Here is a 57,671-nt window from a genome sequence, read left to right on the forward strand (position 1 = left end):
TCTCCGACAGCCACCGCTCGGGCATCCGGATCTTCTCGAACTGGCCCGTACTGAGCGCGGTGTAGGGCGGGACGTCGGACGTCAGCCGGTAGGCGGTGACCTCGGGGCCGACCTTCGACTTCACGTCGTTGATGACGGAGAGGACGCCGGCGAAGGCACCGAGGGCGCACAGGACCGACAGGAGCAGGAGTATCACGCCGCGGCGCTGACGGGAGTTCATGAACCGTGCAACCTCATTGGGGGTGAGCGGTCGGGCGGGACCGGATGCGGTGGTCGGTCGGGGGACGGCGGGGCCGGCCGGGCGGGGCGGTGTGCGCGGGCCGGGCGCGCGGGGCGGGTGCGCGGGCCGGGCTCATGGGCGCTGGGCGAGGGCCCGCCCGGCGGCGTGGCTCCCCGGCGGGCCGTCGTGGGCGGGTGGAGTGGCCGAACAGAACACACAGCGGTCGCCGATGACGTCGATGCCGCACCAGTGGCAGGTGCCGCGCCGCACGGACGTGACCAGCTGGTAGAGGACGGACAGGTCGGGCAGGAAGGTGCAGAACTCGATCAGCCTGCCGGTGCCCCACCAGCCCGGGGAGCCGGCGGGCAGCGCCGTCTCGTGCAGTCCCTGCACCCGCCAGGCGGGGGCGAGGGTGGCGGTGACCCAGTCGGACGGGAGCTGCCCCTTGGCGGTGAGCATCCAGGTGTCGAACTCGGGGCCGTCCAGGGCGGCTTCCGGGCCGAGCCGGACGAGTTGCGGCTGGGGGTGGGCGAGGACGGCGAACTGGGTGCCGGGCATCCAGGACCTGGCGTGCTGCTTGAGGTCGACGGGGACGCGGTCCAGGCGGGCGACCGAGCCCAGCAGGGCCCCGGCGTGCAGATAGTGGACGAGGAGGCGGCCGGCCGAGGCGAGCACCCCGGGGCCGAGGTCGCAGGAGGCGAGCTGGCGCAGCTGCCGGGCCAGGACGGCCACGGCGAGGGGTGGCAGGTCGGGCTGGAAGAGGGCGATGCGGTCGCTCTCCAGCAGGGAGCGCAGGGTGTGCAGCCGTCGCCGGACCCGGGTGGGCGCGGCCTGCGGGCACACGACGATGACATGTCCGTGGTGCTCGACGAGCAGCTGTAACTCGCCGAGGAGCTCGTCGAGCGGCCGGGTGTCGAGGTCCCGGAGCACCACGGCGGGCAGCGTGCGGTCGTCGTGTGGCGGCAGTGCCAGGTCGGCACTGGTCACGGCAATGGCGGTTGGCACGCGCAGCTCCCCGTTCTCCCCATGCCCGTCGGCCCATCGGGGGTTACTCCGATGCACCCTGGTGACTTCACTGCGTGACTACCTCAGCACTGTAACCACGGTGCTGTGACCGGAGAACAGCGTTTGGTCAGCTGAACGGCAACTTGTGCCGCACAAGCCGCGCCAAACCGGGGCAGGCTGAGCATCTCGCCGGTGCGGATTCCGACCGTGCGGGGGCGCGGTCCGTGGCCGAACCGGGCCGGATGCGACAGGAATTCGGCGCCCGAGTGGCTCCGGACCCATTGACAAGGCGATTGGTCTGGACCAACTTGTAGCTCCAGTACGAACGGTGGCCACCGTCGCTGTCCCTCCCCCCACTCCGTCCTCTCCTGCTTCTTCCCCCTCCCCCGGACTTCCCTCTTCTCCCCTCCCCCACTCCCCACCGGAGGCCCCAGTGGACCGCGCACCACGCAGCACCCGACGCAGCAGACGCATCTGGGCGGGAGCCGTCGTCTCCGCCCTCGCCCTCACCTTCGCGGGCGTGGGCGCGGGCCAGGCGTCGGCGGCCGACGTGAACAACGCCCGCAACGCCGGGTTCGAGGCGGGTCTGAGCAACTGGACCTGTTCCGCGAACAGCGGCACCACCGTCTCCTCGCCCGTGCACGGCGGCACGGCCGCGCTCAAGGCGACCCCGGCCGGACAGGACAACGCCCGCTGCACCCAGACCGTCCCGGTGAAGCCGAACTCCACCTACCGGCTGAGCGGTTGGGTGCGGGGCGGGTACGCCTACCTCGGCGTGACCGGCACCGGCACCACGGACGTGTCCACCTGGACCCCGGACTCCGCCGCCTGGAAGCAGCTGTCCACCAGCTTCACCACCGGCTCCGGCACCACCTCGGTGACGGTGTACACCCACGGCTGGTACGGCCAGCAGCCGTACTACGCCGACGACCTGTCCGTCTTCGGCCCCGACGGGGGCGGCGGCGACGGTGAACCCGAGCCCACCGTGCCCGGCACCCCCGGCGGCCTGGCCGTCTCGGGCACCACGGCCTCCTCGGTGTCGCTGTCCTGGAACACGGTGTCGGGCGCGACCGGCTACACCCTCTACCGCGACGGCACGAAGGTGACGGCGGTGTCGGGCACCTCGGCGACCGTGACCGGGCTGGCCGCCTCGACGTCGTACTCCTTCCAGGTCGCGGCGAGCAACGCGGCCGGCGAGTCCCCGAAGTCCGCGGCGGTCACGGCCCGCACCAAGGACCAGGACGGCGGCGGGGGCGGTGACCTGCCCCGGCACGCGGTGACCGGCTACTGGCAGAACTTCGACAACGGCGCCGCCGTGCAGCGCATCTCCGACGTGCAGGACCAGTACGACATCATCGCGGTCGCCTTCGCGGACGCCACGGGCACGCCCGGCGCCGTCACCTTCAACCTGGACACGGCCGGCCTGAACGGCTACACCGTCGCCCAGTTCAAGGCCGACGTCCGCGCCAAGCAGGCCGCGGGCAAGAAGGTCATCATCTCGGTCGGCGGCGAGAAGGGCACCGTGTCGGTCAACGACGCGGCCTCGGCGACGAACTTCGCGAACTCGGTGTACGCGGTGATGCAGGAGTACGGCTTCGACGGCGTCGACATCGACCTGGAGAACGGCCTCAACGCCACCTACATGACCCAGGCGCTGCGGGCGCTGTCCGCGAAGGCGGGCCCGTCGATGATCCTCACCATGGCCCCGCAGACCATCGACATGCAGTCGACGTCCAACGCCTACTTCCGGACCGCGCTGAACGTGAAGGACATCCTCACGGTCGTCAACATGCAGTACTACAACAGCGGTTCCATGCTGGGCTGCGACGGCAAGGTCTACCACCAGGGCTCGGTGGACTTCCTGACCGCGCTGGCCTGCATCCAGCTGGAGAACGGCCTCGACCCGTCCCAGGTGGGCCTCGGCCTCCCGGCCTCCACCCGGGGAGCGGGCAGCGGCTACGTCTCCCCGTCCGTCGTCAACAACGCCCTCGACTGCCTGACCCGGGGCACGAACTGCGGCACCTTCAAGCCGTCGAAGACGTACCCGGGCCTGCGCGGTGCGATGACCTGGTCCACCAACTGGGACGCCACCGCGGGCAACGCCTGGTCCGACGCCGTCGGACCGCACGTCCACGCGCTGCCGTAACTCCCCGGCCGCTCGCACCCGGAGGCGCCGGCGCCCCCGTCCGGCCCGCCGGACAACGGCCCGCGCCCCCGTCCACCGTGCTGTGGACGGGGGCGCGGGGACGTGCGGCCCGGGCAGATCCTCCCCGGGCACCCCTACTTGAGGTGGACGAGACCGTCCGTGGTGACGGCCGGGCGCCCCTTGGTGCCCACGACGACGATCTTGACCGTGTGCTTGGCGCTCGCGCTCCAGGTCTTGGTCCAGATCGCCTGGCGGTACTTCACCGAGGACGACTTCAGGTCCACGGTGGTGACCTTCTTGCCGTCGACGTAGATGTGCGCCTGTCCCGATGTGGCCGCCCGGGAGACCGTCCAGGCGACGGCGCGTCCGGTGAACGTCCAGGTCAGGGCAGCACCCTTGGTGGAGCTGGTGTACGACTTGCCGCCGAGATAGTTGCCGGAGGACTTGACCGTCCACTTCCCGGACCTGGTGGCGGAGGTCTCCTGCAGGATCACCGGGGTCCCTGCGACGGAGGAGGTGGCGGTGTTGCCCGCCCGGTCGTAGGCCCTCATGGTCCAGGTCGTGGCGATGCCGGACCTGGCCGTGTGGGAGGCGCCGGTGACGGTGGGCCCGTACGTCTTCGCCACCGGGGCGGTGAGCCGGACCTCCTTCAGCGCGACACCGTCCGTGGCCTTCCAGTTCAGGGTGACGGGAACGGCGGTGGTGTTCACCGTGCCCGTTCGCAGGGACAGTTTCGGCTTGGTGGTGAAGAGTGGGGCGGTCGTCTCGGCGACGACGGTCACGGCGGGCGTGGTGGCTGTCCTCCCGGACTGGTGCACGGCCCGGACGGCGACACCGTGGGTGCCGACCGGGAGCGTCGCCTTGGCGGAGGTGGCGGTGCCGGCCGCGGTGGCGGTGACCTTGCCGCCCACCAGGATCTCGTACCGGGAGACGAGCGCGGCCGGGGTCGTGGCCGACCAGCTCACCGTGACCGCGCCCTTGGTGTAGTGGGTCGTGCCCGACGCCCCGGCACCGGTGACCGACTTCAGAGTGAGGCCGGAGACCGGGCCGCCGGCCCAGGAGCGGACGGTGGCGAGCCGGTTCTGGAAGGCGTCGCCGGGGCACTGCGTGTTGTAGCCGTCGCGGTGCCCGTGGATCACGGGCAGCGTCAGCCGGGCGCCCTTGGCCCAGGTCCGGCCGGTGTAGCTGCGGCCGCTGTCGCCGGCGGTGAGGACAGCACTGCCGGTGGGGTCGACGCCGTACTGGCCCAGTTTCCACGCGGCGATCCGCGCGACGGAGGTCAGGGCCGCCTGGGAGGGCGCGGTCGAGGTGTAGGTGCCCAGCACGGAGATGCCGGTGGTCTCGGCGTTGAAACCGTAGGCGTGGGCACCCATCACCGGGCGGTCCACCCCACCCTTGCGGCCCTCGTAGACCGTGCCGCACTTGTCGACGAGGAAGTTGTAGCCGAGGTCTTTCCAGCCGAGCTGCTTGACGTGGTACGCGTATATGCCGCGCACCACGGCCGGGCCCTGGGCGCAGGTGTATTCGTTGGACTCGGCGGTGTGGTGGATCACCACCGCCTTGATCCGCCCGCCGGGCAGGTAGCCGGGCTCCTCGGGGCTGATCGACTCGTCCGCGCCCCAGTCGGCGCGAGCGGTGACCGGCGGGCGCGGCGCGCTGGAGGGCGGCGCCGGCGGCACGCTCACCGACGGGGCCGGGGAGGTGGCGGGCGCGGAGGGGCCGGCCGGGGCCGTCGTGGAGGGCTGCTCCGGTACGGCGGGGGCGGAGGTGTCCGGCGAGGCGGCGGGCGGTTCGTGGGTGGGCTCCTGTGGAACGGTCTCGTCCGGCTGGGGTGGCGCGCCGTCGTCCGTTTCCTCGCCGGTGCCCGGCCCGGGAGGCGTGGCGGTGGGCGTCGGGCCGTCCTCGGCGACGTAGGCCGCCGGTTCCAGGGCGGTGACCTCGCCGCTGCCGGGGTCGACCATGTCCAGCCGCAGCCCCTCGGGCAGCCGTGCGGTGCCCTTGCCGTCGACCCGTACCTCGACGCCGTCGGACGGGCCCACCCAGGCGGGCTCGGTGCCGCCGCGCAGGGCACCGCCCTCCCCCTGGCCGCTGTCGCCGTCGAGCCGGAGCCAGGCGGACCAGGTCCGGGTACCGGCCCGGCGGGTCCGGACCTCGACGGTGCCGCCGACCCGGGCCGAGGGGTCGGCCCAGGTCACGCCGAGCATGCTGAACGGGCGCGTGTCCCGCTGGGCCAGGGCCGCGGTGGTGCCGTCCTCGGAGACCCGGAGCGCGGAGGTCTCCGCCCTGCTGGTGACGGGCCCCGGCTTCCCGTCGCCGGAGGTGGTGGTGTCCTCCGGTTGTCCCGGCAGGCCTTGCAGGAGGAGTGCTCCCGAGAGGCCGACGGCGGCGGCAACGGCGGCCGTCCTCCAGACGTGACGTGATGTGCGCATGCCTGTTCGCGAGTCCTTCATGAGACGGGAGGGGAAGACGGTGCCAGGGAGACTCGTGTAACTGGCAAAAGGTTGTACGACGCGGTTTCGGGGCCTGACACCTCCTCGCAGGGCCGCGGGACGCGCGTGAAACATATCCGCGTCCCACCGATCAATGAGGTGAGAGCGGCGGGGGCGAGCCCGAGGGGGCGTACGGATGGGGTGGGGCGGTTCGGTGGACGGCTACGGGGATTTCGCGACCGCGCGGGCCGGGCATCTGTACCGGTCGGCGTGCCTGCTCACCGCCGGGGACACCCATCTCGCCGAGGACCTCGTGCAGGAGACCCTCGGCCGGGTCTACGTCCGCCGGGGGCGGGTGTCCCGGGCGGACAACCCGGCCGGGTACGCGCAGACCGTGCTCACCCGCGCGTACCTCGCCCACCAGCGGCGGCGCAGCAGCACGGAGCGGTCGACCGCCGTGTTCCCCGAGCTGCCGGCGTCCGGCGCCGACGACCCGTCCCTGCGGCTCACCCTGCTCGACGCCCTCGCCCGGCTGCCCGCGAAGGACGGGAGAAGGGCGCGGAGGGTGTCGTCATGTGGACCGTCGACACCCTGCGGACGGACGGCGGCCGGGTCGTGATCAGCGCATTCAACTCGGGCTCCCAGCACGAGAACGCCACCCGCGACACCCCCGCCCTGACGATGCAGGAGCTCCGGGCGATCGCCCTGGCCCCGGAGTGGGACGCGCTGCTGTGAACGTCCGGCCGCCGGCCCCGTCCTGAGGTTCCGCCAGGAACCGGCGGCGGCCCCTCACCCGGCGGCCGGCGGGGCTGTCGCCCCGCACCCACCTTCTTGACCTGATCATGTCATACCCCGACCATGAGCCCACCGCACCACGCACGTCGTCATGAACCACCCCCACCTCCCACGAGGAGACTTCATGCGACTTCGCCCCCGCGGCAGACGCCCCGGCGTGCTCGCCGCCCTGATCGCTCTCGCCGTCGCGGCCCCCCTGTCGCTGTCGGCACCCGAGGCCGGCGCCGACAGCGCGAAGGCCCCGCCGGCCGCCCCGTCCGCCGACGACATCCGCCAGTACGAGATCCACCGGCACACCACCCCGCTGACCCGTACGGAGATCCAGCGGGCCGGGGTCAGCGTGGACGAGGCCGACGAGGAGACCGTCGTGGTCTCCGGGCGCGCCGACCAGATCCGCGCCCTGCGCCGACAGGGCTACGACGTCACGCCGCTGGGCGCCGCCCCCGACCGGTCGTCCGGCTCGGACGGCGTGCGGCTGTACGACTTCCCGTCGGCCGACTCCCGCTACCACAACTACACCGAGATGAACGCGGAGATCGACCAGCGGCTGGCCGCGTACCCGGGCATCATGAGCAAACGCGTGATCGGCACGTCCTACCAGGGCCGCGACATCGTCGCGATCAAGATCAGCGACAACGTGGCCACGGACGAGGACGAGCCCGAGGTGCTGTTCACCCACCACCAGCACGCCCGCGAGCACCTGACCGTCGAGATGGCCCTGTACCTGTTGCGGGAGCTCGGCGCGGGCTACGGCAGCGACTCCCGGATCACGAACCTGGTGAACAACCGCGAGATCTGGATCGTCCCCGACCTGAACCCGGACGGCGGCGAGTACGACATCGCCACCGGCTCCTACCGCTCCTGGCGCAAGAACCGGCAGCCCAACTCCGGTTCGTCGGCCGTCGGCACGGACCTGAACCGCAACTGGGACTACCGCTGGGGCTGCTGCGGCGGCTCCTCCGGCAGCAAGTCCTCCGAGACGTACCGGGGTTCGGCACCGGAGTCGGCACCCGAGGTGAAGGTCGTCGCGGACTTCGTGCGCAGCCGGGTCGTGGGCGGCGAGCAGCAGATCACGGCCGGGATCGACTTCCACACGTACAGCGAGCTGGTGCTGTGGCCGTTCGGCTACACCTACTCCGACACCACCACCGGGATGACGGCGGACGACCACGCCGCCTTCCGGACCGTCGGACAGAAGATGGCCGCGAGCAACGGCTACACCCCGCAGCAGTCCAGTGACCTCTACATCACGGACGGGTCGATCGACGACTACCTGTGGGGCGCGCACAAGATCTTCGGCTACACCTTCGAGATGTATCCGCGGTCCTCGTGGAGCGGCGGCTTCTATCCGCCCGACGAGGTCATCGAGCGGGAGACGTCCAGGAACCGGGACGCGGTGCTCCAGCTGCTGGAGAACGCGGACTGCATGTACCGCTCGATCGGCAAGGAGGCGCAGTACTGCAGCTGACGCCGGCAGCGCCTCCCTCAGCCGTCGGGGCCTCTCCTCACCGAGGAGGGGCCCCTTCGCCGTGCGGGCGCCGGGGCCCGCGCCGGCCGGCCGTTGTCGCATACCCCCAGGGGGTATAAGGTGGGGAGTAGAATACCCCCAAGGGGTACTCCAACCGCACGCACCGCCCCGACCCACCAGCAGGAGCAGCAGCGATGGCCACCACCGTCCCGGACCAGGCCGAGGTCGAACTCGCGATCGGCGGCATGACCTGTGCCTCGTGCGCCGCCCGCGTGGAGAAGAAGCTCAACCGGATGGACGGCGTCACCGCCACCGTCAACTACGCCACTGAGAAGGCCAAGGTCACCTACGCCGGCGACGTCGCCGTCGCGGACCTGATCGCCACGGTCGAGGCCACCGGCTACACCGCCCGCGAGCCCCGCCCGGAACCGGTGCACGAGCCGGGCGGCGGCGACGGCGGCTCCGGCGAGGACGACGGCGGGCCGGACGAGCTGCGGCCCCTGCGGGAGCGGCTGATCACCGCCGTGGTGCTGAGCGTGCCGGTGATCGTGCTGGCGATGGTGCCGGCCTGGCAGTTCGAGTACTGGCAGTGGCTGTCCCTGACCCTGGCCGCCCCGGTCGTCACCTACGCCGCCTGGCCCTTCCACCGCGCCGCCTTCACCAACGCCCGGCACGGCGCGGCCACCATGGACACCCTGGTCTCGATCGGTGTCTCGGCGGCCTTCCTGTGGTCGGTGTGGGCGCTGTTCTTCGGCACCGCCGGCACGCCCGGCATGACCCACCCCTTCGAGCTGACCATCGCCCGCAGCGACGGCGCCGCCAACATCTATCTGGAGGCCGCCGCCGGGGTGACCGCGTTCATTCTGGCCGGCCGCTACTTCGAGGCCCGTTCCAAGCGCCGCGCCGGGGCCGCCCTGCGGGCGCTGATGGAGCTGGGCGCCAAGGACGTCACCGTGCTGCGCGACGGCCGGGAGGAACAGATCCCGGTCGGGCAGCTCGCCGTGGGCGACCGCTTCCTGGTCCGGCCCGGCGAGAAGATCGCCACCGACGGCACGGTCACCGAGGGCACCTCCGCACTCGACGCGTCCATGCTGACCGGCGAGTCCGTCCCGGTCGAGGTCACCGTCGGGGACACCGTCACCGGCGCCACCGTCAACGCCGGCGGGCGGCTGGTCGTCGAGGCCACCCGGGTCGGCGCCGACACCCAGCTCGCCCGGATGGCGAAGCTGGTCGAGGACGCGCAGAACGGCAAGGCGGCGGCCCAGCGGCTCGCCGACCGCATCTCCGCCGTCTTCGTCCCGGTCGTCATCGCACTGGCCCTGGGCACCCTCGGGTTCTGGCTGGGCAACGGGGCGGGACCGGCCGCCGCGTTCACCGCCGCCGTCGCCGTCCTGATCATCGCCTGCCCCTGCGCCCTCGGCCTGGCCACCCCGACCGCGCTGATGGTCGGCACCGGGCGGGGCGCCCAGCTCGGCATCCTCATCAAGGGCCCGGAGGTCCTGGAGAGCACCCGCGCCGTCGACACCGTTGTCCTCGACAAGACCGGCACCGTCACCACCGGCCGGATGACCCTGCTGGCCGTGCACACCGCCGACGGCACCGACGAGAAGGACGTGCTGCGCCTCGCGGGCGCCCTGGAGCACGCCTCCGAGCACCCGATCGCCCGGGCCGTGTCCGCGGGCGCGGCCGAGCGGGTCGGCACCCTGCCCGCCACGGAGGACTTCCGCAACGTGCCCGGTCTCGGGGTGCAGGGCGTCGTCGAGGGACACGCGGTCCTCGTCGGCCGCGAGAAGCTGCTGCGCGAGTGGTCCCTGGAACTGCCCGAGGCGCTGGCCCGCGCCAAGGCGGACGCCGAGGCCGCCGGGCGCACCGCGATCACGGTCGCCTGGGACGGCGAGGCCCGCGCGGTCCTGGAGGTCGCCGACGCGGTGAAGGACACCAGCGCGGAGGCCATCGCCCGGCTGCGCGCACTCGGCCTGACGCCGATCCTCCTGACCGGGGACAACGAGGCGGTGGCCCGGACGGTGGCGGCGGAGGTCGGCATCGACGAGGTGATCGCCGAGGTCATGCCGGAGGACAAGGTGGCCGTCGTCCAGCGGCTCCAGGACGAGGGCCGCTCGGTGGCCATGGTCGGCGACGGCGTCAACGACGCGGCGGCCCTCGCCCGCGCCGACCTCGGGCTGGCCATGGGCACCGGCACCGACGTGGCGATCGAGGCCGGCGACCTGACCCTGGTCCGCGGCGACCTGCGGGTGGCCGCCGACGCGATCCGCCTGGCCCGCAGGACCCTGGGGACCATCAAGGCCAACCTGTTCTGGGCCTTCGCCTACAACGTCGCGGCGCTGCCGCTGGCCGCGGCGGGGCTGCTCAACCCGATGATCGCCGGGGCCGCGATGGCGTTCTCCTCGGTCTTCGTCGTCGGCAACAGCCTGCGGCTGCGGGGCTTCAAGCCCCTGAGCTGAACGGAAGCCCCGAAGCCCCGGGGTGAGCACCCCGGGGCTTCCGGCGCCCTACTTCGACTTCTTCGGCTCCTTCGACTCCTTCGGCTCCTCGGAGTCCTTGGGCTCCTCCGACGCCTTGGAGACCTTGGAGTCCGTAGAGTCTGTGGAGTCTGTGGAGTCCTTGGTCAGGTCGGGGCCGGACGCGTTGGCGCCGGACGCGGTGGAGGACTCCGAGTCGTCCGCGTCCGCCTTCGGGTCCGCATTGGCGTCCGCGTCCGTCTTAACGTCCGCGTCCGTCTCGGCGTCCGCGTCCGCGTCCGCCTCCGTGTCCTCGCCGTCGTCGAAGTACGCGTCGAGGACCGCGTCCAACTCCGTGTCCCACTCGGCGAACCGGCTGCGGGCCGGGGCGTCGATCTCGATGGGGTACCAGCGCCGGTCCGGGGTGTGCACGGTGACCGTGTAGCGCTTGCCGAAGCGGGCGGTCTCCGTCTCCACCGCGCCGATCTCGTCCCAACGGAACTCGCACTCCTGGTCGTCCAGCCGCAGCCGCACGCCCCGGTGGTCCGCGACGATGGACGCACGGCGGTCGGACGCCTCGAAGACGGGCCCGTCGGGGACGCCCTCGTCCTCCTCGGCCCCGTCCTGCGGAGCCTCGTCCGGGCCGGGGACCACGTCCCGCGGTTCCGGCGCGGAACTGCCGGACGTCACCGTCCCGTTGGCCTCCTCCGGCTCACCGGAACGGTCCTTGCCCGGCCCGGACTCCTCCTGCCGGCCGGACACGGGGGCGGTGAGCCCGGGGATGAATGCCGGGTCGAATCCGGCGCCTTCCAGGGGCTGGCTGCTCGATCCAATGCGCTGCTCCACAGCGGAGCAGTATGGTCGACAAACCTGTGCCGGGCACAGCCAGCCCCCGACTTCGTTATCGGACGCCTACACGGGCCCCACCGGTCCCTCCCCTCGTACGACTCATACGACGAGGCTGAGGGCGGCCGCGACCAGGAACCCGGCCACGGAGAGCACGCTCTCCAGGACCGTCCACGTCTTGAGCGTGTCGCGTTCGCTGATGCCGAAGTACTTGGCGACCATCCAGAACCCGCCGTCGTTGACGTGCGAGGCGAAGATGGAGCCCGCCGAGATCGCCATGATGACGAGCGCGACGAACGCCTGCGAGTGGTCCCCCTCGGCGAGCAGCGGGGCCACGATGCCCGCCGTCGTCACGATGGCGACCGTCGCCGAGCCCTGGGCGACCCGCAGCACCACGGAGATCAGGTACGACAGGACGATCACCGGCAGGCCGACGTCGTTGAAGGTGTCGGAGAGGGCCTGGGCGACCCCGCTGGCCTTGAGGACCGCGCCGAAGACGCCGCCGGCGCCGACCACGAGCAGGATGTTGCCGACCGGCTTCAGGGAGGACGTGGAGACGGTCTCCAGGGACTTGCGGGACCAGCCGCGCCGGATGCCGAGCAGGTAGTAGGCGAGGAACAGGGCGAGGGTCAGCGCCACGAAGGGGTGGCCGAAGAACTCGATCACCGAGCGCAGGGTGGAGGGGTCGAGGGCGATCGAGGAGAAGGTCGCGGCGAGGATCAGCAGCAGCGGCGTGCCGATGATGCCGAGGACGGTGCCGAGCGGGACCGGCGTCTCGCGGGGCGTCACGCCGGAGGCCCGCTGTTCGGCGACGACGGCCGCCCTGGCCTCTTCCGCGGCCTCGACCATGTCCTGCGGCACGGCGACGAAGATGCGCCGGCCGATCCAGGCGGAGTAGACCCACGCGGCGATCACGGCGGGGATGCCGCAGACGACACCCATCAGGATGACCCAGCCGAGGTCCACCTGGAGCAGTCCGGCGGCGGCCACCGGGCCGGGGTGCGGGGGCAGGAAGGCGTGGGTGACGGAGAGCCCGGCGAGCAGCGGCAGGCAGTACAGCAGGATCGACTTGCCGGACCGTTTGGCGGCGGCGTAGACGATCGGGGCGAGGACGAAGATGCCGACGTCGAAGAAGACCGGGATGCCGAAGATGAGGCCGGTGAGGCCCATGGCGAGGGGGGCGCGCTTCTCGCCGAACAGGCCGAGCAGCCGGCCCGCCAGCACCTCGGCGCCGCCGCTGACCTCGAGGATGGCGCCCAGCATGGTGCCGAGGCCGATGATGATCGCGACGTGGCCGAGGATGCCGCCCATGCCGCTTTCGATGGTGGACACCGCGTCGGAGCGCTGGACCGTGCCGAAGAGTTCGGTGACCGAGAGTCCGGCCGCCAAGCCGACGGCTATGGAGACGCCGAGCAGGGCGACGAAGGGCTGCAGCCGCACCTTGATGATCAGGAAGAGGAGCAGCGCGATGCCGAGGGCGGCGACGGTCAGCAGGCCGGCGGTGCCGTCGACGAGCAGGAGCAGTCCACCGGTGTGGGGTGGTGTCCCGTCCGGCGCGGAGGCGGCGAGCGGGAGGAATTGCGGGTGGGACATGCGGGGGTCCTCTGGGTAAGGGCATGGGGTTTTCGGGCAGGGGGGATCGCGGCACGGCGCCCCGCGGGTGTGCGGGACGCCGTGCCGGTCGGCTGCGGAGGGGGCGTGCGGGAAGCTCAGCCGAGGACGGCGAGCGCGTCGATCTCGATGAGGAGGCCGGGGGGCAGACCGACGTAGACGGTCGTGCGGGCGGCCGGGGGCTGGGTGAGGCCCTGCTCCTCGAAGTAGGTGTTGTACAGGTCGTTCATCTCGGCGAAGTGGTCGACATCGGTGAGGTAGACGCGGATCATCATCACGTCGTCCCAGGTCGCGCCGCCCTCCTCCAGGATGGCCTTGACGTTGGCGAGGGTCTGGAGGGTCTGCTCGCGCAGGGTGGGGCCGGCGGGCGTCGGCGGCTTGCCCTCCTGCGCCGGGAGGAACCCGACCTGACCGGCGACCTGGAGGATGTTGCCCTTGCGCACCCCGTGGGAGAACTTCGCGGGCGGGGTGGTGTGGGTCGCCGGGGTGAGCGCGGTCTTCTCGGTCATGCGGGGGTGTCCTTCACTGGAGTTCTGCCGGAGTACTCCCCGCTGATGGCGTCCGCCGTGCGGCGCACCAGCGGGAGCAGGGTGAGGAGTTCGTCGGCGGTGACGACGACGTTCGGCGCGGACACCGACATCGCGGCGACCACCCGGCCGTCGGCCCCGCGGATCGGGGCGGCGACGCAGTTGATGGACTCCTCGTGGCCGCCGAGGTCGGTGGCCCAGCCCTGTTCGCGCACCGTGGCCAGTTCCTGGAGGAACGCGGTGGCGTTCGGTGTCGAACGGGGTGTGTACATGGGGTAGTCGAGCTTCTCCGCGAGGGCGCGCCGCTCGTGCTCGGGCAGGTCGGCCAGGAGCAGTTTGGCGACGGCGGCGACGGTGATCGCGACGGGCTTGCCGATCCGCGAGTACATGCGCACCGGGTAGCGGCTCTCCACCTTGTCGATGTAGAGGACCTCGTTCTCCTCGTACACGGCGAGGTGCACGGTGTGGCCGCAGCGCTCGTTGAGGCGGGCGAGGTGGGGGTGGGCGATCTCGCGGACGTCGAGGTTCTCCATCGCCTCCTGGGCGAGGGCGAAGAGGCGGGCGCCGAGGCGGTAGCGCTGGTCGGACTGGCGGTAGACCAGGCCGTGTTCGTGCAGGGTGCGCAGCAGGCGCAGCGCCGTGGACTTGTGGACGCCGAGGCGGTCGGCGACCTGTCCGAGGTCGGCGGGTCCCTCCGCGAGCAGCGGCAGGATGCTCAGTGCGCGGTCGACGGTCTGGCTCATATGGTGCGTACCTCCTCGTCGGCCTCTTCGTCGGCTCGTGTCCAGCCGGGGCCGAGTCGCAGTCTCCCCCACCCGGTGTCGTCGAGGGCGGCGAGCCGGTCGGCCAGGGTGCGGGCGGGCGGGGGCGCGAGGTCGCCGGGGGCGGTGAGGGTGGCCGCCGCCATGAGGTGTCCGTGCCGCAGCCGGTCCCGTACGGGAAGGCCCCTCAGGGTGGCCGAGAGGAAGCCGGCGGCGAACGCGTCGCCGGCGCCGGTGGCGGCCACGACGTCGACGTCCAGGGCGGGCACGAAGGTGGCCGTGCCCTCCGCGTCCGCGCGGCCGTCGGGTTCCCGGTCCAGGGCGACGGCCCCGCCCCTGCCCTGCTTGACGACGACGAGACGCGGCTCGGGCAGCGCCTCCCGCACCGCGCGGGCCCCGGGCAGCCCCCATGCCTCGCGTGCCTCGTCGTCGCCGACGAAGACGATGTCCGCCCCGCGCGCCAGTTCCAGCAGCACCTCGGGTCCGTGTCCGTCGCGCCACAGGCCGGGGCGGTGGTTGACGTCGAAGGAGACCAGGGGCCGTCCGGGGCGGCGTGCGGTCAGCTCCCGCATCAGGTCCCGGCAGCCGTCGGAGAGGGCCGCCGTGATGCCGGACAGGTGCAGGACCCGTCCGGCGCGCACGGCCGCCAGGTCGACGCCGGTGGTGCTCATCGCGGAGGCGGCCGAACCGGCCCGGTAGTAGGCGACCTCGTGGGCGTCGTCGGCGCGGTCCCCGGCGGTGCGGAAGTAGATGCCGGTGGGGCGGTCCGGGTCGCGGCGCACGTACGACACGTCGACGCCCGCGGCGCCGATCGCCTCGACGAGGTGGTCGCCGAAGCCGTCGGCGCCGACCCGGCCGACCCACCGGGTGGTGTGTCCGGCGGCGGCGAGCGTGCAGGCCACGTTGGACTCGGCGCCGCCGATGCCGCGGTCGAAGGAGGGGACGTCGGCGAGGCGGCCGGGCCGGGTGGGCAGGAACGTCACCATGGACTCGCCGAGCGCGACGACGTCGACGGCCTCTAGGGCGCCGGGGGCGTTGCCGGTTCCGGTGACGGTCACGATGGCGGGGCTCCTCGGTGGCTGCGGGGTGGGGCGGTGTCCGTTGACCCCGCGTGGCCGAGATGTTAGACAGCGGTAAGCGATATACGCAATGAGTGTTGCAACCAGCGCAACGCACCTGATCAGGAGGTTCCGATGGTCTCCGGCACCGGCTTGGACGCGCTCGCCCTTCTCTCCGAGGAACGCGTCGACCACCGTTTCAAGGGCCTCCCGCCGGACGCCGACGGGCTGACCGTCGGCGAGCTGGCCGCGCAGCGCCGCAACCTCTTCACCGACGGCTTCACCACCCCGGTGCTCGCGCTGTCCGCCGAGCGGCTGGAGCACAACCTGCGCCTGATGGAGACGTACGCGGCCCGGCACGGGCTCGCCTTCGCCCCGCACGGCAAGACCTCCATGGCCCCGCAGCTGTTCCGGCGGCAGATCGAGCACGGCGCCTGGGGCATCACGCTGGCCGTGCCCCACCAGGTGCGCGTGGCCCGGGCGTTCGGCGTCCGCCGGGTGTTCCTGGCCAACGAGCTGGTGGACGCCGCCGCCCTGCGGTGGATCGCCGCCGAGCAGGACACCGACCCCGAGTTCCGTTTCCTGTGCTACGTCGACTCCGTGCGCGGCGTCGAGCTGATGGACGCGGCCCTCGAAGGGGCCGCCCGCCCCGTGGACGTGGTGGTCGAGCTGGCCGCCGGCGACGGTGCCCGCACGGGCGTGCGCACCGAGGCCGAGTGCGCCGCCGTCGCCGACGCGGTGGCCGGGGCGCGCGCGCTGCGGCTGGCCGGCGTCGCCGGGTACGAGGGCGAGGTCCCCGCCGCGGACCCGGAGCGGGTACGGGCCTGGCTGCGGCGACTGGTGTCCCTGGCCGCCAACTTCGACCAGGCCGGGCGGTTCGCGGGGCTCGACGAGATCGTGGTGAGCGCGGGCGGCAGCGCCTGGTTCGACGCGGTCGCCGACGTCTTCGCGGAGATCCCCGAACTGTCGGCACCCGTACTGAAGTTGCTGCGCTCGGGCGCGTACGTCTCGCACGACGACGGGCACTACCGCCGGCTGACCCCGTTCAACCGGGTGCCGGAGGAGGGCGCGCTGGAGCCGGCGTTCCGGCTGTGGGCGCAGGTGGTCTCCCGCCCGTCGCCCGAGCAGGCGTTCCTGAACGCGGGCAAGCGGGACGCCGCGTACGACCTGGACCTGCCGTCCGCGCAGGTGGTACGCCGGGACGGCACCGAGCAGCCGGCCGCCGGCATCACGGTCACCGGCCTGTCCGACCAGCACGCGTGGCTGCGCACCACCGGGGAGCCGGGCCTTCAGGTGGGAGACTGGGTGGGACTCGGTCTGTCCCACCCCTGCACGTCGTTCGACAAGTGGGAGCTCATCCCCGTCGCGGAGGCGGACGGCACGGTGGTCGACTACATCCGCACGTTCTTCTAGGAGGCCGGCGCATGGAAGAGCTCGTCATCAGGGACGCGGAGGTGGTCGACGGCTCCGGCGACTACTCCTACCGCGCGGACGTGGTCGTCGACGGCGGCCGCATCGTGTCGATCGTGAAGGAGGCGGCGGCCGCGGGCTGTCAACGCCCCAAGGCCCGCCGGGAACTGGACGCCGAGGGCCTCGCCCTCTCCCCCGGCTTCATCGACATGCACGCGCACAGCGACCTGGCCCTGCTGCGCGACCCCGACCACAGCGCCAAGGCCGCCCAGGGCGTCACCCTGGAGGTGCTCGGCCAGGACGGCCTGTCCTACGCGCCGGTCGACGACCGCACGCTGGGCGAGGTGCGCCGGGCGATCGCCGGGTGGAACGGCGACGGGGACGACATCGACTTCGACTGGCGCTCGGTCGGCGAGTACCTGGACCGGCTGGACCGGGGCATCGCGGTCAACGCCGCCTACCTGATCCCGCAGGGCACCGTCCGCGCCCTCGCCGTCGGCTGGGAGGACCGCGAGGCCACACCCGCCGAACTGGACCGGATGCGGCGCCTGGTCGCCGAGGGCCTGGAGCAGGGCGCGGTCGGCATGTCCTCGGGGCTGACGTACACACCGGGGATGTACGCCCGGGGCGCCGAACTGACCGAGCTGTGCCGGGTGGTGGGCGAGTACGGCGGCTACTACTGCCCGCACCACCGCAGTTACGGCGCCGGCGCGCTCGGCGCGTACGCCGAGATGGTGGAGCTGGCCCGGGAGGCGGACTGCCCGCTGCACCTGGCGCACGCCACGATGAACTTCGGGGAGAACAAGGGCCGCGCGCCTGAGCTGCTGGCCCTGCTGGACGAGGCCCTGGACGCCGGGGCGGACATCAGCCTCGACACCTACCCGTACACGCCGGGCTGCACCACGCTGGTGGCGCTGCTGCCGAGCTGGGCGAGCGAGGGCGGCCCGGAGGCGGTCCTGCGGCGGCTCGCGGACGAGGAGACGGCCGAGCGGATCCGGCACCACCTGGAGGTCACCGGCTCGGACGGCTGCCACGGCGTGCCGGTGGAGTGGGAGACCATCGAGATCTCCGGCGTCGGCGACCCGGCGCTGGGCGAGTACGTGGGCCGCACGGTCCTCGACGCCGCCCGCGAGCGCGGGGACAGCCCCTGGGCGGTCGCCCGTGAGCTGCTGCTGAAGGACCGGCTCGCGCCGACCATCCTCCAGCACGTCGGCCACGAGGAGAACGTGCGGGCCATCATGCGCCACCGGGTGCACACCGGCGGCTCCGACGGCATCCTCCAGGGCGCCAAGCCGCATCCGCGCGCCTACGGCACGTTTCCCCGCTATCTCGGGCACTACGTACGGGAGTTGGGGGTGCTGACGCTGGAGGAGTGCGTGGCCCACCTGACCGCGCGGCCGGCCGCCCGGCTGCGGCTGCCGGACCGCGGGCTGATCCGTGAGGGGTACCGGGCCGACCTGGTGCTGTTCGACCCGGCCACGGTGGGGGCGGGCTCGACCTTCGAGGAGCCCCGGACGCTGCCGACGGGCATCCCGTACGTCATGGTGGACGGGCGGTTCGTGATCGAGGACGGGCGGCGCACCGACGTGCTGGCGGGACGGGCGGTGCGCCGGACACCCCGGTGACCGCCCGCCCCCCCTTGCCCCGGGCGGTGCTACGGCTTGGGCAGCACGCAGCCGCTCGCGCCGAGCTCCAGCTTGCTGTCGGCGCCGAAGCAGCCGGGGAACCAGTAGGTCTGCTGGGCGTAGTTGATGCCCTGGCGGACGGTGACCCGGCCCTGCTCGTCGATCTCGCAGGGGTTGTTCACCGTGCAGCGCTCGCCGTCCTCGTTGCCGGTGTTGTTGACGGCGACGACCCTGCCGGTGGCGGCGTCGACGACCGGCGAGCCGGAGGTGCCGCCGATGGTGTTGCAGGAGGGGGTGTAGCGGACCGAGTCCTTCCAGGTCCAGTCGCCCTCCTTCATGCGGTGCACGAAGCCGTCGATCGAGCAGTTGTAGATCCGCTTCCAGTACCCGGAGACGACGCTGATCGCGGTCCCCGCCGTCGGGCGGGTGTCGTTCAGGGTGAGCGCGTCGATCCCGTACGCGCTCCGGATCTGCCCGTAGGTGCGGTTGAGGCGGTAGATCGCCGCGTCGGTGTCGGTCATCGTCGCGTAGACCAGCCGCTCGGCCCGCAGGGTGGCGACCCGGGAGCCGGAGGCGTTGAGCAGGCCGAAGCTGCGGCTGGAGGGCCGGTCGACCAGGACCTGCCCGGGCGCCGGGAAGCCGCTCTCCAGGCAGTGGCCGTTGGTGAGGACGAGCGCGGGGTCGTCGGCGGCGGAGTCCGGCATGCGGACGACGGAACCGGAGCAGTTGCTGAGCGCGACGGTGCCGGCGAAGTTCACGGCGTTCGCCCGCGGCGCGGTGAGGCCGGACACGGTGTCCGTCACGGTCGCGGCGGCACCGTCGACGACGTCGAGGAGCGTGGTGCCCCCGGCGTCCGTGGCCGCGGTCGTGTCCGGGGCCGTGGGGGCGGGCCCGGCGGCGACCGCGGGGGTCGCGCCGACGCCGGCCAGGGCCAGGGCGGCGAGCGCGACGACGAGAGGTTGTCTCATGTGGGGGTCCCCTCTGGTGACTTGGGCGCCCGGAATCCTCCGGACACCCACAGAATTGTCATGCGCATTGTCAGCACGGGAGCGCCGAGGGGGCAAGGTGCCGTCGCGGGGTGACCGGGACCAGCGTGTCGCGGACGGCCGCGCGGGTGGCGACCGTCACGGGGAGGGCCGGTGGGGAGACGGGGAGGGTCCGTGTGAGGGTCATGGAGAGCGCCGGAGGACATAACCACCCGAACCGACGCGTCTCACGTGGCGGAAAACACGGACCGAACGGCACGAGGGGGCCGTAAGCTCCCTGCATGCAGGTGATCCAGTCGACCAAGCTCGCCAACGTCTGTTACGAGATCCGGGGCCCGGTGCTCGAGGAGGCGATGCGGCTGGAAGCTGCCGGTCACCGCATCCTCAAGCTGAACACCGGGAATCCGGCGGCCTTCGGCTTCGAGTGCCCGCCCGAGATCCTCGAGGACATCCTCCGCAACGTGTCCTCGGCCCACGGTTACGGCGACGCGAAGGGCCTGCTGGCGGCCCGCCGCGCGGTCGTGATGCACAACCAGACCCTCGGCATCGAGACCGACGTCGAGCACGTCTTCATCGGCAACGGCGTGTCCGAGCTGATCGTGATGGCGATGCAGGGCCTGCTGGACGACGGCGACGAGGTCCTCGTCCCCGCGCCCGACTACCCGCTCTGGACGGCCGCCGTCTCACTGTCCGGCGGCACCGCGGTGCACTACCGCTGCGACGAGCAGGCCGACTGGATGCCGGACCTCGCCGACGTCGAGCGCAAGATCACCGACCGCACCAAGGCGCTGGTGATCATCAACCCGAACAACCCCACGGGCGCGGTCTACGACGAGAGCATGATCAAGGGCCTGACCGACATCGCCCGCCGCCACAACCTGCTGGTCTGCTCCGACGAGATCTACGACAAGATCCTCTACGACGAGGCCACCCACATCCCGACCGCCGCCGTCGCGCCCGACCTGCTCACCCTCACCTTCAACGGCATGTCGAAGGCGTACCGGGTGGCGGGCTACCGGGTGGGCTGGATGTCGATCTCCGGCCCCCGCGCGCACGCCGACTCCTACATCGAGGGTCTGACGGTCCTGGCGAACATGCGCCTGTGCGCGAACATGCCCGGCCAGCACGGCGTCGTCGCCGCGCTCAGCGGCCGCCAGACGATCAACGACCTGGTCCTGCCCGGCGGCCGGCTGCGCGAGCAGCGGGACATCGCCTACGACCTGCTGACCAGCATCCCGGGCGTGACCTGCGTCAAACCCAAGGGCGCGCTGTACCTCTTCCCGCGCCTCGACCCCAAGGTCTTCAAGATCAAGGACGACCGGCAGATGGTCCTTGACCTGCTGCGCAGCGAGAAGATCATGGTCGTGCAGGGCACCGGCTTCAACTGGCCGGAGCCGGACCACTTCCGGGTGGTGACCCTCCCCTCGACCACCGACCTGGAGGACGCGATGGGCCGGATCGGCCGCTTCCTGGACGGATACGGCCAGCCCTGACCGCCGCACTCACCGTGCGTGCACGATCGCGTCCTCTTTTGTGAACGACTCAACTTTAGACTGAATCCAAGCTAGGATGGTTTCCTGTTAGCACTCAGGAGGCCATCCATGTACGAACCGATCCGCGCCAAGTCGGTCCACAGCACGATGGCCGGCACCTCCCAGGACGTCCCCCGCCGCTCCCGCGAGGAGGAGCTGGACATCCAGCTCGCGGGCCATCTCGGCACGCTGCTCGCCGTCACCGACGAGCTGCGCGCGGTGGCCCCTTCCAGCGACCTGGACGCCGCCGCCGAACAACTGGCGGAGCAGGTCACCCGCCTGCGGGGAGGACGCAAGCCGGCCCGCGCGTCGGCGACCACCCAGGGCCGCGACCCCAACGCGGCGGCCCTGCACCGCCGGGCCCACGCCCTCTCGGGCCGCGCCCTGGTCGTGGCCGCCTCGCGCGCCGACACGGCGGCCGCCATCCTGGCCGCCGAACGCATGGACGCCCACAGCGCGGCACTCCAGCCGCGCGAACTCACGTCCCGCTGAGCCCCCGCCCGGGGCACCCCCGAACGGCCCCGGTCCGCGCGCACCCGCAGCGACGCGCGGACCGGGCGCCACGCACGGCGACGACACGGCGCCCGCGCTCGAAGCGCGGGCGCCGTGTCGTTGTGCCGTCGTGCCGTCGTGCCGGCCGGGCAACTGTGCGCTTCCGTCGTCGCGTCCTGGCGGGGCAGCACACGGCGATCGAGCCGCAGCTCATACCGCACGGTCAGGCGCCGGCCGATCAGGCGCAGGAGTCCGTGGCGGTCCGGCCCGCGCGATGACTGGACGCTTGCATGACCACGTCGGTGGTGGCGGTGACTGGCCGTCGGCCGTCAGCCTGGTCGGGCCCGCCGAAGTCCAGGCCATCCGTGCCGACGCCCGCCCGGCGTTGTCGGCGGTCCGCGCACCGTGGACGCGCAACGCGCGGAAGCGAGCCGTTGCGGGGAGACTCTTCGAGCCGCCAGGCATGGGTGCGGCCGGTCGTCGCGTTACATAGTTCCCCTCAAGGAACGTCCTCAGCCGTTCGTGCCTGGAGATGGGGAGCTGAGCGGGGTGCTAGCCGACCAGAAGTCAGAACGGATGTACGGGAGTCCCAACGCTGCCTCGGAATCGGGGTCGATCGGCTTCCGCGGGGGTTCCGTCACTCGGGATTCGACCGCGCACGGAGACGTAGCGTCGAATCGAGCCATGCCCTTGTAACCGACCTGCAGACTGACCCGAAAACCGTCAGGAGTGGAAGCGAAAATGGCAGGCCTCTCCTTGTGATCACGAACGGAAGTGATCTCGTACCCGTTCTTTTTCCAGTGCCGCTCAACAAGCCCCAGAAAACTGCCACGCCGCTCGCCCGAGATGATCGTCATCACGTAGCGCCTCCGGACAATGGTTCCGGCGCCCGTCGCATCCCCCTTGAAGTCGGGACAAATAGCCTCGGTGGACGGCCCCCGCATCGCCTCGACCGTCGGCTTGATCCCAGCGAAGGTACTGTCCAGTATCTGTTCGGCGCGGTCGGCAGCTTCCTGCATATTCACTTTCTTCTCCTGCCCCCCGGCCCTCCCGGCATCATCGCCGATAAGGCCACACCCGGACAGTACAAATGACGCAATCGCCAGGACGGCAAATGAGTGGCCGTATCTCATCGGTGCCTTTCAGGGATGGGCGGGCTCTGCCTGGCCGGGGTGGGTCAGGCCGCGTGATAGAGCCGGTGCAGGTCGACCAGGACGACCTCGCCCCGCTTCTCGGCGTCGCGCAGTTCCGGGGCGAAGCCCGCGCCGCTGTAGCAGGCGGGGCGGGCCCGGCTGGTGTCCACGCCTCGCGCTTTCAGCAACTCCAGGATGCGGCGCAGGCGTTGTAGGTGGCCGAGGTGCATCACCTTGTGCCACTTCGCCTCGCCGACGGAGAGCAGGATGCCCTGATCCTGGCCCACCGCTCCGTGCACCACCACGTCGGCCTCCAGGGTGGTCCGGTTCGCGGGGTCGGCGACGGTCCCTGCCGAGACCTGGATGGGCATGCCCCCGAAGGTCGCGGCATCGGCGTGCCACTCGACCCATTCCCGGCACAACCGCTCGAAGTGGGGACCGACGACCTTGCTGAGGAACGTCGGACGGCTGTGTTCCCACATGGTGGCGGGTCCACGGCGACGGGACAGCAGGGCCGTCTCCGGGCGTACGACGGCGTGGTGGAAGGTGATGAGGGGCTCGGCGACGTGGTAGGTGGCGCGGTTGGCGCGGAACGCGTCCGGTTCGGAGGTCAGTAGACCGCAGTTCTTCAGGACGGTCAGCGGCAGGGAGATGTCCGTGGCCTTGCGGCCGACCGCGCTCGCGATACCGCCGCTGGTGCGGTTCCCGCCCGCCACCGCTGCCAGGACCGAGTGGTAGAGCGACCGGTTCCGCAGGTCCGGCTCGGCGGCCAGGAGGTAGGGGGCCTCGCCGTGGAGCGGGCGTGCCGGATTGAGTACGGTCCGGCAGACCCAGGCGTCGAAGTCGTCGGGCCCGTCCGGCACGTCGTCGTCGACGAACTCCCTGCGGTACGCGGGCGTCCCGCCGACGATGGCGTGCACCAGGACGGCCAGCCGCGGATCCCGGATGCCCCAGAAGTCGGCGGCCTCCCGGTAGCCGAGCGAGTGCACGACCAGGTCGAGACCCGCCCTGCCGTAGAGCGGTGACGCTCCGGAGAGCAGGCCGCCCATGAACGACATCGCGCTCCCGCAGAGCAGGATCCGGGGGCGCTCCCGGCCGTGCCGCTCGGAACGGACGCCCAGGGCGGCCTGCAACTGGGAGGGGAGGGCGGGCGCGTTCTGCACCAGGTAGGGGAACTCGTCGATCACGACGGGCACCGGCCGGTCCTTCGCGAGCCCGAAGAGCAGCGTCAGCGCCTGTTCCCAGGTCTCCGGCCTCGGGGGCACCGCCGCGCCGGTGAAGCGTGCGATCGCCTCTCCCAGCAGCCGCAGGGACTCGGCCGCCGATGCCTCGACCGCCGCATAGTAGAAGCCGTCAGTCGCGTCCGCCAGCGCCTGGAGCAGGAAGCTCTTGCCCTGCCGCCGACGGCCCGACACCACGCCGAGCCGGGGCCCGGCGCCCTCGGCGGTCGCGAAGGCGGTCAGCTCGCTCCACTCCCACTCCCGGTCGAACATGTCCGGGGGTCTCGGCAGACTGCGTGGGGTGGATCTGGCCATCGTGCTTCCTCTCTTTTAGAGACGTATCTCTTAGAGGTACGTCTCTAAAACGAAGAGGCAGGTCCCCGGTTACGGGTGGCTTCGCCCCCGTCCCCGAAAGAGAGGCCACGGAGGACGGCGTTCACAGCCCCGCCCCGGCGCGCACCCCGGTGACCGTGTGGCGGATGACCGGCTGACCGGACGCTGTCGCCTCCGCGCGCAGGAGGACGCCCGTGTCCGGGTCGACGGCGAAGGTGCACGTCAGACTGTCGTTCGGGGCCCAGGCGCTGAACGGGAACGCACGGAGGGGGCGGACCCCGCTGCGGACGGAGTTGCCGGGGCCGGGCGTGACGTGGGTCAGGTGGGAGACGATGCGGGCCGGTGCCAGCAGTTCGGCCAGCCGTGCGGCGAGCGGACCGGTGCGATCCGGGGCGTAGTCGCCCGTCACCCTCACGGTCTCCCTGCCGACCGTGACCGTCCAGGAACGGGCCGACGGCTGGGGGGTGAAGGACAGGTCCTCGTGCGGGTCGGCCTCCACGGCGATCTCGGCCGTCAGCCGAGTCGGCTCCACCAGGGTCCTGGCCATCCGGGCCAGGACCTGCCCCGCCCTTTCCTCCGACCGCACCTCGTCGATGTGCACCTCGCGGACGCGGGCGGTGACCAGGGGGCCCTCGTCGTCGTGGAGCACGGCGGTGCGGAGCAGACCGGTCCCCGGGTCGAGTCGCACCACCAGCTTTCGGGCATCGGGCGGCAGCCAGTCGTCGGCAGGGTCGGCGAACAACGGGTGCGGAGTCAGGGCGAGTTCGACCGCGTCCCCGTCGCGCCGAGCACCGGTCACCGTGCCGATGCCCCGGATCAGACGGGCGGGGTCGAAGAGCACCGCCCACGGCTCGCCCGCGTCCTCCTCGCGCAGGCCGCGGGTCGAGATGCCCGTGAGGCGGAACGTTTGCGACTCTCCGGGCCGCCCGGTCGCGGGGCTGCCGACCGCCCGAGCGCCGAACGGTCCGCCGAGGTCCGTCTCGACCGCCCGTGCCGTGGACGTGACGTCAACGACCGCGTTCAGCCTGACGTCCTCGGCGACCGCCGAGGCGAGCCGGGACAGCGCCCAGCCGGTCAACGGGTCCCGCTCGACGGGCGGTTCTCCCAGCCAGTGGGTAGGTGCCATGCGGCCCTCAGGTCTCCTTGCCACGTCATCGCCCTTGGGCGGGCCCCGCCCTGCGGGCATGCCGAGAAAGGGCAAGGGGCAGGTACGGCACGTGCGGGCCTGCGAGTGCTTCGAGGTCGGCGGGGGAACGCACCAGAGCGATGCGGTCCAGTTCCGGTGCGTGGCCGAGGGCACGCTCGGACGTCGTGAGGGTGTCGAAGCGGTCGCGCAGCCAAGCCGCCGGTCCGGGCGGCGCCTTGTAGAGGACGCCGACGCTGCCGTTGTCGCGCCGCGTGACCTGCCAGAGCGTCAGGCGGTCGCCCCGGGTCTCGATTCCGGTCTCCTCGGCCAGCTCGCGGGCCGCGTGCTCGCGCAGGTCACTCTCGGTCAGCATCTCGCCGTCCGGCGGTGGCTCGACCGCGCCGCCGGGGAGCTGCCAGCGGCCCGGTGAGGTGGTCCACGGGGCCATCCGGCCGACCAGGAGCCGTCCGTCGTCCGACGGTTGGGCCACCGCGGCGAACAGGGACGGCAGCCGCACGGTCGCTCCGGGTGTTCGGCGCAGGGCGTAGTACCGGTACGTCGCCCGGACCCACGTCAGCACGATGCCGTGCGGCTCGTCGTGCTCCAGGCCGGTGCAGCCGACCACCGGTCCGTCGAACAGCGTGGGATTGGCCCGGACGGCCGCCTCCCACGCCTCGTCCATGGACCGCCGGTCCTCCGCCGACAGCCGTGGTGCCGGGGCCTCGACGAGGGTCAGCCGGTCGGCGTCGAAGAGCTCGGCGCCGAGCGGCTGCGTCACGCCCCGGGGTCCGGCTTGAGGGACGTGACGAACGTCGTCCACGCCGGTGCCGTGACTGTCAGCACGGGGCCGTGCGGGACCTTGGAGTCCCGGACGGGGACGACGCCGGTGTGGGCGTCGCAGACTTCGAGGCAGTCACCGCCGTCCCCGTTGCTGTGGCTGCTCTTGCGCCAGCGGGCGGCTCCGGGGAACGCCTCGGCCACCTCGATGCAATCCCCGCCCGTGCCGTTGCTGTAGCTGCTCCTGCGCCAGACAGCGGCGCTCAAGTCAATCCCGGTGCTTGCCATTTCGGTCATCCTCAGCCGCCTTCTCCATCAGGGCGAGGGACGCCTTCGGAGACAGTGCGGCGGCCCTGAGCAGATCGTATGCCTTGCGGTACTGCTTCACGAGGGCCGGATCGTCGACCGTGTCTCCGCTGTACTGCGACTCCAGATAGACCAGCGGTGGGGCGTCGGGAAAGGTCATGACCTTGGCCATTCCCATCATGAGTGGGTGCGCGCCGCAGTTCCACGGAAGGATCTGGGGAAGGATGCGGTGACGCCGTGCCAGCCCAGCGATGTGCTCCCACTGGTCAGCGTTCTGCTCCGGCGGCAGGATCGGTTGCCGTAGGAGGGCTTCGGACAGGATGACCCAGTATTCGGGCTTCTTGTGGTTGTCCTCGAAGAGGCGGGCGCGCGCCAGGCGTGCCGTCACCTTCTCCTCCACGTCCTCGTCCGAGGACAGGGGGTGCGCCGAACGCATCACTGTGCGGGCGTAGGCGTCCGTTTGCAGAAGCCCCGGGATCAGGGTCGGACACCATTCCTCGATGGTGTCGGCGAACTTCTCGGCCTCCAGTACCCGTTCGAAATAGCCGGCGTAGCCCTTCCTCTTCGCCCGCCGTACGTCCTCGCACCGCCGGGTGAAGAAGCCGTCCGTGCCGAGGACGCGGTCGACGTGTTCGGCCAGTTCGGCGGGCATGCGGCGCGTGCCGCGTTCGATCTCGCTGAGGTGGCTGGGGCCGTAGAAGCTGCCCTCGACCAACTGCTGGAGGGTCAGGCCCGCTTCCTCGCGTTTCCAGCGCAACTCGCTGCCGTAGAAGGTCGGGACGCCGGTCGAGCCGTCGATGTCCTTGCGTTGCCCCATCGTTCACCGTCCTGGGTGTGCCGTTGCCGCGCGGTGCGCGGTGCTTCCCCTGTCGGGGGCGGGGAGTCCGCAGCCCTGTCACGCTAGGCGGCGCGGCGGCAGAGTGTGAGTGGTTCGTCACACAGCGCACTGGAAGGTGTGAACCTCATGCACGACCACCACCCCCTGGCCGCCGGCCGCTTCGTGGGACCGCCGCTGACGCTGGAGTTGCTCGCGACTCCGGCGGCCGTGCCGCGGCTGCGGGGCGCGCTGCGGGCGTACGGGATCGATGTCCGGCTGTGTGTGAGCGAGCTGGTGACCAATGTGGTCCGGCATGTCGGGGAGGGGGTGCCCGTGACGGTGCGGGTGTGGCGGGACGGCGGGCGGGTCCGGGTGGGGGTGACCGATCCGGAGCCCGGGGTGCTGCCCGTGCTGTGCGGGGCGTCGGACGCCGAGGCGGAGTCGGGCCGGGGGCTGGTGCTGCTGGACGCGCTGGCCGTGCGGTGGGGGGTGGACCGCGGGCCGGGCTGCAAGACGGTGTGGTGCGAGCTGTTCGCGGAGGACGCGGAGGACGGGGGGACGACGGCCGAGCGCTCCGGTCGACGGGGTCCGTCGGCCGGAGCGCTCGGTCATCCATCGGCACGTTCGTGAAAGCCCGCCGGGCGGGCCGTGCCGCAGTGGGCGGGGGTGGGCCCGTCGCCGCGGGTCCCGTCGGGGCGGACGGGGCGCGGTGGCGGGCCCGGAACCCCGTACGCCGTTGTACGGGGCCCCGCCGGTCGGTTCCGCGGCCGGCCGTGGCGTGACGATCGCTGGTCAGGGCATCCTCAAACCGAGTACCGACCGGCCGCGGAGTCTTGGGGGGCTGGTGGTCAGCCCAGGCGCTGTACCAGCGCGCGGTACTGGTCCCACAGCTCCTTGGGGGTGTGGTCGCCGAAGGTGTTGAGGTGCTCGGGGACCAGGGCGGCCTCCTCGCGCCAGACCTCCTTGTCGACGGTGAGGAGGAACTCCAGGTCGCTGTCGGAGAGGTCGAGGCCGTCGGTGTCGAGGGCGTCCTTGGTCGGCAGGATGCCGATGGGGGTCTCGACGCCCTCGGCCTTGCCGTCCAGGCGGTCCACGATCCACTTCAGGACGCGGGAGTTCTCGCCGAAGCCGGGCCAGACGAACGTGCCCTCGTCGTTCTTGCGGAACCAGTTGACGTAGTAGATCTTGGGCAGCTTCGACTGGTCCTTGTCGGCGCCCACCTCGATCCAGTGGCCCATGTAGTCGCCCATGTTGTAGCCGCAGAACGGCAGCATGGCGAACGGGTCGCGGCGCAGCTCGCCGACCTTGCCCTCGGCGGCGGCGGTCTTCTCGCTGGCGACGTTGGCGCCGAGGAAGACGCCGTGGTTCCAGTCGAAGGACTCCGTGACGAGGGGGACGGCGGTGGCGCGGCGTCCGCCGAAGAGGATCGCGGAGATCGGCACGCCCTTGGGGTCCTCCCACTCGGGCGCGATGATCGGGCACTGCGCGGCCGGGGTGGTGAAGCGGGCGTTGGGGTGGGCGGCCGGGGTGCCCGACTCGGGCGTCCAGTCGTTGCCCTTCCAGTCGGTCAGGTGGGCCGGGACCTCCTCGGTCATGCCCTCCCACCACACGTCGCCGTCGTCGGTGAGGGCGACGTTGGTGAAGACGGAGTTGCCCCAGAGGGTCTTCATCGCGTTGGCGTTGGTGTGCTCGCCGGTGCCGGGGGCGACGCCGAAGAAGCCGGCCTCGGGGTTGATCGCGTAGAGGCGGCCGTCCTCACCGAAACGCATCCAGGCGATGTCGTCGCCGATGGTCTCGACGGTCCAGCCGGAGATCGTGGGCTCCAGCATGGCGAGGTTGGTCTTGCCGCAGGCGCTCGGGAAGGCGGCGGCGACGTACTTGGACTCGCCCTGCGGCGGGGTCAGCTTGAGGATGAGCATGTGCTCGGCGAGCCAGCCCTCGTCGCGGGCCATGACGGAGGCGATGCGCAGGGCGTAGCACTTCTTGCCGAGCAGGGCGTTGCCGCCGTAGCCGGAGCCGTAGGACCAGATCTCGCGGTCCTCGGGGAAGTGCGAGATGTACTTGGTGCTGCTGCACGGCCAGGGGACGTCCTCCTGGCCCTCGGCGAGCGGGGCGCCGACGGAGTGCACGGCCTTGACGAAGAAGCCCTCGTCGCCGAGCTCGTCCAGGACGGGCTGCCCCATGCGGGTCATGGTGCGCATGGAGACGGCGACGTACGCCGAGTCGGTGATCTCGACGCCGATCGCGGACAGCGGCGAGCCGAGGGGGCCCATGCAGAAGGGCACCACGTACATGGTGCGGCCCTTCATCGAGCCGCGGAACAGCCCTTTGTCGCCGGAGAAGATCTCCCGCATCTCGGCGGGGGCCTTCCAGTGGTTGGTGGGGCCGGCGTCCTCCTCCTTCTCGGAGCAGATGAACGTCCGGTCCTCGACGCGGGCGACGTCGGTGGGGTCGGAGGCCGCGTAGTAGGAGTTGGGGCGCTTGATCGGATCCAGCTTCTTGAAGGTGCCCTTGGCGACGAGTTCCTCGCACAGCCGGTCGTACTCGGCCTCCGAGCCGTCGCACCAGACGACGGCGTCGGGCTGCGTCAGTTCTGCGATCTCGTTGACCCAGGAGATCAGTCCCTGGTGGGTGGTGGGGACGCCGGGAGCCGCGATGTCGCGCGCCACGATTGCTCCTAAATGAGGGTTTTTTGGTTGGAGGCCCCGTGGGGGCTGCGGCCCGGATGCTTCACGGAGGGATCTTGGCGCTCATCCGGTACCGACCGCACTCATATGATCATGCGATGCGCGCGCCCATCTGTCCAGAGGGGCGCACAGGTGAGCAACGTGACGATGGCCACGGTTTTCCGGGGTTCTTTACGTGCACATTGAGTACACCTTGCGCAATCTTTGCGTGACGATTCCCGAGGGGTGCGCGGGCCGGGCGACGCGTGAGACGATGGCCACTTCCCGTCGGTCAAGAGGCCGCACTCATCCGTAACTTACGGTCCCGTAGGTACGATGCGGCCATGACAGCGTTCGTCCCCGACGCAACCGACCACACCTCCGCAGGCCGCGGCCCGGAGGAGATTTCCCTGCCCCACCCGGTCAAGCCGAAGCTGCGCGGCTGGCTGCACCTCGGCATGTTCCCCGCCGCCCTGGTCGCCGGGCTGGTGCTCACCGCCCTGGCCGACTCCACCCGGGGCCGCATCGCCTGCGGGATCTACGCCCTGACCGCCTGCCTGCTCTTCGGCGTCAGCGCGCTGTACCACCGGGGCGACTGGAGTCCGCGCATGGACGGCGTCCTGCGCCGCCTGGACCACGCCAACATCTTCCTGATCATCGCGGGCACCTACACCCCGCTGACGATCCTGCTCCTGCCGGACGCCAAGGGCCAGTGGCTGCTCTGGGGCATCTGGGCGGCGGCCGCCGCGGGCATCCTCTTCCGGGTCTTCTGGGTCGGGGCGCCCCGCTGGCTGTACACCCCCTGCTACATCGCCATGGGCTGGGCCGCCGTCTTCTACCTCCCCGACTTCATGCGTGCCGGCGGCATCGCCGTCCTGGTCCTCGTCGTCGTCGGCGGCCTGCTCTACAGCGCCGGGGGCGTCATCTACGGCATCAAGCGCCCGAACCCCTCACCCCGCTGGTTCGGCTTCCACGAGGTGTTCCACTCCTTCACCCTGGCGGCCTTCATCGCCCACTACGTGGGCATCTCCCTGGTCGCGTACTGACAGCACACCGGGGGGAGGGAGCCCGCCGGCAGTCCGTCCGAATACCGCACGAGCCGCGGCGTCGACACCGGCGCCGCGGCTTCTCCGTGCGGGCCCCCGACGTCCCTGCGCACGGACCGCCCGCCGGGAAATGCCGGGGCCGCGACCGGCCGCCGTGTCATCCTTGCCGGGTGAACGGTCCAGAGATCCGTGTCGAGTTCGCCCCGCAACTGCTCGTCTTCGTGCCGCAGGCCCGGGCCACCGGCACGCTGCACACCGGCACCGACGGCGTCTCCGGCCTGGGCCACGTCGTCGAGTCGCTCGGGGTACCGCTCACCGAGGTCGGCACGCTGCTCGTGGACGGCCGCGAGGTGCCCGTCTCGCACCTGCCCGGCGCGGGCGAGTCGGTGACCGTGCGCGCCGTCGAGCACCCCCAGCGAGTCCCCGGCGCGCCGCTGCGGTTCCTCCTCGACGTGCACCTCGGCACGCTGGCGCGGCGGATGCGGCTGCTGGGCGTGGACACCGCGTACGAGTCCACCGACATCGGGGATCCCGCGCTGGCCGCCCGTTCGGCGGCCGAGCAGCGGGTGATGCTCAGCCGCGACCGGGGACTGCTGCGCCGCCGGGAATTGTGGGCGGGCGCGTTCGTCTACAGCACCCGGCCCGAGGAGCAGCTGGAGTACGTGCTCGACCGGTTCCGGCCCGAGCTGCGGCCCTGGACCCGCTGCACCGCCTGCAACGGTCTGCTGCGCTCCGCGACCAAGGAGCAGGTCGCCGACCAGCTCAAGGGCGGTACGCACCGGACGTACGACGTGTTCGCGCAGTGCGCGCAGTGCGGGCGCGCGTACTGGAAGGGCGCGCACCACGAGCAGCTGGAGGCCATCGTGGACCGGGCGGTCGCCTTCCACGCCGAGCGCGGGTGACGTGCGGCAGGCAAGCGGCAGGCAAGCGACGCCGTTGGGGGCGCACGGACCGTGGTGGTGCGTGTGCCCCCGCCGTCGTTCAGGGGTTCGTCAGCGGTTCCTCAGCGGCGCTGCCGGTAGTCCCCCTTGCCGCAGGCGATGCCGTCCCGGTCGCGGTCCAGCTTCAGCGGGTCGTCCTTGCCGTTGACCTTCAGCCGGCCGTAGTCGTGCTCCTTCAGCCAGTCGCAGCGGGCGGCCGTGGTGGGTTCGACGTCCGCCGGGAAGGTGGTGGGCACGCAGACGTTGGCCGAGCCGTAGTGGCGGTCGCAGCCGGAGACGGTCGGGGCGACCGGTTCGGCGGCGCGCTTCGTGCGGGGGCCGGTGACCTTGCCCTGCGGGGCGTCGGCGAAGTCGTGGACGTGCGCGTGGGCGTGGGCGTCCTGGGCGGTGAGGGCGGGCGGGCCCTGGAGGTGCACCCACTTCGCCACCGACGGGACCCCGTTGGCGTCGACGGCGAACAGCATGTACCAGCCGGGCGGGGCCAGGTTGGGGTTGCTCGTCACGTTCAGGTCGACGGTCGTGGGGTCGTCACCGTCCACCGACAGCGGCAGGTCCACGAACCGCTGGTTGGGGTCGGAGGAGTGGGTGACGGCCGCCGGGCGGATCAGCTCGGCCTTGGCGATCGGCCGGTCGACGGTGATCCGCTGGGTGTCGCCGTAGGTCCACTCGGTGTCGATCAGCGAGGTGATCACCGGGCGTTCGCCCTTGAAGAGGTAGGGCGGGCTGTAGATCGACACGTTGTGGTTCCAGGAGCCGTCGCCCGGGTTGTCGCCGGTGGTCATGACCCGGCCGTCGGGCAGCAGGAACGCCGAGGAGTGGTAGCCGCGGGCCTCCGGGTCGGCGGCCACCGGGTCGAAGGTCTCCGTCGCCGGGTCGAAGATCGACGTCTCGTACACCGGGTCGGCCCGGTTGTGCAGCGCGCCGCCGGTCTCCAGCACCGTGCCGTCGGGCAGCAGGACCGCGGAGACGTACATCTTGCCCTGGTCACCGGTCTGCGGGACGCGGCCGTTGCCGAGGTCGACGGTGCCCTGCGGGATCGGCGGGCCGGCCACGTACGCCGGGTCCGGCTGCTTGAGGTCGATGATGTCGGTCAGCCGGTTGGCCTCCGGGTTGCTGTCGATGTTGCCGCCGCCCAGGGTCAGCACCTTCTGGTCCTGCGCCGGGGGCAGCAGCACGCTCGCGGACTGGTCCCGCTCGTCCTTGTTCTGCAGGCCCGGCACCTGGGTGATGGTGTTGGCGTCGTAGTCGTAGATCGCGGAGCCGGTGCCCGGGATGTTGTTGCCGAAGACGTGGCTGCCGGAGTAGAAGAGGCGCCCGTCCTGCATGAGGATCATCGACGGGTACAGGCCCCAGTACGACCAGGTCTGGTTGACCTGCCAGGTCGGCAGCCACTTCTCTTCGGCGTCCGACCACCGCTCGGCGGTGACCGAGCCGGTGGAGTCCTCGCGCAGACCGCCGAAGCTGAGCACGTCACCGTTGCCGAGGATGGTTGCCGACGGGTACCAGTGACCGTCGTTCATGTCGTTGGTCTTCGTGTAGGTCTCCGTCTCCGGGTCGAAGATGTAGGAGTCCTTGTAGCCCTGGTAGCCGATGGTGCCGTCGTCGGACGGGTAGCCCTTGTTGCCGCTCATCACCAGGACCCGGCCGTCCTGTAGCTGCACGTGGCCCGCGCAGAACATGTCGTCCGGGGTGGGGACGACCTTGTAGGTGCCCTGCTCGGGGTCGTAGACGGCGGAGGTGAAGGTGCCCGCCTCGAACAGCTCCGGGTCGTTTCCGGAACCGGCGATCAGCAGCACCTTGCCGTTGTGCAGGACCACCGAGTGCATGGAGCGGACCGGGTTCTCGGTGGCCAGCACCTCCCACTCGCCGTCGGCGCAGTCGGCCGGCGAGCCGGTGCAGTCCGGCTCCGGGACGGGGTCGGCGACCTGCTCCATCGTGTAGTCGTCGGTGGTGGCCGCGCCGGTGCCGTAGACGGAGACGCCCCAGGAGATGCGGTCGGTGCCCTCGGGGACTTCGGGGGTGCGGACGGTCGCCTCGGTCCAGGTGGCGGGCTGCATGTCCAGCGTCTTGAGGTCGGTCCAGTACTGCCAGCCGGCGGTGCTGTCGTGCCGGAACAGCGTGATGGACGCGTCCGGGGTGGTCGTCTTGTACCAGAGGCCCAGGTCGTACTGCTTGCCCGGCGTCACCACGGGCGCGCAGTCGGCGGACTCGGTGATCAGGGCCTTGCGGTCGCCGTCGGTGCGGCGGGTCAGCTCGACCTTCATCGCGCTGTCGCCGGTGCGGGCGTCGGAGGTGGTGGTGAACGTGAAGTCGTTGTCGCCCCAGCCGGACTTCTCCCAGCAGTACGGCATGTCGCCGGTGCCGGGGGTCTCGAAGCCGGGGTTCGTGATCAGGTTGGCGGCGGAGGCGGGTTGCGGCGCGGTGAGGAGCAGGCCCGTGGTGAGGGCGCCGACGGCCAGCAGGGCCGCCGCTCTGCGCCGGGCCAGGACGGTGGCGGGATTCATGACGTACCACTCCTTGGACGACTGCGGCGAGGCAGGTACACCAGCGCTTCGGTCCCCACGAAGCGCAGGACGAAGGTGATCGCGAGAGCCAGGGCGGTGGCCGGGACCGCGGCCATCCCGAACCGGCTCACCAGCAGCGCGATCAGGGGCAGGCGCAGCACCAGGTCGGCGTTGGCGAGCAGCGCGAACCGCACCGTGCGGTCCGCCCAGTGCCGGTGCCGCCGCCGCTCACGGAACAGCAGGGTCTCGATCAGCAGGAAGTTCCAGGCCACGCCGAACTGGTTGGCGGCGATCTCGGCCGGCAGGTAGTGCACGCCCGCCCCGGTCAGCGCCCACAGCGCGGCCAGGTTCGGCAGGAAGCCGGTGAGACCGATCAGCCCGAAGACGATCATGCGGGCGGGCGGCGACTCGGTGCGCAGCCCGGTGAGGTGCCGCAGGAAACGCAAGCCCTCGCCGGCCGTCGACTTGGACTCCCCCGCGTGCCGCTCCCGGAAGACGAACGGGACCTCCGCGACCGTGCGGGGGCGGCTGCGGACGGCGAGCTCCAGCAGGATCTTGTAGCCGAGCGGCTTGAGGTCGTCGGCGGTGACCGTGCTGCGGCGGATGGCGAAGAAGCCGCTCATCGGGTCGCTGATGCCGTGCAGGCGACGCGGGAACAGCGCCTTGGTCAGCCAGGTCGCGCCGCGCGAGACGGCCACCCGGTAGCTGCCGGCCAGCCCGGCGCGGCTGCCGCCCTTGAGGTAGCGGGAGGCGACGACGAGGCCTGCGTTCGTCCGCTCCCCCGTCGCCACCAGCTCCGGCACGAGGGCGGGCGGGTGCTGGCAGTCGCCGTCCATGACGACCACCCAGTCCGAGGTGGCCGCCTTGAGACCCTCGACGACCGCGCCGCCGAGCCCGCCGGCCGCCTCCTCGCGGTGCAGCACGGTCACCGGGAACGGGCAGTCCTGCGCGGCCTCGCGGATCACGTCGGGGGTGTCGTCGGTGGAGTCGTCCACGAAGACCACCTCGCACGGCAGCCGGGACGGCACCGACTCGGTGATCTGCTGCAGCAACGCCCGTATGTTCGCCGACTCGTTGAACGTCGGGACGACGATGGTGACCGCTCCCGGCTCGGCCACTCCGGCCGGGTCGAGGGCCGGGTCGCCGAGCCCTCCGGGGACCGTGTGCTCCTGGCTCATCGGCTGCCTCCGGCGGTCTCGACGCGGCGGATCTCGACCCGGTCCTCGCCGTCGCCGAAGGTGGCCACCGGCACCGAGTGCTCGATGGCCGCCCGCACATTGGGCAGGTCCTTCGCGTCGCGCCGCACCGTCGGGGAGGCCACCACGTAGTCGATGTCCCGCCAGCCGCGCGGCATCGTCCTCGTCACCGCCGGGTCCAGGTCGGCCTTGTAGAACCAGATGACGCCCAGGCCGGGCCGGTACCCGGCGTGCACCAGGTCCAGCCACATCGCGTCGTCGACCAGCACCCGGGTGCCGCCCGGGTCGGGCACCTCGGTGGCCATCCACCGCACGGCCCCCTCGTAGGGCGCGTTGGCGTCGGTGGTGACGGCGGTGCGCGCCCCGTCGTACCAGCGGGGGACGACGTACGCGCAGGCGGCGAGGGCCAGGGCGACGGCGAGCGCGTACCGGGCGTGGACCACCACCCGCCGCTCGGTGTCCGACCGCCGGCGCCGCAGGACGGCGTGCGCGACGCTCGCGGCGCCCCCGGCGAGGACCAGCGCGAGGAACGGCAGCGCCTGGATGACGTACATCGCGGGCAGGTAGCCGTTGGGGCGCAGGGCCAGCGCGGCCAGGATCGCCACGGTGAGCGCGGGGCCCGCGAGGGCGCGGGCGGTGACCGACCAGCGCCAGGTGGCGAGCAGCAGCAGGGCGCCGGCGAGTCCGCCGAGCGGCAGGATGCGGTCGTAGTACAGCCAGGACTGCAGCACGCCCCAGGAGCCGGAGCCCTCGTCGAGGATGAAGCCCGAGCCGGGCCGCGTCATCTGGTAGGTGACGCCGTCCCACAGGGAGACGTGGCCGCTGCCCGGCAGCAACTCGCCCTTCAGCAGCGCGAAGAGCGGGTAGGAGAAGCCGATGAGGGCGCAGGCAGTGACGGCGCCGGTCAGCGCGAACTTGCGGGTGTCGGGATGGCTGTGCCGCCAGGCCGTGAGGAACAGGGCGGGCAGGACGACGAGCATCGTCTCCTTGGTCAGCACCCCGATTGCGGCGGCCATGCCCGCGCCGAAGTGGTGCCAGAGGTGACGGCTCGGGGAGGCGGCGAGGGTGAAGGCCAGCAGCGTCCACATCACCGCGAGGTTGTCGAGGAAGATCTCCCGCTGGAGCACCACCGACAGCGGGGACAGCCCGAACAGGGCCATGCCGAGCCCGGCCGCCCAGCGGGGCAGGGCGAGCCGGCGGCCCAGGACGTACACCAGGACCGCGCTGATGCCGCTGATCAGCAGCATCACGGCCCGCATGGTGCCCACGGTCATGGACTCGGGGCTGAGCATCGCGGGGATCCAGGTCAGGACGGCGAGCTGGATCCAGCCGAGCGGCGGATGGTCGTACCAGTACGTGTAGTGCGCCAGGCCCCGGCCTTCCTGGACGGCCCAGGCCTGCGCGAGATAGGTGCCCTCGTCGTCGCTGAGGGTCGGGTAGGCGCTGATGTTCCAGCCCTGCACGAGCAGGATCGCCACCAGCAGGGCCCCGCACAGGAGCAGGTCGGAACGGGAGGAACGCAGCCGGCTCGGCGGCAGGGCGCGGCCCGTGGGACCGGCCGCGGGCGCGGGCCGGCGCTGCGCGGGGACCTTCGGGGCGGTCGCCGCGGGAAGGGTGGAGGTCACGCGGGAACGTCCTCTCGGGTCACGCCGGACGTGCCGGACCGGGTCGTACCGGACGCGTCGAGGTGGGCGCCGACGTGGGTGGTCAGCTCCCAGTCGTTGCGGCCCCGCTGCTCGCGCCAGACGGCGCGGACCGCGGCACCGGCGAGGAGCACCTGGTAGAAGGGGCCGCCCACGACCAGCTTGAGGTAGTGCACGAACCGCACGCGCAGCCCGTACTGCCGGCCGAAGTCGTGCAGTCCCACGACCTCGAAGACGAAGGTGACCAGGGCGGTGACGGCCGGCAGGAAGGTGATGAAGGCGATGCCCACGGGCACGTCGAGGAAGACGGCGATCGCCACGTTCAGCGGGATGATCAGCCCGGTGAACGCCTGGAGGAACGGTGTCATGAGCGTGTAGCGGGCCAGCAACCGCTGCCCGAACGTGGGCAGTTGCTTCCAGTCCTTCTTCCGGTACACCTGAAGGAAGCCCTGGTTCCAGCGGGTGCGCTGCTTCAGCAGCGACATCAGGGAGCCCGGGGTCTCCTCCCGGGTGACCATGTCGGAGTCGTAGGCGACCACGACCCGCTTGCCGACGCTGGACAGCCGCACACCCAGGTCGCAGTCCTCGGCGAGGCAGTCGGGGTCCCAGCCGTCCGCCTCGCGCAGCACGTCGGTGCGGACGAAGACAGTGTTGCCGCCCAGCGGGATGAACCCTTTCTGCGCGTGCAGGTGCAGGCGGGAGCGGAACCAGAAGAAGTACTCCAGGCAGTTGCGCAGGCTGTACCAGCTGGAGTGGAAGTTGATCAGCTGCACCCCGCCCTGGACCACGTCCGCGCCGGTGGAGCGGAAGGCGTGGTCGACGTGGGCGAGCAGCTCCGGGTGGACCTGGTCCTCGGCGTCGAAGACCCCGACGACGTCGCCGCGGCAGTGCGGCAGCGCCGTGTTCATGGCCTTCGGCTTGTTCTTGCGTTCATGGGTGTCGACGACCACCCGCACCCGCGGATCGCGGCCCGCGGCGGCCTCGGCGACGGCGGTGGTGCCGGGGTCGTCGTGGCCGACGATGACGATGATCTCGAAGTCGGTGTGGCTCGACTCCAGCAGCCGCTGGATGGTGTGGTCGAGCACCGCCTGCTCGTGGCGGGCGGGCAGCAGCAGCGAGAAGGAGAGGCGACCGCCGCCGTCCGGGCTGCCGAACCGGGTGGACGCCAGCACCTCCGGCGTCCGCCAGGCGTGCATCTGCCACCACAAGGTGAACCCGGCCATCCAGAAGAGGGCCAGCGAAACGACAGCAATGAACAACGACGTGAGCAAAACAGATCCCCCCAGATCCCATAACCCCCGTGCCGTGACGGCGCGTTACGCACAGAACGCCGCACGCGTCACGTCACCGTGCAGAGATTAGGGGGGAGTTGTGAAGCGCGGGGGCCTTTCCGATAAAGAGCTCGTTGCGGAACTGTCCGACAGATGCGCAGAGTTGACCAGAACAAGCCACTCCGCGACCATCCGCCGGACCCCACGAAACGCCAGGTGCACCCGGCTCCTCAGCCGCCCAGCGCCACCCGCAACCGATCATTTTCGGTCGTCGGAGCGTCACAGGTGAAATTGCGACAGACGTACGCCGCAGGCCGGCCGTCCACCAGCGGACGGTCCGCCAGCAACGGGAACTCGTCACTCTCCGGAGTCCCCACCGCCACCACCGCCCCCGGCGCCGTCCCCAGCAACGCCGTCCGGTGCAGCGCCACCGTGCCGGGATCCTCCGGCGCCGGACCCACCACGGCCACCTCCCGCGGACCGTCCAGCAACGCCTCGGCCACCGCGAGCCCCCACCCGATGAACCGCGGCACCCGCGGCCCCAGCGCCTTCACCACACCCAGCGCCCGCTCCGCCGCCCTGCGGTGCCGAACCGAACCCGTGTGCGCGGCATACCCCAGCAACGCCCCCGCCGCCGCCGTCCAGCCCGACGGCGCCGCATTGTCCGTGGGATCCTGCGGACGCCGGATCAGCCGCTCCGCGTCGGCCGCCGTGTCGAACAGCGCACCCGACTCCTCGTCCGTGAACCGGGCCAGCACATGCCCGAGCAACAGCCCCGCGAACTCCAGCCACACCCCCTCCCCCGTCACCGACGCCAGCGCCAGGAACCCCTCGGCGACGTCCGCGTAGTCCTCCAGCACCCCCGCGTTGACACCGGCCCGGCCGTCCTTGCTGGTCCGCGCGAGCGCCGCCTGCTCGTCCAGATGCACCCGCACCAGCAGATCCGCCGCGGCCACCGCCGCCTCCGTCAGATCCGGCCGGCCGAAGTACGCCCCGGTCTCCGCGAGCGCCGCGACCGCCAGCCCGTTCCACGCGGCGACCACCTTGTCGTCCCGGCCCGGCGCCGGCCGCGACGACCGGGCCGCCAGCAGCCGCTCCCGGATGCCCTCGATCCGCTCCGCGTCGAACACCTCGTCGCGCTGCGGCAGTTGCAGCACCGAAGCGCCCTCCTCGAAGGTGCCCTCCTCGGTCACCCCGAAGTACCGCGCGGCCAGCTCCGCGTCCGCCTCCCCGAGCACCTCCCGCAACTGTGCGGGCGTCCACACGTAGTAGGCGCCCTCGGTGTGCCTCCCCGTGCCGTCGTCGCTGTCGGCGTCCAGCGCGGACGCGAACCCGCCCTCCGGCGTGCGCAGTTCGCGCACCATGAAGTCCGCGGTCTCCAACGCCACCCGGCGCGCCGGCTCCGAGCCCGTGGACCGCCACAGGTGCGCGTAGACGCGGCAGAGGAGGGCGTTGTCGTAGAGCATCTTTTCGAAATGCGGGACCAGAGGTCCACCCGCCCTGGGCGTCAGTACGTACCGATGGAAGCCGCCTCCCACCTGGTCGTACAGGCTGGACCGAGCCATCGCTCCGCAGAGCCCTTCTGCCATCTCCAGCGCCGCCACGGAACCGGCCCGCGCATGGTGCCGCAACAGGAACTCGATCACCATCGACGGCGGAAACTTCGTGTCTCCCTTGAACCAACCGCTCGCAGGGTCAATGTCCCGGGTCAGTTGGAGGAGCGACATCGCTTGCGTCTCGTCGGTGGGTGACCCCGTGGACTCGACACTCAGTTCCCGCCCGGCGAGGTCCCTGGTGATCTTCGTGGCGACCTCCCCCACCTCGTCGCGTCGACTCGTCCACGCGCTGTGGACCCCTTCCAGCACCTGCTTGAAGGACGGCATCCCGTGTCGGGGCTCCGGCGGGAAGTAGGTGCCGAAATAGAAGGGTTCCCCTTCCGGGGTCAGGAAGACGGACATCGGCCAGCCACCCTGCCCGGTGGCGGCCTGCACGGCCTCCATGTACACGGCGTCCACGTCGGGCCGCTCTTCGCGGTCCACCTTGACGGACACGAAGTGCTCGTTCATGAACACGGCGACTTCGTTGTCCTCGAAGGACTCGTGCGCCATGACATGGCACCAGTGGCACGCGCTGTAACCGACGCTCAGGAAGACCGGGACGTCACGCCGCCGGGCCTCCTCGAACGCGCCGGCCTCCCACGGCCACCAGTCGACGGGGTTGTCGGCGTGCTGGAGGAGATACGGGGACGTGGCCTGTGCGAGTCGATTGGGCATGCCCCCATCCTCGCGCACCCCGCCTCCGCCCCGCCCATGCGCCACAGGTCCGGCACACGAACGGCGCCGAGGGACGGCCTCAGCGCCAGAGCTCGCGGACCGGTCGGCCCACGACAGCGACGCGCAGGACGCCTGTTCCGACCATGCTGTCGGCCGGCGATCCAGTTTCCCCCACTCGTTTCCGACGCGCTCGTTCGCTCATGGCAGGCGCTTCACGGTCACCGACGAGCGGTTGTGTCCTTCTCCGACAACCAGTCGAACTCCAGCCGTTCCAGAATCGGGGTGTGGTCCCCTTGCCGCGCAGCGGGTTTGACAGTGACACCCCCCTCCCCCAGGGCGCACTTCAGGAGCATCCGTCTGTCCCGCAGGTCCGCCGAGGCCCACGCGTCACGCAGGACATCGGCCGTGAGGGACGAGAGGTCTGCCTCCGCTTCCAAGGCATCGAGCATTGTGATGGTGCTCTCGATGACGGCGCGCTGCCCCGCGCTCAACTCTTCGAAGCGCTCTTCGTCCATCTTCCCGAACACGTAGAAGTCATCCTCGAGCTTCCGCACACGCCGCTGGGCCGCCTCGAGGGCCGCCAGAGCCTCGTCCTTCTTCGCCTTCGATTCAGGGTCCACGACGGCGAGCCACCGGCGGGCTACTTCGACGACCACCGGGTCGCCAGGCGCAAGGACCGCGATGTGGTCGACCCAGGCCTGACCGACCGCGTGGTCGATGCGGTCGGCGAGGGTCACCACTCCGCCGCACACGGACGTGCCGCGTGTCTGCCGCACCTGACAGCGATAGCGTCCGCCGCGATGGCTCATCGAGCCGCCACAGATCTCGAGCTCGCCCGTGCCCCACTTGTCCCGGAGCCGACCACATCGGTAGGTCCCCGTGCCTAGATAGGCCGCTTCCCGCTTGCCCTTCGCCCACCGTTCGTCGGTCCGTCCGGCAATGAGCGCCTTGATCTTGAACCATTCACCCGGCGTCACAACCCCACGGCCACACATGATGACCTCGCCCTGCTCATTACGCAGGGGCTCGCCGTAGCCCTCCCAACTGTCCAAGGGGTTGCCGTATTCGTCCGTTCTGCGCCGTCGGACCGGGACCATGCCCGCGAAGAGCGGGGACTGAGCGAGCTTGCTGACCGCTGTCGGCGACCAGGTGGCACCGCTCCGGGTCCGGTACCCCGCCTCATTGAGTCGGTGCGCGGTGTCCTTGGTCGTCTTCTTGTCGAGCAGGAAGTCCGCCAGCCTGCGTGCTGTGTCGTACTCGTCGGGATGGGGTTCGACCTTGCCGCTTCCCGGCGCGCTGTAGAGACCGAACGGGGGCCTGCCCGTGCCCCTTCGCCCCTCCGCCTTGTGCGCGTCATGGCCGCTCTTCACTCGTCTTGCCATGTCCCGCGCTTCCTCCTTCGCACGCTCACTCAGAATCGCGAAGACCATGCGGCCACCCTGCGAGGAATCCAGCCCTTCGGAAACAGAGACGAGCCGCGCTTGCCGACGGTCGAACTCGTCGAGCATCCGGCCCACAGCTCCCATGCCGCGCCGGTCGAAACGGTCCGTCTTCCACACCGCGAGTGTTCTGGACCTACCGTCCATGATCGATTGAATGGCCTTTTCGAACTCCCGCCGTCTGACGTAGGACTTCGAAGCTGAGAGTTGCTCGAACCAGACGTGCCGGATCTGAAGTCCGTTCGTCCGCGCCCAGCGGACCACGTCCCGCACGTGCCCCCGCAGTGTTGCCAGGTCTTCCTTTTTGTTGCTTCGCCGCAGGTAGACATCCATGAGTCCGGACGGCCGGGCCGTCGCGGACCTGTCCAGCCCCATGGATTCCAGGTGCTCATCGTCGAACCCCAACCCCACCAGCGTCGCGTGGTCGTCACGCACCACAACCCCCTTCACCTCAAGGGCAACGGTACGTAATCGATGGACCACAGGAAGCTACTTCTGGAAAGTGGGGGGCACTTCATTGCCGTGCGGCGAAGCGCCGACGAAGACGGGTTACGGCGCTGCCGCTCGCCGGGTCAGGGCGCCGGGAAGGCCGGCAGGGTGAGGGCCGAGTGGGCCGGCCTGGGGGGTGAGGAGGGGAGGGTGCGCAGGGAGTGCAGGCGGGCGTTGCGGCGGGCCAGGGCTTCGGCGGTGGCGGGGAAGAGGGTGGCGCCGCCCTCGCCGACCATGTTCTGGTTGAGGGTGACGAAGGGGCGGGTGCCGTGTTCGTAGGCGGCGAGGCCCGCGGCGTGGTCCCGGTGGCCGGCGAGGGAGGCGGCGAGCATGTAGGCGCCGACGAGGGCGAGGCTGGTGCCCTGGCCGGTGAGGAACGAGGGCGCGTAGGCGGCGTCGCCCAGCAGGGCGGCCCGGCCGCTGGTCCAGCGGGGCATGCGGATCTGGCCGACGGCGTCGAGGAACACGTCGTCCGCGCCGTGGAGGGCGGCGAGGATCTCCGGGACCCGCCAGCCGGCGTCGGCGAAGACCTCGGTGAGGAGGGCCTGTCCGGCCGCGCGGTCGCCGAATACGTGGCGGGACGGCTCGGGCCGGGCGAAGTCGAGGAAGGCGTGCACCTCGTCTCCGTCGCCGACGGCGTAGAGGGCGACGGCGCGGCCGGGGGTGTTCCACACGACGGTCTCGTGGGAGAGGGCGAGCGTGTTGGGCAGGGTGAACACGGCGAAGCAGTGGCCGAGGTGGTGGTGGAAGCGTTCCTCCGGGCCGAACAGCATCTCGCGGGTGCGGGAGTGCGTGCCGTCGGCGCCGAGGACGAGGTCGAAGGTGCGGTCCGTGCCGCTCCGGAAGGTGACGTCCACCCCGTGTCCGGTCTCGACGAGGGTGTCGACGCGGTCGTCGAACACGAACTCCACGCGGTCCCGGACGGTCGCGTACAGGGCCTCGGTCAACTCACCGCGCGGTATCTCCAGGTCGCGTCCGGCGTCGCCGCCGGTGACGGCGTGCGGGGGCAGGGAGGTCAGCTCGCTGCCGTCGCCGTTCAGGAAGGTGAGGCGGCGCAGGCTGACGTGCGCGTCGCGCAGCCGCGGCAGGATGCCCATGCGTTCCACGACGTCGAGCGCGGTGCCGCGGACGTCGATGGGGTAGCCGCCGTTGCGGAGCGTCGCGGACTTCTCGACGACCGTGACCGCGTAGCCGGCGCGGTCGAGCCAGTGGGCCAGGGCGCAGCCGGCGATGCCGGCCCCGGAGATCAGGGCGCTGCCCCGCGGTGCGGGGCGGGTGCCGGTCGGACGGTCGGTGCGGGTCATGCCCGGACTCCTTTGTTCATGGTGCGGGTGACGAGGAGAGCCAGCGACGTGACGACGCCGGCCAGGACGAAGCCGGTGACGTAGGCCGATTCGGCCGCGACCGTCGATCCGGGAGGGGTGGCGGCGGTGAGGAGGGCGCCGCCGAGCTGCCCGCCGACGGCGTAACCGAGCACGCGGCTCACCAGGATCAGGCTGGTGGCGATGCCGGTGTCGCTCGCGTCGACGGCCGTGGCGGTGCTGGTCATCAGCGCGGTGACGCACAGGCCGTTGGCGAGAGCGATCAGCGCCTTGCCGGTGGCGATGTGCCAGATCTCGGTGTGCACGGCGGCCAGGGCCAGCAGGGAGACGGTCATCAGGACGACGCCGGCGGTGACGACGGCGCGGGAGCCGAACCGGCGGTCCCCGATCCCGCCGAGCGGCCCGGCCAGCGTCGCGGCGACGGCACCGGGCAGCAGGACGAGGCCGATCTCGGTGGCGCCGGCCGCGAACCCGTATCCGTCGCCCCGCTCGTCGAGCAGCTGGGGGACGAGGAAGACGGCCGTGGACGTGCCAAGGCAGATCACGAAGGTCAGCACGCACGCCTTCCAGATCGCGGGCCGCGCCAGCATGCGCAGGTCGACCATCGGGTCGGCGGCGCGCCGTTCCACGGCCACCCATCCGGTGACGAGGGCGCCGAGGAGCAGGACGAGGGCCGCGAGCAGCAGGGGCCGCGAGCGGGCCTCGGGTGCCAGCGCCAGGGTGAGGAGGAGCGTGACGAGCGTGCCGCTCAGCAGGAGCAGGCCGGGCCAGTCGGTGCCGGCGCCGCGGGACGGGCGCGGCGGGTCGGGCGGCATCAGCCGGTGCACGAGGAAGGTGGACGCGACGACCGCGAGCGTCGGCAGGGCGAACATCCAGTGCCGGGAGAGCGCCTGGGCCACCGGCCCGGCCGACAGCATGCCGGCCATGCCGCCGCCGACGAAGAGTCCGCCGACCACGCCGATGGCGACCTTCGACTCCCCGGCGGGGAGGTGGGCGCGCACCACGACGAACGACAGGGGCAGCGCGCCCACCATCGCGCCCTGCAGCACCTGCCCGAGCAGCAGCACGGGCAGGTTGGGGGCGAGGGCGGACACGGTGCCGCCGACGGCGACGACCGCCATCAGCCGGACCATGACCGTCTTCCCGCCGTACCGGTCGCCGAACTTCCCCGCCAGCGGTGTGACCAGCGCGCCGGTGACGAGGAGGACGACGCCGAGCAGCGCCGACGCGGACGGGCTCATGCCCAGTTCGCGTTCCAGCAGCGGGATCGTCGGTGCCACCACCGACTCCAGGGCGCCGGTGGACAGCGCCAGGAGGCCGAGTGCGGCGACCGCGGCCTTCCCCATGAGGGGTGGTGGGGCCGCCGGCAGGGTCGTGGTCATGGGGGGCGTCCTTCCGTTCCGTCGGGCGGTTCGGGCGTCGTGGGGCGGTGAGGGACGTGCGGGGTGTGGTGGAGGTGCGGTGGCGTGGTGCGGTGAGTGGTGCGTGATGCGTGGTGCGCTGCGAGCGTGGTGCGCGGTGCGGTGAGTGGTGCGCGGGGCGCGGTGCGCTGCGTGCGTGGTGCGCGGGTCCGGTGGCGCGGTGCGGTGAGTGGTGCGCGGTGCGCGTGGTGCGCGGGTCCGGTGGCGCGGTGCGGTGCGTGGTGCGCGGGGCGCTGCGTGCGTGGTGCGCGGGTCCGGTGGTGGTGGGCGAGTCGGCCGTCGCCCGGCGTGCAGGGGCGGGGCCGGGGCCGGACCCGGTGGGCCGGGGCCCGGCCGGCCCGGGGGGCGGCCCGCCCGGGGGGCGGGCCTGGTCCAAACCGGGGCCCGGACCGGGCGGGTCGGGCCCGGGCCCGGGCCCCTACGGCCTGCGCCGCAGCACGCCGCGCGCGGGCAGGGTGACCGCCAGCAGGGCGAGGCCGGCGGCGGCGCACACGAAGGCGCCGTAGACCAGGGGCGGCACGTGGGGCAGGGCACCGGTCGTGCCGCGCACCATCGGGACCAGGGTGGCCGCGGCGATGGCGGAGCCGAGGACGACGCCGAGGGCGGAGACGAGCAGGCTCTCCCACCGCAGCATGGCGAGGACCTGTCGCCCGGTGGTGCCGACGAGCCGGAGTGTGCCCAGTTCGCGGCGGCGGTCGAGGACCGTCATCACCAGGGTGTTGACGGCGGCGACGGCCGCGAAGCCGCCGAGGACCGCGGCCATGGTGTGGTTGGTCCAGGCGCCCAGCTGCGCGTCGAGGTTGCGCTCGGCGGCGTGGCCGGAGGCGTCGGTGACCCGGCCCAGGCCGGCGAGCGAGGTGGCCGAGCCGCCGCGCACCAGCAGGGTGGTGTCGAAGCCGGAGGTGACGTGCCGGGCCAGGGACGCCCGGTCCATGGTGACGGCGGCGAGGCCGAGGCCCCGCTGGTAGACGGCGACGACCTCGGGGGCGGTCTTCGTGCCGTCGGGCAGGTGCAGCGGGAGCCGGTCGCCGACGCCGACGTCCGCCGCGTTCGCCAGGGTCCGGTCGATGGCGATCCGGCCGGTGCCGATCCGATCGAGGGTGCCGTCCCGGACGTCGAGGTCCTGCACCTTCGCGAGGTCGGCGCCGGAGCCGGTGAAGCCCTGGGTCCGCGCTCCCTGCAGCGCCGCGAACTCGCCGGAGCCGACCGGTACCAGGACCTGCGTGCCGAGCAGGCCGACGGCGGTTTCCACGCCCGGGGTGCGGGCGGCGCGGGCGGCGGCGTCCACGGGGAGGCCGGCCGGGTCGGTGATCACGTGGTCCGCGGTGATGCCCGAGCGCAGCTGCCGGTCGGCGACGTGGGTCTCGCTGGTGTTCATGAAGACGAGCGTCGAGGCGAAGGCCATGGCGAGCACGATCGGGGTGATCGCGGAGGCGAGACGGCGGGCGTTGGTACGGGAGTTGGCGGCGGCGAGCCGGGCGAGGGGACCCGCGCCGCGCAGCAGGAGTCCGAGGAGGCCGACGCCGAGCCGTGCGAGCAGCGGGCCGAGCAGGGCGACGGCGAGCATGAAGCTCATGACGACTCCGAGGGCCGCGCCGGCCGCGTCGTCCCCTGCCGAGCGGGCGGACAGGCCGGTGAGGAACACGCCGCCGGCGAGGGCGGCGATGCCCACGGCGGTACGGACCGGTCCAGGACGTGACCGCTCCACCGACGCCTCGGTCAGCGCCTGCCCCGGCCTGATCCGTGCGGGCCTGCGGCCGGCCGCCCAGCCCGCGCCGAGCGCGGTGAACAGTCCGAGGCCGACGGCGACGAGCGGCGGGAGCGCGGAGACGTGCACGTCGACCGCCCGGGGGATCGCCCCGCGGTCCTGGAGCTGCCCGAACCACCAGTGTGCGAGGCCGATGCCGGGCAGGCTGCCGAGGAGCCCGGCGAACGGGGCGACGAGGAGTGCTTCGGAGGCGACGGCGCGGCGGATCTGGCGCGGGGTGGCGCCGATGGCGCGCAGCAGTGCGAACTCCCGGGAGCGCTGGGACACGGACAGGGCGACGGTGCCGGCCGCGGTGAAGACGGCGACGAGGGTGGCGATGCCGCCGAACGATCCGCCGATGCCGAGAAGGTTCTGCCGGGCGTGGCCGAGGAGCGGGTCCTCGACGGCGCCGCGGTCGTTGCCGGTGTGCACGTGGGCGCCGGAGTCCTTCAGGGCGCGGCGCACCGAGTCGGCGAGGGCCCCGGTGTCGGTGCCGGGCCGGGCGAGCACGACGACGGCGTCCGCCCGGCCGGGGTGGCCGGCGAGGGTGGGGGCCTGGGTGTCCGCGAACCAGACGAGAGGGGCCGCGTCGGCGGAGGTGCGGGGGGTGTCGCCGGGGCCGGGTTCGGCGAGGCCCGCGACGCGGACGTCGTGCCGGCCGGCCGGGGTGTCCAGCGTGACGGTGTCGCCGACGCCGGCCTTCAGGGCGCGGGCGGTCCGCGGATCGAGCACCGCCTCGTCCCGGCCGGGTGCGGAGCCTTCGGTGAGCGTGGTGCCGGTGAAGCGGTGGGCTCCCCAGCCGTGGGCGGTGAACACGCCACCGGGTCGGGCCTGTCGGCCGTCGTCCGCGGGGCCGGCGGGGCGCACCGGGAAGGTGATGTCGGCGACGGCGCCGGCCGCGCCCGGTGTGCGGGCGGCCTTCGCGGCCAGCCCGGCGTCGAGGCGCGCGGTGTCCGGGAGGGGGACGGCCTCCTCCTCGCGGTCCTCCCCGCTGCCCGTGACCACGCGCACGTACTGGTCGGCCGCCGCGACGACGGGCGCCTGCGCGTACCGCTGGGGCGGCACCCATGCGCGCAGGCCGGTCTCCAGCAGGACGCCGCAGGCCGTGACGATCAGCGCGGACATCATCAGGGCGACGAAGGTTCCCGCGAACGCGGCGGGCTTGAAGCGCAGCGCGGCGCGGGCGAGGCCGTTGGGGCGTGTCATGCCGCCGCACCCGCCGTCCTGCCCGTGCGGGCGGTGAGGTCGGTCATGCGGTGGGCGATACGTTCCGCCGACCCGCGTTCGAGGTGTCCGGCGAGGGCACCGTCGGCGAGGAACAGGACGCGGTCGGCCCAGGCGGCCGCGGCGGGGTCGTGGGTGACCATGACGACGGTGGCGCCGAGGCTGTCCACCGCGTCGCGGAGCAGGCCGAGGACGCCGGTGGCGGCGCCGGTGTCGAGGGCGCCGGTGGGTTCGTCCGCGAACACCACGTCGGGGGCGGTGACCAGGGCGCGGGCGACCGCCACGCGCTGCTGCTGGCCGCCGGACAGCTCGGCGGGCCGGCGCCCCGCCTTGTCGGCGAGCCCGACCTGCGCGAGCACCTCCGCCGCGCGGCCGCCGGGGCCGTGGCGCCGTCCGGCCAGCCGCATCGGCAGCAGGACGTTCTGCTCGACGGTCAGCGACGGCAGCAGGTTGAACGACTGGAAGACGAAGCCGAGCCGGCTGCGCCGGAGTTCGGTCAGCTCGTTCTCGTTCATGCCGGTGATCTCCGTGCCGCCGAGGCGGACGGATCCCGCCGACGGCCGGTCGAGCCCGGCGGCGCACTGCAGGAAGGTCGACTTGCCGGACCCGGACGGGCCCATGACGGCGGTGAAGGTACCGCGCGGGAGGGTGAGGTCGATGCCCGCTAGGGCGTGCACGGTGTCCGCGCCGCGGCCGTACTGCCGCCGCACCCCGCGCAGTTCGACGGCGGGACCGGGCCCGGCGGGCACCGCCTCGGGGCGCTGGGGGTCCGCCCCCGCGCGGCCGTCCGCCCCGGCCCGGCCGTCCGCCGTCCGCCGCCTGCCCTTGCGCAGTCCCATGACCGGTCTCCCTCGCTCCGTGGGGTGGTGTGTGTCCGTGACGGGAGCAAGAGTGCGGGGGCGGTCCGGGGCCGGGCGTCATACCCGGGAGCCGATGTGGGGGTGCTACCCCGGTAGGGGGTGGAGGAGGGGCCCGGCCTACTCGCCGGGGGCCACCAGGCCCGACTCGTAGGCGAAGACGACCGCCTGGGCGCGGTCGCGCAGGTCCAGCTTGGTCAGGACGCGGCTCACATGGGTCTTCACCGTCTGCTCGGCCAGCACCAGGTCCTGGGCGATCTCGGTGTTGGACCGGCCGCGGGCGACGAGGGTGAGGACCTCCGTCTCGCGTTCGGTCAGGCCCTTCAGCCGCAGGGCGGGCCGGCCGCGGGCGGCGGGACGCTGCTGGGCGAAGTCCGCGATGAGGCGGCGCGTCACGGAGGGGGCGAGGAGGGCGTCGCCCGCGGCCACGACCCGTACCGCGGCGATGAGGTCGGAGGGCGGCGCGTCCTTCAGCAGGAAGCCGCTCGCGCCCGCCCGGAGCGCCTCGTACACGTAATCGTCGACGTCGAAGGTGGTGAGCATCAGGACTCTCGGCCGGTGCTCCCCCGCCGCCCCGGGGGTGCGGGAGGTGTCGCCGGGTGCGAGCAGCCGGCGGGTGGCCTCCAGCCCGTCCATCTCCGGCATCCGCACGTCCATCAGCACCACGTCGGGCCGGGTGCGGCGGCTCAGCTCGACGCCCTGGGCGCCGTCGGGGGCCTCGCCCACCACGTCGATGTCGCTCTGGGCGGCCAGCAGGGCGGCGAAGCCGGCCCGCACCATGGCCTGGTCGTCGACGATGATGACGCGCGTCGTCACATGAAGTCCTTTTCAGCGAGGGGAAGCCGGGCGGCGACCCGGAAGCCGCCGTCCGGCAGGGGGCCCACGTCGAGGGTGCCGCCGACGAGCCGCACCCGCTCGCGCATGCCGACGAGTCCGTGCCCGGTGCCGCCCGTCTCCAGGGGCCCGCCGGGTGGCCGAGGCGGCGGGCCGTTGACCACCAGGACGGTGAGGTGCTCCCCGCCCGGGCCGCCGTCCGGCTCCGGCACCGACAGGGACACCCGTGTCGTGGCGCCCGGCGCGTGCCGTACGACGTTGGCGAGGGCCTCCTGGACGATCCGGTACGCCGAGAGCCCCACCGCCTCCGGCACCTCGTGCCCGCACGGGCTGAACTCGACCGGCCCGCCCGCCCTCGCCGTCGCCTCCACCAGCTGCCCGATCTGCGCCAGGCCGGGCTGGGGCACCAGCTCGCCGTGCGTCTCCTCGCTGCGCAGCACGCCGAGCAGACGGCGCATCTCGCCGAGCGACTCCCGCGCGGTCGACGCGATGGACGTGAACTCCTCCCGCACGTCCGGGGGCAGGGCCCGCAGCCGGTACTCGGCGGTGTCCGCCTGCACCGTGATCACGGACATGTGGTGGGCCACCACATCGTGCAGCTCGCGCGCGATGCGGGCGCGTTCCTCCAGCAGCGTCCGCCGGCTGCGCTCGGCCTCGCTGATGGTCTCCTGCTCGACGAGCCTGCGCTGCACCTCGGAACGCTCGCGCAGCACACCGCCCAGCAGCAGCGCGACGCCGCCGAGGATGGTGAACAGCAGCTCCTTCGCCGCGAAGCCGTGCGGCGCGACGAACCCCAGGCCGACGTTGGCGCCCGCCGTCGCCAGCCACACCAGCAGCAGCGTCCGGCGGCTTTCGCGCAGGCCCAGGGCGAGGCAGAGGGCGACGTAGCCGACGAGGACCGGGACGGGGAACGGCCACGGCAGCCGCTCCGCGAAGTCGGGGCCGAGCAGGGCCACCCCGCCGGCCACGTCCGCGACGAACACCACGTACCAGGCCCGCAGCGGGCGCACGACGGCGAGCAGCAGCGGGGCGGCCTGCGCCACGGCCAGCCCGGCGGCCACCGCCCCGTTCAGGCCGTAGTCGGCGGTGAGGACCACGATCGTGGTGGGCAGCAGGGCGACGCTCAGGACGAACGCCACCGCCCACGGCAGCGCCCGCACCCACCGCCGCGAGGCCCCCGCGAGCAGTGCGCGCGGGGGTCGCTCCTCCACTGAGGTCACGGGTCTTCCGTCCCCTCCCCTGTACGGCACATCGGTCGTCTGTACGGCACGTCGGTCGCCGGCCGGCGTGCGGGGCGTCGGCCGGCGCGTGGTCGCCGGACGGCGCGTGGTCGCCGGACGGAACGTGCCACCACCGTAGTCGGCGGCGGGCCCGGCCCCCGCGGTGCGCGGGGCCGGGGCCGTGCCCGGGTGGCGCGTCCGCGGACCGGTCCGTGTCGTCCGTGGTCACGGGGCGGACGGTAGACGACGGACCGGCGGCGGGGCGTCGTACCGGGGTGCCGGCCTGCGGTGATACCCCGGTAGGGGGTGGCCGGCGGGCGCCGTGGTGCCGCCGGGGGGAGGACTTCGCGTCCCGCACCGGCCGCACCGGCCACAGCGGCCGCGCGGGTGTGGGCGGGGCGGGTACGGACCGGTCGCACCGCCCGTCTCCACGGATCGCCCCCTCCCCACGAGGGCCCGCGGACGACACACTTGTGACCAGGGAACGGGGCCGTCGTGAGGCATCGCCGCGGAGGGGGACGTGACATGCGGGACAGTCATCGGGCGGAAGCCGAGCGGCTGTTGGGCCGGGCCGTCGAGGAGGAGGTGCGCCGCACGGGCGGGCGCACCGACGGGAAGGTGCTGCTCGGGCGGGCGCGCGGGGCGCTCGACGCGATGGCGGAGACCGCCGCCGAGGAGTACGCGGCCTACGTGAGCGCCCTCGACGAGGCCGAGGCCGGCCGGCTCACCTTCCGCCAGCGCTACGCCCGCGAGGGCGGCGGGACGCCGTTACTCGTCGCCGGAGTGGCCGGGGTGGCGGCGGTGGTCGCCGACATGGCCCTCGGCACCGGCGTCGGGACGGCGGTGGGCGCCGGGGTGACCGTGGGCGTGGCGGGTGCCGCGGCGACGGTGGTGAAGGTGGCCGGAACGCATGTGCCCGCCGCGCACCGCCGGGCCGGATCGGTGCACCAGCCCGGCGGGCCCGAGCAGTTGCGGCTGCAGTGGCTGACCGCCCTGGAGGTGCGGGGCATCCGGCCCTTCCTGGACCAGCAGCGGGTCCTGGCCGCCTCGACGGGCCCCCGGAAGGCGGGACCGCGGCTGCGCGGCGCGGACAAGAGCGCGGCGGCCCGCGGACGCAACGTGCTGGAGCAGTCGTTCGGCCAACTGCCGGAACCGGTGGGCCCGTTCGCGGGCCGGCGGCAGGAGATGGCGCGGATCCGGCAGTGGGTGCAGTCCGCCCGGGCGGACACCGGGACCCGGCCGACGGTGGTGGTGCTGCACGGCGCCCCCGGCAGCGGCCGGACGACGCTGGCGGTGCGGGCCACACACGAACTGCGGGACCACTTCCGGGGCGCCTGCGTGGTCGACCTGCGCGCCGACAGCCCCGGCGAGCCGCCGCTGTCCACCCGGGACGCGCTGCTGCACCTGCTGAACCGGCTCGGCGCCCCCCGCGAGCAACTGCTGTTCCGCGAACGGTCCTCCCCCGACCAGCAGGTCAAGCGGCTCAGCGAGCTGTACCACCAGCACCTGACGGGGACGCCGGTCACGATCGTCCTGGACGACGCCTCCGACCCCCTCCAGGTGCGCACGCTGATCCCGGAACGGTCCGACAGCCTGGTCCTGGTGACCGCCCGAGCCCCGCTCGGCCTGCCCGACGACCTGCCCGCGCGGGTGCACCAGCTGGCCGTGGCGGCGCTGGATCCGGCGGGCGCGGAAGAACTGCTGTCGGCTGCCGCCCAGGACGCCTCCGGGCCCTACGACGCCCAGGCCGCCGAGCGGGTGCGGGACCTGTGCGGCGGGCTGCCGCTGGCGCTGCGGATCGCCGGGTCGTCCCTCGGGCCGAGATCGCCGCGCTCCCTCGCCGCCGACCTGGGCGCCTACGGCCCGGTCGAGCCGGTGGAGCGGGCCCTGTGGCTCCGCTACACCGACCAGCCGGAGACGGTACGGCGGCTGCTGCGCCGGCTGGCGCTGGCCGGCCGGGCCTCGCTGGGCGCGGCGGCGGCCGCCGCGCTGCTGGCCACCGACGAGTCCGAGGCGACCCGGCACCTTCAGGCACTGGCGCAGGCCGGCCTGATCAGCCCGGTGCGCCCGGGCCGGTACCGGCTGCACGACTCGGTGCGGTCCTTCGCGCAGGCCCGGCTGCTCGACGAGGAGGACCCGGCGGAGCGGTCGGCGGCGCAGGAGCGGCTGATCGTGAACTACGCCGAGCTCGCCGACTCGGTGCTGCGGCTGGTCGACGGCAACATGTCGACGCGCTCGGACCGCTTCGGTTCCTACGGCTTCACCTCGCTGGAGGAGGCGCTGCGCTGGCTCGACGACGAGTCCAGCTTCATCACGGCGGCCCTGCGGCACGCCGACGGCGTGGACCGGGCTGCGGTGCTGAACCTGCTGGGCGCGCTGTGCGACTACTGCCTGCTGCGCGGTGACCTGTACCGGCTCGGCGAGATCAGTGAGCTGGCGCAGGCCGTGGACGAGGGGCTGCTGGTGCGGTCGGTGCAGTGGCGCACCGGGATCGCGGCCCGGCAGCTGGGCGAGCTGGACAAGGCCCGCACCACGCTGACGTCCGTGGTGGACCTCTACCGGGAGGCTCAGCACGCGGCGGGCGCGGCCCGTGCGCTGACCTCGCTCGGCATCACGCTGCACCACCAGGGCAACCTGACGGAGGCGGCGGCGAAGCTGCGCGAGTCGCTCGACCTCCAGGCGGCGCCGGAGCTGGCCACGGACCGGGCGTGGACGATGCACGCGCTGGCGGCGGTCGAACGCGACCGGGCCCGGCTGTCCGAAGCCCTCGGCCTGCTGACCGAGTCGCTGGTGCTGCACCGGGCGGGCGAGTCCGTACACGGCCAGGCGTGGGCGCACTTCCAGCTGGGCCAGCTGCACCTGCGGATGGGCGAGGTGCCGCGGGCGGAGGGCGAGCTGCGCACGGCCCTGGAGCTGTACGGCCGCACGCGCGACGGCCGCGGGGAGGCGTGGGCGCTGACCCAGCTGGCCCGGGCCCGGCTGGTGGCGGGGGACGCGTCCCCGGCCGCGGAGGAGCTGCGCCGGGCGGCGGCCCGGCACCGGGACAACGAGGACGCGCGCGGTGAGGCGTGGACCCTGTACTACCTCGGGCAGGCGCTGGAGGAGACCGGCAGCCTGGACCGGGCGGTGCGCGAGCTGGAACGCTCCCGCACGATGTTCTCCCGCATCCGGGACGTCTACGGCCTGGCCTGTGCCCGGCACCACTCGGCGCGGGTCACCCGCGACCAGCGCGCCGCGCAGACCGGCTCACTGCGCAACTCGGGGTTCGCCCGGCAGCTGCTGGTGGACGCCCGCGCGGACTTCCAGCGCATCGGCGTGGCGCACGGGGAGGCGTGGACCTGCCTGGAGCTGGCCGTCGTCGACGCGGGCAACGCCCGCACGCAGCAGGCGCTGGCGCTGTGCGACGAGGCGGTGGCGCTGTTCGCCTCCTACGGGGACCGGCGCGGTGAGGACTGGGCACGCTTCCTGCGCTGCACGCTGCTGCCGTACGCGGCCCCCGGCGGCACGGAGGTCGGCACGGCGGTGGCCCAGGAGGAACTGGCCCTGCTCGGCCGTGCGGGGCATCCGCTGCGCGACGAGAAGCTGGACGACTACGTGGAGGCGTTCCAGCTCCTGCTGGAACGCGGCGTCACCCTGGAAGCGGGGTGGCAGGCATGGCGTCTCGGCATGGTCCCCGGCCGCCATGCCCGCGAGGTCATGGGGGTGCGGGTCGCGTCGACGCCGTAGGCGGCGGGGCGGCAGGACGCCGGGGCCCGGGGCACCGGGGCGGTGCGTGCCGCGAGAGGCGGGGGCTGCCCCGAGAGGCGGGGGCTGCCCCGAGAGGCGGGGGCTGCCGGCCTCCGCCCGTCGTGTCACGCCGGGCCAGCGGTGCGTGCCGCGAGGGGCGGGAACTGCCGCGAGGGTCGGGGCTGCCGGCCTCCGCCCGTCGTGGCACGCCAGGGCCGGGCGGCGGGCACGGGCAGGCGGGCGGAACCCCCGGGCGCTCCGGCGGGCGGAACTCCCGGGGGTGCGGGCCTGACGGTTTCAGTCCTTCTTGTCCTTGGTGGCGCCGGAGGCCGTCGGCTCGGCCTCGGTGCCCGGCTCGGGGGCCTCGGTGAAGTCCACCCGGTTCATGTGCCGGTTCATCGACTTCATCAGGGCCCACACCGCCAGGGCCATCGCCGCGAAGACGATGAAACCGAGGACGCCGGGGGTGACCTTGTTCTTGTCGAACTCCTCGGCCAGCGGGACCAGGTGCGTCAATGCCAGGCTTGCACTCGCGCTCATGTCAGCCATTGTCCCGGATGCCCGCGAAGAGGTCGTCCTCGGGGAGGGAGGTGTCCACGAGGGACTTGGCGAGCTCGTACTCCTCGGTGGGCCAGACCTCCTTCTGGATCTCCATCGGCACCCGGAACCAGCCGCCGTCGGGGTCGATCTGCGTGGCGTGCGCGATCAGCGCCTTGTCGCGGATCTCGAAGAAGTCGGCGCACGGGATGTGCGTGGTGAGCGTGCGCTCCTTGCGCTCGAACTCCGCCCAGCGCTTGAGCCAGTCCCCGTAGGGCGACTCCAGTCCGCGCTCCAGCAGGGCGTCGTGCAGCGCCTGGGTGCGGGGACGGTTGAAGCCCTGGTTGTAGTACACCTTCAGCGGCTGCCAGGCGGGCCCGAACTCCTCCTCCGGGTACTTGGCGGTGTCGGCCGCGCCCTCGAACGCCACCATGGTGATCTTGTGCGTCATGATGTGGTCGGGGTGCGGGTAGCCGCCGTTCTCGTCATAGGTGGTGATCACCTGGGGGCGGAAGGAACGGATCTTCCGCACCAGCTCGCCCGCTGCCCGGTCGACGTCCTCCAGGGCGAAGCAGCCCTCGGGCAGCGGCGGCAGCGGGTCGCCCTCGGGCAGCCCGGAGTCGACGAAGCCGAGCCACTCCTGCTTCACCCCGAGGATCTCGCGGGCCTCGTCCATCTCCTTCTTGCGCACCTCGTGGATGTGCTCCTCGATGTACGCGTCACCCTGGAGCTTCGGATTGAGGATGGAGCCGCGCTCCCCGCCCGTGCAGGTCACGACCAGCACGTCCACCCCCTCGGACACGTACTTCGCCATGGTGGCCGCGCCCTTGCTCGACTCGTCGTCGGGGTGGGCGTGCACGGCCATCAGTCGCAACTGGTCAGTCAAGACTCAAATCCTCAGTCGGTCGGCGCCCTGTGTGCGTCGGCGCAGTCTCGGGCTTCTATAGTGACCGAATCGGGGGGCGAATAATTCCGGGGCTCCGTTCCGGGCCTCCCACGGGACGCGGGTCCCCCTTCCTGCCGAGGAGACGATCATGACGACGGCGAGCACGCGACCGCCCGAGGGCCGCTACGGCCGTTCCTCGGACCAGCGTGCCGACCGGATGCTCAAGATCATCGGGGCGGTGCTGGGGGTGGTGATGCTGGGGCTGCTCGGCTGGTTCGGCTACCACTACGTGGTCAAGAACGAGATCAGCGGCGAGGTCATCAGCTTCGACGCCGGCGAGAACTCGGTGCGCGTGCACCTGGAGATCCACAAGGACGCCGGGACCGACGGCTACTGCACCGTGCGGTCCGTGGACGCCACCCGCGCCGAGGTCGGCCGGGCCGACTTCCGCTTCGACGGCGACGAGACCCGCATCGACGAGGTCGTCACCCTCCGCACCACCGGCAAGGCCATCTCCGCCGAGCTGATCGGCTGCCACGCCGACTGAGGCCGTCGGCAAAACGTAGGCGCTGACCTGCGGCGACATGAGTCCGGTGGCTTATGTCCTCCCCCTTCCTGCCCGGAATTGTTAGGCTCGTGGTTTCGCCCATCCGTGGAGGAACATCCTTCAGGGAGGGCGATGCTTTGTATTCCCAGTCCTACGAGGAGCACCAGTGACCCAGACCAGCGAGAACGTCACCTGGCTGACCCAGGAGGCGTACAACAAGCTCAAGGACGAGCTTGCGTACCTTACTGGTCCCGCGCGCTCGGAGATCGCTGCGAAGATCGCCGCCGCGCGTGAGGAGGGCGACCTGCGCGAGAACGGCGGGTACCACGCGGCCAAGGAGGAGCAGGGCAAGCAGGAGCTCCGCGTGCGCCAGCTCACCCAGCTCCTCGAGAACGCCCAGGTGGGCGAGCCGCCGGTGGCCGACGGCACGGTGGCGCCCGGCATGGTCGTGACCATCGCCTTCGACGGCGACGAGGACGACACGCTGACCTTCCTGCTCGCCTCGCGGGAGTACGCGAGCGCCGACGTGGAGACCTACTCGCCGCAGTCCCCGCTGGGCTCCGGCGTGATGGGCCACAAGGTCGGCGAGGACGTCCAGTACGAGCTGCCGAACGGCAAGATGGCCTCGGTGACGATCCTCAAGGCCGAGCCCTACGACGGCTGAGCCCTCCCGCCGGCCCCCCCGGGTCTTCGACCGGCCCCCGGCCTTCCGCGCCTCACGCGCGGGGCCGGGGGCTTCGTCATGCCGCCGCCGACCGGTACTTGCGCACCGCCAGCGTTCTGAAGACGACGATGATCAG

Annotated in this window: 45 protein-coding genes and 1 pseudogene (2 of these 46 running past the window's edge); 15 read left to right on the forward strand and 31 right to left on the reverse strand. The window is 72.3% G+C overall.

Annotated features, from left to right (window positions below; translation table 11 throughout):
* Positions 1–220, reverse strand: partial view of a Flp pilus assembly protein CpaB gene (cpaB, locus tag ACIRPP_RS03555; RefSeq protein ID WP_164332852.1) — the 5' portion only. 488 nt of this gene lie to the left of the window's left edge; the window shows 220 of its 708 coding nt (coding positions 1–220); its start codon is at positions 218–220; its stop codon lies off the left edge, out of view.
* Between the two features lie 132 nt (positions 221–352).
* Positions 353–1,207 carry a hypothetical protein gene (locus ACIRPP_RS03560; RefSeq protein WP_403638309.1) on the reverse strand — a complete coding sequence of 285 codons (855 nt, stop codon included), beginning with the start codon at positions 1,205–1,207 and terminating at the stop codon, positions 353–355.
* Between the two features lie 451 nt (positions 1,208–1,658).
* Between ACIRPP_RS03560 and ACIRPP_RS03565 the strand changes: the two genes are divergently transcribed.
* Entirely contained in the window at positions 1,659–3,371 is a 1,713-nt protein-coding gene (locus ACIRPP_RS03565) for a chitinase (RefSeq protein WP_403637671.1), read from the forward strand.
* Between the two features lie 134 nt (positions 3,372–3,505).
* On the opposite strand, the gene ACIRPP_RS03570 is transcribed toward ACIRPP_RS03565, so the two are convergent.
* The gene (locus tag ACIRPP_RS03570; RefSeq protein ID WP_403637673.1) at positions 3,506–5,800 is read right to left on the reverse strand and encodes a peptidoglycan recognition protein; all 2,295 of its coding nucleotides are present in this window, start codon (positions 5,798–5,800) and stop codon (positions 3,506–3,508) included.
* Positions 5,801–5,996: 196 nt separating this feature from the next.
* Between ACIRPP_RS03570 and ACIRPP_RS03575 the strand changes: the two genes are divergently transcribed.
* From ACIRPP_RS03575 to ACIRPP_RS03590, 4 genes and pseudogenes are all read left to right on the forward strand, one after another.
* Positions 5,997–6,419 (forward strand): sigma factor, encoded by a 423-nt coding sequence (locus tag ACIRPP_RS03575; RefSeq protein ID WP_403637675.1) that lies wholly within the window; start codon positions 5,997–5,999, stop codon positions 6,417–6,419.
* Positions 6,350–6,535: pseudogene (locus tag ACIRPP_RS03580) on the forward strand (hypothetical protein); the annotation flags it as partial. The gene ACIRPP_RS03575 and the pseudogene ACIRPP_RS03580, both read left to right, overlap by 70 nt.
* 184 nt (positions 6,536–6,719) lie before the next feature.
* Positions 6,720–8,063 carry a M14 family metallopeptidase gene (locus ACIRPP_RS03585; protein WP_403637677.1) on the forward strand — a complete coding sequence of 448 codons (1,344 nt, stop codon included), beginning with the start codon at positions 6,720–6,722 and terminating at the stop codon, positions 8,061–8,063.
* A 194-nt stretch (positions 8,064–8,257) separates the two neighbouring features.
* Positions 8,258–10,525, forward strand: coding sequence for a heavy metal translocating P-type ATPase (locus ACIRPP_RS03590; RefSeq protein ID WP_403637679.1), 2,268 nt, complete (start codon positions 8,258–8,260; stop codon positions 10,523–10,525).
* A 48-nt stretch (positions 10,526–10,573) separates the two neighbouring features.
* Here ACIRPP_RS03590 and ACIRPP_RS03595 read toward each other — a convergent pair whose 3' ends face one another.
* From ACIRPP_RS03595 to ACIRPP_RS03615, 5 genes are all read right to left on the reverse strand, one after another.
* Complete coding sequence (locus tag ACIRPP_RS03595; protein WP_403637681.1) at positions 10,574–11,368, reverse strand: hypothetical protein; 795 nt, start codon at positions 11,366–11,368, stop codon at positions 10,574–10,576.
* A gap of 102 nt (positions 11,369–11,470) precedes the next feature.
* Positions 11,471–12,961, reverse strand: coding sequence for a GntP family permease (locus tag ACIRPP_RS03600; RefSeq protein WP_403637683.1), 1,491 nt, complete (start codon positions 12,959–12,961; stop codon positions 11,471–11,473).
* Positions 12,962–13,077: 116 nt separating this feature from the next.
* A complete protein-coding gene (locus ACIRPP_RS03605) occupies positions 13,078–13,488 on the reverse strand; it encodes a RidA family protein (protein WP_164350093.1) in 411 nt (136 codons plus the stop codon).
* Positions 13,485–14,249, reverse strand: a complete 765-nt coding sequence (locus ACIRPP_RS03610) for an IclR family transcriptional regulator (protein WP_403637685.1) — start codon at positions 14,247–14,249, stop codon at positions 13,485–13,487. Before ACIRPP_RS03610 ends, ACIRPP_RS03605 begins: the two co-directional genes overlap by 4 nt.
* Positions 14,246–15,325 (reverse strand): sugar kinase, encoded by a 1,080-nt coding sequence (locus tag ACIRPP_RS03615; protein WP_403637687.1) that lies wholly within the window; start codon positions 15,323–15,325, stop codon positions 14,246–14,248. Before ACIRPP_RS03615 ends, ACIRPP_RS03610 begins: the two co-directional genes overlap by 4 nt.
* Before the next feature lie 135 nt (positions 15,326–15,460).
* On the opposite strand from ACIRPP_RS03615, the gene ACIRPP_RS03620 reads away from it, so the two are divergent.
* Positions 15,461–16,738 (forward strand): amino acid deaminase, encoded by a 1,278-nt coding sequence (locus ACIRPP_RS03620; RefSeq protein ID WP_403637689.1) that lies wholly within the window; start codon positions 15,461–15,463, stop codon positions 16,736–16,738.
* Between the two features lie 11 nt (positions 16,739–16,749).
* Entirely contained in the window at positions 16,750–18,360 is a 1,611-nt protein-coding gene (locus ACIRPP_RS03625) for an amidohydrolase family protein (RefSeq protein WP_403637691.1), read from the forward strand.
* 29 nt (positions 18,361–18,389) lie between these two features.
* Here ACIRPP_RS03625 and ACIRPP_RS03630 read toward each other — a convergent pair whose 3' ends face one another.
* Entirely contained in the window at positions 18,390–19,328 is a 939-nt protein-coding gene (locus tag ACIRPP_RS03630) for a serine protease (RefSeq protein ID WP_403637693.1), read from the reverse strand.
* A gap of 299 nt (positions 19,329–19,627) precedes the next feature.
* Between ACIRPP_RS03630 and ACIRPP_RS03635 the strand changes: the two genes are divergently transcribed.
* Together ACIRPP_RS03635 and ACIRPP_RS03640 are read left to right on the forward strand one after the other, a co-directional pair.
* Positions 19,628–20,839, forward strand: a complete 1,212-nt coding sequence (locus tag ACIRPP_RS03635; protein WP_403637695.1) for a pyridoxal phosphate-dependent aminotransferase — start codon at positions 19,628–19,630, stop codon at positions 20,837–20,839.
* Positions 20,840–20,947: 108 nt separating this feature from the next.
* On the forward strand, positions 20,948–21,370 hold the full coding sequence (locus ACIRPP_RS03640) for a hypothetical protein (protein WP_403637697.1): 423 nt from the start codon (positions 20,948–20,950) through the stop codon (positions 21,368–21,370).
* Positions 21,371–21,882: 512 nt separating this feature from the next.
* Here ACIRPP_RS03640 and ACIRPP_RS03645 read toward each other — a convergent pair.
* From ACIRPP_RS03645 to ACIRPP_RS03670, 6 genes are all read right to left on the reverse strand, one after another.
* Entirely contained in the window at positions 21,883–22,389 is a 507-nt protein-coding gene (locus tag ACIRPP_RS03645) for a hypothetical protein (RefSeq protein ID WP_403638310.1), read from the reverse strand.
* Positions 22,390–22,547: 158 nt separating this feature from the next.
* A complete protein-coding gene (locus tag ACIRPP_RS03650; RefSeq protein WP_403637699.1) occupies positions 22,548–24,038 on the reverse strand; it encodes an ATP-binding protein in 1,491 nt (496 codons plus the stop codon).
* Between the two features lie 121 nt (positions 24,039–24,159).
* Complete coding sequence (locus ACIRPP_RS03655; protein ID WP_403637701.1) at positions 24,160–25,182, reverse strand: hypothetical protein; 1,023 nt, start codon at positions 25,180–25,182, stop codon at positions 24,160–24,162.
* A 25-nt stretch (positions 25,183–25,207) separates the two neighbouring features.
* Positions 25,208–25,960 carry an NUDIX hydrolase gene (locus ACIRPP_RS03660; RefSeq protein ID WP_403637703.1) on the reverse strand — a complete coding sequence of 251 codons (753 nt, stop codon included), beginning with the start codon at positions 25,958–25,960 and terminating at the stop codon, positions 25,208–25,210.
* Positions 25,957–26,247: a DUF397 domain-containing protein gene (locus ACIRPP_RS03665; RefSeq protein ID WP_403637705.1), complete on the reverse strand. Its 291-nt coding sequence runs from the start codon at positions 26,245–26,247 to the stop codon at positions 25,957–25,959. Before ACIRPP_RS03665 ends, ACIRPP_RS03660 begins: the two co-directional genes overlap by 4 nt.
* The gene (locus ACIRPP_RS03670) at positions 26,228–27,082 is read right to left on the reverse strand and encodes a helix-turn-helix transcriptional regulator (protein WP_403637707.1); all 855 of its coding nucleotides are present in this window, start codon (positions 27,080–27,082) and stop codon (positions 26,228–26,230) included. The genes ACIRPP_RS03665 and ACIRPP_RS03670 overlap by 20 nt, the downstream gene beginning before the upstream one ends.
* A 147-nt stretch (positions 27,083–27,229) precedes the next feature.
* On the opposite strand from ACIRPP_RS03670, the gene ACIRPP_RS03675 reads away from it, so the two are divergent.
* Complete coding sequence (locus ACIRPP_RS03675; RefSeq protein WP_403637709.1) at positions 27,230–27,712, forward strand: ATP-binding protein; 483 nt, start codon at positions 27,230–27,232, stop codon at positions 27,710–27,712.
* Between the two features lie 218 nt (positions 27,713–27,930).
* Here ACIRPP_RS03675 and ACIRPP_RS03680 read toward each other — a convergent pair whose 3' ends face one another.
* The gene (locus tag ACIRPP_RS03680) at positions 27,931–29,751 is read right to left on the reverse strand and encodes a phosphoenolpyruvate carboxykinase (GTP) (RefSeq protein ID WP_403637711.1); all 1,821 of its coding nucleotides are present in this window, start codon (positions 29,749–29,751) and stop codon (positions 27,931–27,933) included.
* Between the two features lie 341 nt (positions 29,752–30,092).
* Here ACIRPP_RS03680 and ACIRPP_RS03685 point away from each other — a divergent pair, with 341 nt between their 5' ends.
* Both ACIRPP_RS03685 and ACIRPP_RS03690 read left to right on the forward strand, forming a co-directional pair.
* On the forward strand, positions 30,093–30,794 hold the full coding sequence (locus tag ACIRPP_RS03685; protein ID WP_403637713.1) for a hemolysin III family protein: 702 nt from the start codon (positions 30,093–30,095) through the stop codon (positions 30,792–30,794).
* Positions 30,795–30,964: 170 nt separating this feature from the next.
* The gene (locus tag ACIRPP_RS03690; protein ID WP_403637715.1) at positions 30,965–31,696 is read left to right on the forward strand and encodes a Mut7-C RNAse domain-containing protein; all 732 of its coding nucleotides are present in this window, start codon (positions 30,965–30,967) and stop codon (positions 31,694–31,696) included.
* 101 nt (positions 31,697–31,797) lie between these two features.
* Here ACIRPP_RS03690 and ACIRPP_RS03695 read toward each other — a convergent pair whose 3' ends face one another.
* From ACIRPP_RS03695 to ACIRPP_RS03750, 12 genes are all read right to left on the reverse strand, one after another.
* Positions 31,798–34,239, reverse strand: a complete 2,442-nt coding sequence (locus tag ACIRPP_RS03695) for a galactose oxidase-like domain-containing protein (protein ID WP_403637717.1) — start codon at positions 34,237–34,239, stop codon at positions 31,798–31,800.
* Entirely contained in the window at positions 34,236–35,417 is a 1,182-nt protein-coding gene (locus tag ACIRPP_RS03700) for a glycosyltransferase (protein WP_403637719.1), read from the reverse strand. Before ACIRPP_RS03700 ends, ACIRPP_RS03695 begins: the two co-directional genes overlap by 4 nt.
* Positions 35,414–37,060 (reverse strand): ArnT family glycosyltransferase, encoded by a 1,647-nt coding sequence (locus ACIRPP_RS03705; protein WP_403637721.1) that lies wholly within the window; start codon positions 37,058–37,060, stop codon positions 35,414–35,416. The genes ACIRPP_RS03700 and ACIRPP_RS03705 overlap by 4 nt, the downstream gene beginning before the upstream one ends.
* Entirely contained in the window at positions 37,057–38,349 is a 1,293-nt protein-coding gene (locus ACIRPP_RS03710; protein WP_403637723.1) for a glycosyltransferase, read from the reverse strand. Before ACIRPP_RS03710 ends, ACIRPP_RS03705 begins: the two co-directional genes overlap by 4 nt.
* 230 nt (positions 38,350–38,579) lie before the next feature.
* The gene (locus ACIRPP_RS03715; RefSeq protein ID WP_403637725.1) at positions 38,580–40,622 is read right to left on the reverse strand and encodes a thioredoxin domain-containing protein; all 2,043 of its coding nucleotides are present in this window, start codon (positions 40,620–40,622) and stop codon (positions 38,580–38,582) included.
* 218 nt (positions 40,623–40,840) lie between these two features.
* Positions 40,841–42,496, reverse strand: a complete 1,656-nt coding sequence (locus tag ACIRPP_RS03720; RefSeq protein ID WP_403637727.1) for a recombinase family protein — start codon at positions 42,494–42,496, stop codon at positions 40,841–40,843.
* A gap of 137 nt (positions 42,497–42,633) precedes the next feature.
* A complete protein-coding gene (locus tag ACIRPP_RS03725) occupies positions 42,634–43,854 on the reverse strand; it encodes an FAD-dependent monooxygenase (protein ID WP_403637729.1) in 1,221 nt (406 codons plus the stop codon).
* A complete protein-coding gene (locus ACIRPP_RS03730; RefSeq protein ID WP_403637731.1) occupies positions 43,851–45,254 on the reverse strand; it encodes an MFS transporter in 1,404 nt (467 codons plus the stop codon). The genes ACIRPP_RS03725 and ACIRPP_RS03730 overlap by 4 nt, the downstream gene beginning before the upstream one ends.
* A gap of 457 nt (positions 45,255–45,711) precedes the next feature.
* The gene (locus tag ACIRPP_RS03735; protein WP_403637733.1) at positions 45,712–48,246 is read right to left on the reverse strand and encodes an FtsX-like permease family protein; all 2,535 of its coding nucleotides are present in this window, start codon (positions 48,244–48,246) and stop codon (positions 45,712–45,714) included.
* Positions 48,243–49,103: an ABC transporter ATP-binding protein gene (locus ACIRPP_RS03740; protein ID WP_403637735.1), complete on the reverse strand. Its 861-nt coding sequence runs from the start codon at positions 49,101–49,103 to the stop codon at positions 48,243–48,245. The genes ACIRPP_RS03735 and ACIRPP_RS03740 overlap by 4 nt, the downstream gene beginning before the upstream one ends.
* 138 nt (positions 49,104–49,241) lie before the next feature.
* Entirely contained in the window at positions 49,242–49,937 is a 696-nt protein-coding gene (locus ACIRPP_RS03745) for a response regulator (RefSeq protein WP_403637737.1), read from the reverse strand.
* Complete coding sequence (locus tag ACIRPP_RS03750; protein WP_403637739.1) at positions 49,934–51,175, reverse strand: sensor histidine kinase; 1,242 nt, start codon at positions 51,173–51,175, stop codon at positions 49,934–49,936. Before ACIRPP_RS03750 ends, ACIRPP_RS03745 begins: the two co-directional genes overlap by 4 nt.
* Before the next feature lie 525 nt (positions 51,176–51,700).
* Here ACIRPP_RS03750 and ACIRPP_RS03755 point away from each other — a divergent pair.
* Positions 51,701–54,901 (forward strand): AAA family ATPase, encoded by a 3,201-nt coding sequence (locus tag ACIRPP_RS03755; RefSeq protein ID WP_403637741.1) that lies wholly within the window; start codon positions 51,701–51,703, stop codon positions 54,899–54,901.
* Between the two features lie 297 nt (positions 54,902–55,198).
* Here ACIRPP_RS03755 and ACIRPP_RS03760 read toward each other — a convergent pair whose 3' ends face one another.
* Complete coding sequence (locus ACIRPP_RS03760; RefSeq protein WP_403637743.1) at positions 55,199–55,450, reverse strand: hypothetical protein; 252 nt, start codon at positions 55,448–55,450, stop codon at positions 55,199–55,201.
* Positions 55,443–56,324, reverse strand: coding sequence for a mycothiol conjugate amidase Mca (mca, locus tag ACIRPP_RS03765; RefSeq protein ID WP_403637745.1), 882 nt, complete (start codon positions 56,322–56,324; stop codon positions 55,443–55,445). The genes ACIRPP_RS03760 and mca overlap by 8 nt, the downstream gene beginning before the upstream one ends.
* A gap of 148 nt (positions 56,325–56,472) precedes the next feature.
* Between mca and ACIRPP_RS03770 the strand changes: the two genes are divergently transcribed.
* Both ACIRPP_RS03770 and greA read left to right on the forward strand, forming a co-directional pair.
* A complete protein-coding gene (locus tag ACIRPP_RS03770) occupies positions 56,473–56,871 on the forward strand; it encodes a DUF4307 domain-containing protein (RefSeq protein WP_403637747.1) in 399 nt (132 codons plus the stop codon).
* A 166-nt stretch (positions 56,872–57,037) separates the two neighbouring features.
* Positions 57,038–57,535 carry a transcription elongation factor GreA gene (gene greA, locus ACIRPP_RS03775; protein WP_164337237.1) on the forward strand — a complete coding sequence of 166 codons (498 nt, stop codon included), beginning with the start codon at positions 57,038–57,040 and terminating at the stop codon, positions 57,533–57,535.
* Positions 57,536–57,611: 76 nt separating this feature from the next.
* Here the strand turns inward: greA and ACIRPP_RS03780 are convergent, their stop codons facing one another.
* Positions 57,612–57,671, reverse strand: partial view of an ABC transporter permease gene (locus ACIRPP_RS03780; RefSeq protein ID WP_403637749.1) — the 3' portion only. The gene runs 801 nt beyond the window's last position; the window shows 60 of its 861 coding nt (coding positions 802–861); its start codon lies beyond the right edge, outside the window; its stop codon occupies positions 57,612–57,614.

Source organism: Streptomyces sp. NPDC101219, assembly GCF_044767675.1.
In the GTDB taxonomy this organism is placed as follows: Bacteria; Actinomycetota; Actinomycetes; order Streptomycetales; family Streptomycetaceae; genus Streptomyces.

Bases quoted from the DNA above. Each gene is read 5' to 3' on its own strand.
- ACIRPP_RS03645 (WP_403638310.1), bottom strand. From the start codon at position 22,389: ATGCAGGAAGCTGCCGACCGCGCCGAACAGATACTGGACAGTACCTTC.
- ACIRPP_RS03590 (WP_403637679.1), top strand. From the start codon at position 8,258: ATGGCCACCACCGTCCCGGACCAGGCCGAGGTCGAACTCGCGATCGGC.
- ACIRPP_RS03570 (WP_403637673.1), bottom strand. From the start codon at position 5,800: ATGCGCACATCACGTCACGTCTGGAGGACGGCCGCCGTTGCCGCCGCC.
- ACIRPP_RS03605 (WP_164350093.1), bottom strand. From the start codon at position 13,488: ATGACCGAGAAGACCGCGCTCACCCCGGCGACCCACACCACCCCGCCC.
- ACIRPP_RS03755 (WP_403637741.1), top strand. From the start codon at position 51,701: ATGCGGGACAGTCATCGGGCGGAAGCCGAGCGGCTGTTGGGCCGGGCC.
- ACIRPP_RS03760 (WP_403637743.1), bottom strand. From the start codon at position 55,450: ATGGCTGACATGAGCGCGAGTGCAAGCCTGGCATTGACGCACCTGGTC.
- ACIRPP_RS03610 (WP_403637685.1), bottom strand. From the start codon at position 14,249: ATGAGCCAGACCGTCGACCGCGCACTGAGCATCCTGCCGCTGCTCGCG.
- ACIRPP_RS03695 (WP_403637717.1), bottom strand. From the start codon at position 34,239: ATGAATCCCGCCACCGTCCTGGCCCGGCGCAGAGCGGCGGCCCTGCTG.
- ACIRPP_RS03620 (WP_403637689.1), top strand. From the start codon at position 15,461: ATGGTCTCCGGCACCGGCTTGGACGCGCTCGCCCTTCTCTCCGAGGAA.
- ACIRPP_RS03600 (WP_403637683.1), bottom strand. From the start codon at position 12,961: ATGTCCCACCCGCAATTCCTCCCGCTCGCCGCCTCCGCGCCGGACGGG.
- ACIRPP_RS03730 (WP_403637731.1), bottom strand. From the start codon at position 45,254: ATGACCACGACCCTGCCGGCGGCCCCACCACCCCTCATGGGGAAGGCC.
- ACIRPP_RS03625 (WP_403637691.1), top strand. From the start codon at position 16,750: ATGGAAGAGCTCGTCATCAGGGACGCGGAGGTGGTCGACGGCTCCGGC.
- ACIRPP_RS03670 (WP_403637707.1), bottom strand. From the start codon at position 27,082: ATGGGGCAACGCAAGGACATCGACGGCTCGACCGGCGTCCCGACCTTC.
- ACIRPP_RS03650 (WP_403637699.1), bottom strand. From the start codon at position 24,038: ATGGCCAGATCCACCCCACGCAGTCTGCCGAGACCCCCGGACATGTTC.
- ACIRPP_RS03585 (WP_403637677.1), top strand. From the start codon at position 6,720: ATGCGACTTCGCCCCCGCGGCAGACGCCCCGGCGTGCTCGCCGCCCTG.
- ACIRPP_RS03685 (WP_403637713.1), top strand. From the start codon at position 30,093: ATGACAGCGTTCGTCCCCGACGCAACCGACCACACCTCCGCAGGCCGC.
- ACIRPP_RS03640 (WP_403637697.1), top strand. From the start codon at position 20,948: ATGTACGAACCGATCCGCGCCAAGTCGGTCCACAGCACGATGGCCGGC.
- ACIRPP_RS03635 (WP_403637695.1), top strand. From the start codon at position 19,628: ATGCAGGTGATCCAGTCGACCAAGCTCGCCAACGTCTGTTACGAGATC.
- ACIRPP_RS03700 (WP_403637719.1), bottom strand. From the start codon at position 35,417: ATGAGCCAGGAGCACACGGTCCCCGGAGGGCTCGGCGACCCGGCCCTC.
- ACIRPP_RS03575 (WP_403637675.1), top strand. From the start codon at position 5,997: ATGGGGTGGGGCGGTTCGGTGGACGGCTACGGGGATTTCGCGACCGCG.
- ACIRPP_RS03725 (WP_403637729.1), bottom strand. From the start codon at position 43,854: ATGACCCGCACCGACCGTCCGACCGGCACCCGCCCCGCACCGCGGGGC.
- ACIRPP_RS03715 (WP_403637725.1), bottom strand. From the start codon at position 40,622: ATGCCCAATCGACTCGCACAGGCCACGTCCCCGTATCTCCTCCAGCAC.
- ACIRPP_RS03770 (WP_403637747.1), top strand. From the start codon at position 56,473: ATGACGACGGCGAGCACGCGACCGCCCGAGGGCCGCTACGGCCGTTCC.
- ACIRPP_RS03735 (WP_403637733.1), bottom strand. From the start codon at position 48,246: ATGACACGCCCCAACGGCCTCGCCCGCGCCGCGCTGCGCTTCAAGCCC.
- ACIRPP_RS03675 (WP_403637709.1), top strand. From the start codon at position 27,230: ATGCACGACCACCACCCCCTGGCCGCCGGCCGCTTCGTGGGACCGCCG.
- ACIRPP_RS03740 (WP_403637735.1), bottom strand. From the start codon at position 49,103: ATGGGACTGCGCAAGGGCAGGCGGCGGACGGCGGACGGCCGGGCCGGG.
- ACIRPP_RS03655 (WP_403637701.1), bottom strand. From the start codon at position 25,182: ATGGCACCTACCCACTGGCTGGGAGAACCGCCCGTCGAGCGGGACCCG.
- ACIRPP_RS03665 (WP_403637705.1), bottom strand. From the start codon at position 26,247: ATGGCAAGCACCGGGATTGACTTGAGCGCCGCTGTCTGGCGCAGGAGC.
- ACIRPP_RS03630 (WP_403637693.1), bottom strand. From the start codon at position 19,328: ATGAGACAACCTCTCGTCGTCGCGCTCGCCGCCCTGGCCCTGGCCGGC.